At 67.4% G+C, this 57,671-nt stretch carries 45 protein-coding genes and 1 tRNA gene (2 of these 46 cut by a window edge); 31 read left to right on the forward strand and 15 right to left on the reverse strand.

Going from position 1 to position 57,671, the window contains the following annotated elements:
- A protein-coding gene (gene argA, locus U5A56_RS06425) for an amino-acid N-acetyltransferase (protein WP_059464214.1) crosses the window boundary here: on the reverse strand, positions 1–645 show its start. Its footprint begins 735 nt before the window's first position; 645 of the gene's 1,380 nt are visible here — the first part of the coding sequence; it begins with the start codon at positions 643–645; its stop codon lies off the left edge, out of view.
- Between the two features lie 23 nt (positions 646–668).
- On the opposite strand from argA, the gene hrpA reads away from it, so the two are divergent.
- The 5 genes from hrpA to U5A56_RS06450 all read left to right on the forward strand — a co-directional run bounded on the left by hrpA (position 669) and on the right by U5A56_RS06450 (position 8,761).
- Positions 669–4,850, forward strand: coding sequence for an ATP-dependent RNA helicase HrpA (hrpA, locus tag U5A56_RS06430; RefSeq protein WP_321921478.1), 4,182 nt, complete (start codon positions 669–671; stop codon positions 4,848–4,850).
- A 179-nt stretch (positions 4,851–5,029) separates the two neighbouring features.
- Positions 5,030–6,019 (forward strand): beta-propeller fold lactonase family protein, encoded by a 990-nt coding sequence (locus U5A56_RS06435; protein WP_044847670.1) that lies wholly within the window; start codon positions 5,030–5,032, stop codon positions 6,017–6,019.
- A gap of 16 nt (positions 6,020–6,035) precedes the next feature.
- Entirely contained in the window at positions 6,036–7,010 is a 975-nt protein-coding gene (locus U5A56_RS06440; RefSeq protein WP_321921480.1) for a sterol desaturase family protein, read from the forward strand.
- A gap of 111 nt (positions 7,011–7,121) precedes the next feature.
- Positions 7,122–7,949: an EI24 domain-containing protein gene (locus tag U5A56_RS06445; RefSeq protein ID WP_044849102.1), complete on the forward strand. Its 828-nt coding sequence runs from the start codon at positions 7,122–7,124 to the stop codon at positions 7,947–7,949.
- Positions 7,946–8,761: a competence/damage-inducible protein A gene (locus tag U5A56_RS06450; protein WP_257771812.1), complete on the forward strand. Its 816-nt coding sequence runs from the start codon at positions 7,946–7,948 to the stop codon at positions 8,759–8,761. Before U5A56_RS06445 ends, U5A56_RS06450 begins: the two co-directional genes overlap by 4 nt.
- A 147-nt stretch (positions 8,762–8,908) precedes the next feature.
- Here U5A56_RS06450 and U5A56_RS06455 read toward each other — a convergent pair whose 3' ends face one another.
- Positions 8,909–9,373, reverse strand: coding sequence for a rhodanese-like domain-containing protein (locus U5A56_RS06455; RefSeq protein ID WP_044849104.1), 465 nt, complete (start codon positions 9,371–9,373; stop codon positions 8,909–8,911).
- Positions 9,374–9,778: 405 nt separating this feature from the next.
- Here U5A56_RS06455 and glnA point away from each other — a divergent pair, with 405 nt between their 5' ends.
- The 4 genes from glnA (at position 9,779) to U5A56_RS06475 (ending at position 16,267) form a co-directional block, all read left to right on the forward strand.
- Positions 9,779–11,194: a type I glutamate--ammonia ligase gene (gene glnA / locus U5A56_RS06460; protein WP_044849105.1), complete on the forward strand. Its 1,416-nt coding sequence runs from the start codon at positions 9,779–9,781 to the stop codon at positions 11,192–11,194.
- Positions 11,195–11,355: 161 nt separating this feature from the next.
- Positions 11,356–12,498: a nitrogen regulation protein NR(II) gene (gene glnL, locus U5A56_RS06465; RefSeq protein WP_044849106.1), complete on the forward strand. Its 1,143-nt coding sequence runs from the start codon at positions 11,356–11,358 to the stop codon at positions 12,496–12,498.
- 46 nt (positions 12,499–12,544) lie between these two features.
- Positions 12,545–14,068, forward strand: coding sequence for a nitrogen regulation protein NR(I) (ntrC, locus tag U5A56_RS06470; protein ID WP_321921484.1), 1,524 nt, complete (start codon positions 12,545–12,547; stop codon positions 14,066–14,068).
- 81 nt (positions 14,069–14,149) lie between these two features.
- Positions 14,150–16,267 carry a prolyl oligopeptidase family serine peptidase gene (locus U5A56_RS06475; RefSeq protein ID WP_321921486.1) on the forward strand — a complete coding sequence of 706 codons (2,118 nt, stop codon included), beginning with the start codon at positions 14,150–14,152 and terminating at the stop codon, positions 16,265–16,267.
- A gap of 25 nt (positions 16,268–16,292) precedes the next feature.
- On the opposite strand, the gene xth is transcribed toward U5A56_RS06475, so the two are convergent.
- Positions 16,293–17,069, reverse strand: a complete 777-nt coding sequence (gene xth, locus U5A56_RS06480; RefSeq protein ID WP_321801080.1) for an exodeoxyribonuclease III — start codon at positions 17,067–17,069, stop codon at positions 16,293–16,295.
- 181 nt (positions 17,070–17,250) lie between these two features.
- Between xth and U5A56_RS06485 the strand changes: the two genes are divergently transcribed.
- A tRNA-Met gene (locus tag U5A56_RS06485) sits at positions 17,251–17,327 on the forward strand.
- A gap of 82 nt (positions 17,328–17,409) precedes the next feature.
- On the opposite strand, the gene U5A56_RS06490 is transcribed toward U5A56_RS06485, so the two are convergent.
- Positions 17,410–18,102: an aspartate/glutamate racemase family protein gene (locus tag U5A56_RS06490; RefSeq protein WP_321808645.1), complete on the reverse strand. Its 693-nt coding sequence runs from the start codon at positions 18,100–18,102 to the stop codon at positions 17,410–17,412.
- 202 nt (positions 18,103–18,304) lie between these two features.
- On the opposite strand from U5A56_RS06490, the gene dinB reads away from it, so the two are divergent.
- Positions 18,305–19,726: a DNA polymerase IV gene (gene dinB / locus U5A56_RS06495; RefSeq protein ID WP_321921489.1), complete on the forward strand. Its 1,422-nt coding sequence runs from the start codon at positions 18,305–18,307 to the stop codon at positions 19,724–19,726.
- 60 nt (positions 19,727–19,786) lie between these two features.
- Here the strand turns inward: dinB and U5A56_RS06500 are convergent, their stop codons facing one another.
- The 4 genes from U5A56_RS06500 to fixL form a co-directional block, all read right to left on the reverse strand.
- Entirely contained in the window at positions 19,787–21,874 is a 2,088-nt protein-coding gene (locus U5A56_RS06500) for a M3 family metallopeptidase (protein ID WP_321921491.1), read from the reverse strand.
- Between the two features lie 284 nt (positions 21,875–22,158).
- Positions 22,159–23,016, reverse strand: coding sequence for a bifunctional methylenetetrahydrofolate dehydrogenase/methenyltetrahydrofolate cyclohydrolase FolD (gene folD, locus U5A56_RS06505; protein ID WP_044849112.1), 858 nt, complete (start codon positions 23,014–23,016; stop codon positions 22,159–22,161).
- 236 nt (positions 23,017–23,252) lie between these two features.
- Positions 23,253–23,891, reverse strand: coding sequence for an oxygen response regulator transcription factor FixJ (gene fixJ / locus U5A56_RS06510; RefSeq protein ID WP_006493245.1), 639 nt, complete (start codon positions 23,889–23,891; stop codon positions 23,253–23,255).
- The gene (fixL, locus tag U5A56_RS06515) at positions 23,888–26,404 is read right to left on the reverse strand and encodes an oxygen sensor histidine kinase FixL (protein WP_124488317.1); all 2,517 of its coding nucleotides are present in this window, start codon (positions 26,402–26,404) and stop codon (positions 23,888–23,890) included. Before fixL ends, fixJ begins: the two co-directional genes overlap by 4 nt.
- Before the next feature lie 270 nt (positions 26,405–26,674).
- Here fixL and aceE point away from each other — a divergent pair, with 270 nt between their 5' ends.
- From aceE to lpdA, 3 genes are all read left to right on the forward strand, one after another.
- Entirely contained in the window at positions 26,675–29,371 is a 2,697-nt protein-coding gene (aceE, locus tag U5A56_RS06520) for a pyruvate dehydrogenase (acetyl-transferring), homodimeric type (RefSeq protein WP_044849249.1), read from the forward strand.
- A 70-nt stretch (positions 29,372–29,441) separates the two neighbouring features.
- Positions 29,442–31,097, forward strand: a complete 1,656-nt coding sequence (gene aceF, locus U5A56_RS06525) for a dihydrolipoyllysine-residue acetyltransferase (RefSeq protein ID WP_321819508.1) — start codon at positions 29,442–29,444, stop codon at positions 31,095–31,097.
- A 277-nt stretch (positions 31,098–31,374) separates the two neighbouring features.
- Positions 31,375–33,144 carry a dihydrolipoyl dehydrogenase gene (lpdA, locus tag U5A56_RS06530; RefSeq protein ID WP_257771793.1) on the forward strand — a complete coding sequence of 590 codons (1,770 nt, stop codon included), beginning with the start codon at positions 31,375–31,377 and terminating at the stop codon, positions 33,142–33,144.
- 208 nt (positions 33,145–33,352) lie between these two features.
- Here the strand turns inward: lpdA and U5A56_RS06535 are convergent, their stop codons facing one another.
- On the reverse strand, positions 33,353–33,919 hold the full coding sequence (locus tag U5A56_RS06535) for a phasin family protein (protein ID WP_044848197.1): 567 nt from the start codon (positions 33,917–33,919) through the stop codon (positions 33,353–33,355).
- 655 nt (positions 33,920–34,574) lie between these two features.
- Here U5A56_RS06535 and pbpG point away from each other — a divergent pair.
- Positions 34,575–35,723, forward strand: coding sequence for a D-alanyl-D-alanine endopeptidase (gene pbpG, locus U5A56_RS06540; RefSeq protein WP_321921495.1), 1,149 nt, complete (start codon positions 34,575–34,577; stop codon positions 35,721–35,723).
- A gap of 99 nt (positions 35,724–35,822) precedes the next feature.
- Here pbpG and U5A56_RS06545 read toward each other — a convergent pair whose 3' ends face one another.
- A complete protein-coding gene (locus U5A56_RS06545; RefSeq protein WP_014896621.1) occupies positions 35,823–36,632 on the reverse strand; it encodes an IclR family transcriptional regulator in 810 nt (269 codons plus the stop codon).
- A 182-nt stretch (positions 36,633–36,814) separates the two neighbouring features.
- On the opposite strand from U5A56_RS06545, the gene U5A56_RS06550 reads away from it, so the two are divergent.
- The 12 genes from U5A56_RS06550 (at position 36,815) to iscX (ending at position 45,957) form a co-directional block, all read left to right on the forward strand.
- Entirely contained in the window at positions 36,815–37,537 is a 723-nt protein-coding gene (locus tag U5A56_RS06550) for a (Fe-S)-binding protein (RefSeq protein ID WP_044848195.1), read from the forward strand.
- Positions 37,538–37,572: 35 nt separating this feature from the next.
- Complete coding sequence (locus U5A56_RS06555) at positions 37,573–38,985, forward strand: lactate utilization protein B (protein WP_321921496.1); 1,413 nt, start codon at positions 37,573–37,575, stop codon at positions 38,983–38,985.
- 127 nt (positions 38,986–39,112) lie between these two features.
- On the forward strand, positions 39,113–39,340 hold the full coding sequence (locus U5A56_RS06560) for a hypothetical protein (protein WP_321921498.1): 228 nt from the start codon (positions 39,113–39,115) through the stop codon (positions 39,338–39,340).
- 101 nt (positions 39,341–39,441) lie between these two features.
- The gene (locus tag U5A56_RS06565) at positions 39,442–39,924 is read left to right on the forward strand and encodes a low molecular weight protein-tyrosine-phosphatase (protein ID WP_044848192.1); all 483 of its coding nucleotides are present in this window, start codon (positions 39,442–39,444) and stop codon (positions 39,922–39,924) included.
- Positions 39,925–40,041: 117 nt separating this feature from the next.
- Positions 40,042–40,581 (forward strand): Fe-S cluster assembly transcriptional regulator IscR, encoded by a 540-nt coding sequence (iscR, locus tag U5A56_RS06570; RefSeq protein ID WP_122945788.1) that lies wholly within the window; start codon positions 40,042–40,044, stop codon positions 40,579–40,581.
- Positions 40,582–40,644: 63 nt separating this feature from the next.
- Complete coding sequence (locus tag U5A56_RS06575; RefSeq protein WP_044848191.1) at positions 40,645–41,868, forward strand: IscS subfamily cysteine desulfurase; 1,224 nt, start codon at positions 40,645–40,647, stop codon at positions 41,866–41,868.
- 68 nt (positions 41,869–41,936) lie between these two features.
- Positions 41,937–42,344: a Fe-S cluster assembly scaffold IscU gene (gene iscU / locus U5A56_RS06580; protein ID WP_009691729.1), complete on the forward strand. Its 408-nt coding sequence runs from the start codon at positions 41,937–41,939 to the stop codon at positions 42,342–42,344.
- Between the two features lie 64 nt (positions 42,345–42,408).
- On the forward strand, positions 42,409–42,732 hold the full coding sequence (gene iscA / locus U5A56_RS06585; protein WP_011885413.1) for an iron-sulfur cluster assembly protein IscA: 324 nt from the start codon (positions 42,409–42,411) through the stop codon (positions 42,730–42,732).
- Between the two features lie 94 nt (positions 42,733–42,826).
- Positions 42,827–43,354: a Fe-S protein assembly co-chaperone HscB gene (gene hscB, locus U5A56_RS06590; protein ID WP_044848201.1), complete on the forward strand. Its 528-nt coding sequence runs from the start codon at positions 42,827–42,829 to the stop codon at positions 43,352–43,354.
- A gap of 54 nt (positions 43,355–43,408) precedes the next feature.
- Positions 43,409–45,277 (forward strand): Fe-S protein assembly chaperone HscA, encoded by a 1,869-nt coding sequence (gene hscA / locus U5A56_RS06595; protein ID WP_321921501.1) that lies wholly within the window; start codon positions 43,409–43,411, stop codon positions 45,275–45,277.
- An 84-nt stretch (positions 45,278–45,361) separates the two neighbouring features.
- Positions 45,362–45,703 (forward strand): ISC system 2Fe-2S type ferredoxin, encoded by a 342-nt coding sequence (gene fdx / locus U5A56_RS06600; protein ID WP_044848189.1) that lies wholly within the window; start codon positions 45,362–45,364, stop codon positions 45,701–45,703.
- 44 nt (positions 45,704–45,747) lie between these two features.
- A complete protein-coding gene (gene iscX, locus U5A56_RS06605) occupies positions 45,748–45,957 on the forward strand; it encodes a Fe-S cluster assembly protein IscX (RefSeq protein ID WP_044848188.1) in 210 nt (69 codons plus the stop codon).
- A 116-nt stretch (positions 45,958–46,073) separates the two neighbouring features.
- Here the strand turns inward: iscX and U5A56_RS06610 are convergent, their stop codons facing one another.
- The 5 genes from U5A56_RS06610 to U5A56_RS06630 all read right to left on the reverse strand — a co-directional run bounded on the left by U5A56_RS06610 (position 46,074) and on the right by U5A56_RS06630 (position 52,855).
- Positions 46,074–46,829 (reverse strand): glycine zipper 2TM domain-containing protein, encoded by a 756-nt coding sequence (locus tag U5A56_RS06610; protein WP_124522148.1) that lies wholly within the window; start codon positions 46,827–46,829, stop codon positions 46,074–46,076.
- A gap of 346 nt (positions 46,830–47,175) precedes the next feature.
- The gene (gene lysS / locus U5A56_RS06615; protein WP_044848186.1) at positions 47,176–48,702 is read right to left on the reverse strand and encodes a lysine--tRNA ligase; all 1,527 of its coding nucleotides are present in this window, start codon (positions 48,700–48,702) and stop codon (positions 47,176–47,178) included.
- Between the two features lie 80 nt (positions 48,703–48,782).
- Positions 48,783–49,887, reverse strand: a protein-coding gene (gene prfB, locus U5A56_RS06620) for a peptide chain release factor 2 (protein ID WP_124488306.1) whose coding sequence is annotated in 2 segments (ribosomal slippage) — positions 48,783–49,805 and positions 49,807–49,887 — 1,104 coding nt in all. Because the reading frame shifts where the segments join, the coding sequence is not laid out codon by codon here.
- A gap of 183 nt (positions 49,888–50,070) precedes the next feature.
- Positions 50,071–51,768, reverse strand: coding sequence for a single-stranded-DNA-specific exonuclease RecJ (gene recJ, locus U5A56_RS06625; RefSeq protein WP_124488305.1), 1,698 nt, complete (start codon positions 51,766–51,768; stop codon positions 50,071–50,073).
- Positions 51,769–51,778: 10 nt separating this feature from the next.
- Positions 51,779–52,855 (reverse strand): regulator, encoded by a 1,077-nt coding sequence (locus U5A56_RS06630; protein ID WP_185735489.1) that lies wholly within the window; start codon positions 52,853–52,855, stop codon positions 51,779–51,781.
- A gap of 146 nt (positions 52,856–53,001) precedes the next feature.
- Here U5A56_RS06630 and U5A56_RS06635 point away from each other — a divergent pair, with 146 nt between their 5' ends.
- From U5A56_RS06635 to U5A56_RS06650, 4 genes are all read left to right on the forward strand, one after another.
- Positions 53,002–54,255 (forward strand): lipoprotein-releasing ABC transporter permease subunit, encoded by a 1,254-nt coding sequence (locus U5A56_RS06635; protein WP_044848183.1) that lies wholly within the window; start codon positions 53,002–53,004, stop codon positions 54,253–54,255.
- Positions 54,248–55,006: a lipoprotein-releasing ABC transporter ATP-binding protein LolD gene (gene lolD, locus U5A56_RS06640; protein ID WP_081051465.1), complete on the forward strand. Its 759-nt coding sequence runs from the start codon at positions 54,248–54,250 to the stop codon at positions 55,004–55,006. Before U5A56_RS06635 ends, lolD begins: the two co-directional genes overlap by 8 nt.
- 64 nt (positions 55,007–55,070) lie before the next feature.
- Entirely contained in the window at positions 55,071–55,859 is a 789-nt protein-coding gene (locus U5A56_RS06645) for a TatD family hydrolase (protein ID WP_044848181.1), read from the forward strand.
- Positions 55,860–55,916: 57 nt separating this feature from the next.
- On the forward strand, positions 55,917–57,671 hold the 5' portion of the coding sequence (locus U5A56_RS06650; RefSeq protein ID WP_321921506.1) for a DNA internalization-related competence protein ComEC/Rec2. Its footprint extends 753 nt past the window's final position; the window shows 1,755 of its 2,508 coding nt (coding positions 1–1,755); it begins with the start codon at positions 55,917–55,919; its stop codon lies off the right edge, out of view.

Raw genomic sequence — 57,671 nt, forward strand, 5'->3', positions numbered from 1 at the left:
CGATGCGACGTCTTCCATCGACAGGTTGAACGCCTCGCCGGTCGGCGAGAAGCCGAGCGGCGACAGCAGCACGAGCTTGCGGCTCGCGAGCGAATGACGGATCGATTCGGCGTCGATCTTGCGCACGATGCCCGTGTGCGCGAAGTCGACCCCGTCGAGAATCCCCACCGGCCGGGCGGTCACGAAGTTGCCGGACACGACGCTGATGTGCGCGTGCGCCATCGGCGAGTTCGGCAGACCCTGGCTGATCGCGGCCTCGATGTCGAGACGCACTTCGCCGGCCGCTTCCTTCGCGGATTCGAGCGCGCGCGCATCGGTGATGCGCAGCCCGTGCGAAAACTCGGATTCGACACCATGCAGGCTCAGCTGCTCCTCGACCTGCGGCCGCGAGCCGTGCACCAGCACGATCTGGATGCCCATCGCCTGCAGGAGCGCGATGTCGGACACGAGCGCGTTCAGCAGGCCCTGCTGCACCACCTCGCCGCCGAACCCCACGACGAACGTGCTGTTGCGGAACTTGTGGATATAGGGCGCGACGGAACGCATCCAGTCGACGAACTGCGCGTGGCTGGCGGCCGAATCGTCGGCGGCCGGCGGCGTCGCGGCGCCGGTCTGGGCGGGAGGGAGGTCGGTTTGGGAATTCATGGGCGGGATTATAATGCGCCCCCATGTCGAATGTACCTAAAAGTCCCGCGCCGACGCGGGCCAAAGCGCCGTCGGCGAAGCACCCGGATGGTGCGGCCGACGCGCGTCAGCAGCAGGAAAAGCCGGCGGGCAAGCCGGCCCACGCGCCGCGCGGCGACGAACGGCGTGGCGATACGCGCCAGCCGTCCGCGAAGGGCGCACCGCAGGCCGCCGGCGAGCGCGCTCCGCGCCGCGAGCGTGCGCCGCGCGCCACCGTCGCGCCGAATCCCGTTCCGCCGATCACTTACCCCGAAAGCCTGCCGGTGTCGGGCAAGCGCGACGAAATCGCGCGCGCGATCGCCGGTCATCAGGTTGTCATCGTCTGCGGCGAGACGGGTTCGGGCAAGACCACGCAGCTGCCGAAGATCTGCCTCGATCTCGGCCGCGGCCTCGGCGCCGGCGGCACGGGCCTGATCGGCCATACGCAGCCGCGGCGCCTGGCCGCATCGTCGACCGGCCGCCGGATCGCCGAGGAACTCGGCACGCCGTTCGGCGAGGTGGTCGGCTACAAGGTGCGCTTCACCGACAATCTCGCGCCGGGCGCGTCCGTGAAGCTGATGACGGACGGCATCCTGCTCGCCGAGACGCAGACCGATCCGCTGCTGAAGGCGTACGACACGCTGATCATCGACGAGGCGCACGAGCGCAGCCTGAACATCGACTTCCTGCTCGGCTACCTGAAGGAGATCCTGCCGCGGCGGCCCGACCTGAAGCTGATCGTCACATCCGCGACGATCGACGCCGATCGCTTCGCGCGCCATTTCGGCACCGACGAGCGCCCGGCACCCGTGATCGAGGTGAGCGGGCGGCTGTATCCGGTCGAGATGCGCTACCGGCCGGTGGCCGAGGACCGCCCGGCGGTCAAGAACGCCGAAGGCACCGGCGGGCGCGACCGCGTAAAGACCGCGCGCGAGGCCGAGCGCGACCTGATGGACGCGATCGTCGACGCGGTCGACGAACTGTGCCGCGAAGGCCCCGGCGACGTGCTGGTGTTCCTGCCCGGCGAGCGCGAGATCCGCGAGGCGGCCGAGGCGCTGCGCAAGCACCATCCGCCGCACACCGAGATCCTGCCGCTGTTCGCGCGGCTGTCGGCGGCCGACCAGGACAAGGTGTTCAAGGCGTCGAACGCGCGCCGCATCGTGCTCGCGACCAACGTGGCCGAAACCTCGCTGACGGTGCCGGGCATCCGCTACGTCGTCGACACCGGCCTCGCGCGCGTGAAGCGCTATTCGTACCGGAACAAGGTCGAGCAACTGCAGGTCGAGTCGATCTCGCAGGCCGCCGCGAACCAGCGCGCGGGCCGCTGCGGCCGCGTGGCCGACGGCGTCTGCATCCGCTTGTACGAGGAAAGCGACTACCAGGCGCGCGCGCGCTTCACCGATCCCGAAATCCTGCGCTCGTCGCTCGCGTCGGTGATCCTGCGGATGAAATCGCTGCACCTGACCGCGATCGAATCGTTCCCGTTCCTCGAGCCGCCGCCCGGCCGCGCGATCGCGGACGGCTACCAGCTGCTCAACGAACTCGGCGCGGTCGACGACGACAACGCGCTGACGCCGCTCGGCCGCGAACTCGCGCGGCTGCCGCTCGATCCGCGCGTCGGCCGGATGATTCTCGCCGCGCGCGACCAGCAGTCGCTGCGCGAGGTGCTGATCATCGCGAGCGCGCTGTCCGTGCAGGACCCGCGCGACCGGCCGATCGAAGCGCAGGAGCAGGCCGACCAGGCGCACCGCCGGTTCGCCGACGAGCGTTCCGAATTCCTGCAGTGGCTGAAGATCTGGGCGTGGTTCGAAGAGGCCGTCGCGCACAAGAAGTCGAACCGCCAGCTGATCGACGCATGCCGGCAGAATTTCCTGTCGCACCTGCGGCTGCGCGAATGGCGCGACGTCCATTCGCAGCTGCTGACGGTCGTGCGTGAACACGGCTGGCGCCTCAACGAGGTCGAGGCGACCTACGAGCAGGTGCATCTGGCCCTGTTGACGGGCCTGCTCGGCAACCTCGGCATGAAGGCCGACGACGATCCGCACTACCTCGGCGCACGCGGGATCAAGTTCTACCTGTGGCCGGGCTCCGCGCTCGCGAAGAAGGCCGGCCGCTGGGTGATGGCGGCCGAACTCGTCGAGACGAGCCGGCTGTACGCGCGCTGCCTCGCGAAGATCGAGCCGGAGTGGGTCGAGAAGATCGGCGCCCACCTGCTGAAGAAATCGCTGTCGGAGCCGCATTGGGAAAAGCGTCCCGCGCAGGTCAGCGCGTTCGAGCGCGCGACGCTGTACGGGCTGCCGATCTACCACCGCCGGCGGGTCGCGTTCGGCAAGCAGGACCCGGCGCGGGCGCGCGAGCTGTTCATCCGCGGCGCGCTGGTCGAAGGCGAATTCGACACGAAGCTGCCGTTCTTCGCGCACAACCGCAAGCTGCTCGCCGACATCGAGCAACTCGAGCACAAGTCGCGCCGGCAGGACGTGCTGGTCGACGACGAGCTGATCTACGCGTACTACGACCAGGCGATTCCGGAAGGAATTCACACGGGCGTCGCGTTCGAGCGCTGGTATCGGGATGAAGTGAAGAAGGGCGGCCAGGCGGAGGACAAGCAGCGCCTGCTGTACCTGTCGCGCGACGACCTGATGCGCCACGAGGCGGCCGGCGTTACAACCGAGCTGTTTCCGAAGCGCGCGACGATGGCCGGCGTCGAGATGGCGCTGACCTACCACTTCGAACCCGGCACGCCGCGCGACGGCGTGACGCTCGCGGTGCCGCTGTACGCGCTGAACCAGGTCGACGCGCGCCGCTGCGAATGGCTCGTGCCGGGGATGCTGAAGGAAAAGGTGCAGCTGCTGCTGAAGTCGCTGCCGCAGAAGCTGCGCCGGCATTGCGTGCCGCTGCCCGAGTACGCGGCCGGCTTCGTCGAGCGCACGGGCCGCGAGCGCTTCGGCGCGGGCGGCCTCGTCGAGGCGCTGATCGCCGACGTGCGCGGCGAGACGCAGGTCGCGATGAAGACGGCCGACTTCAAGCTTGAGACGCTGCCCGCTCACCTGTTCATGAACTTCAAGGTGATCGACGAGCACGGCCGCCAGCTCGCGATGGGGCGTAATCTCGCGCAACTGCGCCAGGAACTCGGCGCGCAGGCGCAGCAGCAGTTCCAGAAGATCGCGGCGGCGTCGACGATCGCGCCCGGCGGCGAAGCCGGCGCGGACGACGCGGGCGCCACGCCGGCGCCGCCTGCCACGGCGGGTTCCGCGGCTTCGGCGGCGAAGGGCGGCAAGCCGGGCAAGGGCGTCGCACCGCACACGGCCGCCCCGGCGGAAGCCGGCGCGACCGCGCTGTACGAGAACCTGACGACGTGGAACTTCGGCAAGCTCCCCGAGCTGCTGGAGATCCGCCGGCGCGGCCAGACGCTGTACGGCTATCCGGCGCTCGTCGATCGCGGCACGCATTGCGACGTCGAGGTGTTCGACTCGCCGGAGGAGGCCGCGCGGATCCACCGGGCCGGCTTGCGGCGGCTGTTCGCGCTGCAGTTGAAGGAGCCGATCAAGTTCCTCGAGAAGAACCTGCCGGGGCTGCGCGAGATGGCGATGCAGTACATGTCGCTCGGCACGCAGGACGAGCTGCGCGACCAGCTGATCGACACGGCGCTCGACCGCGCGTGCCTGCAGGATCCGCTGCCCGACGACGACGCGAGCTTCCACGCGCGTCGCGACGAAGGCCGCAGCCGCCTGAACCTGCTCGCGCAGGAGATCGCGAGGCTCGTCGGGCAGATCCTTGCCGAGTACGCGGGGCTCGCGAAGAAGCTCGCGCAGGCGAAGCCGTTCGCGCAGGCCCATGCGGATCTGCAGCAGCAGCTCGCCGCGCTGGTCGGCAAGCGCTTCGTGATCGACACGCCTTACGTGCAGCTTGCACACTTCCCGCGCTACCTGAAAGGCATCGCGCTGCGGATCGACAAGCTGAAGGCCGACCCGGCGCGCGACGCGAAGCAGTCCGGCGAGCTGCTGCCGCTCGTCCAGCAGTACCAGCGCGCGGTGTCGCAGCGCGGCGGCGTCGCCGATCCGTGGCTCGCGGAATTCCGCTGGCTGCTGGAGGAACTGCGCATTTCGCTGTTCGCGCAGGAACTGCGCACGCCGATGCCTGTCTCTGTCAAGCGTCTGCACAAGGTCTGGGAGTCGATGCAGCGCTAGCGCAACGGCGGTTTTCCGGGCCTGCACCGACGGCCGGCCCGGCCAACCGCGCGGCGCCTGCCGCGGCGGGCCGCACGGCGGCCGCGGCGTGCGTCGAAGTGGCGCAGGGCCGACTTCCGTCAACCGGCAGGGCCGGTCGAGCGTTTTACAATCACTGCTGTTCCACGACGTGAGTCTTCATGCGCACTTTCCTTTCCTTCGGCCGCACGCTTGCGCTGGCCGCCGCCGTGCTGGCGCCTGCCGCGCACGCGAATAACGTGATCATCCTCAATTCGGCCGAAGCGACGCTTTCCCTGATCGACCAGCAGACCCGCCAGGTCGTCGGCACGATGCCGACCGGCAAGGAGCCGCACCACCTGATGGCGACACCGGACAATTCGTCGCTGATCGTCGCGAATTCGGTCTCGAACAGCCTGATGTTCGTCGATCCGAAGACGGGCAAGCTGCAGCGCACGGTCGAAGGCATCGAGGATCCGTACCAGCTCGGCTTCTCGCCCGACAACAAGTGGTTCGTGTCGACCGGGCTGCGCCTCGACCGGCTCGACATCTACAGCTACGACGGCCGCGACCTGCATCTCGTGAAGCGCTTGCCGCTCGCGGTGATGCCGAGCCACATCGCGTTCACGAAGGACAGCAAGACCGTGCTCGTGTCGCTGCAGGTGTCCGGCGAGATCGCGGCGGTCGACCTCGCGACGCAGACGGTCAAGTGGAAGATGCCGGTCGGCAACGTGCCGGCGGGACTGTGGATGACGCCGGACGACAAGTACCTGCTGGTCGGCATGACGGGCGCCGATTACGTCGCGGTCGTCGACTGGCGCAATCAGAAAGTCGTGAAGACCATCCAGACCGGCAAGGGCGCGCACAACTTCCGCTCGCTCGCGGACGGCACGCACGTCGCGATCACGAACCGGGTCGCGAACACGATCAGCATCATCGACGAGAACACGCTCACCAAGGTCGGCGACATCACCGGCCTGCTGCCGGGCCCGGACGACATGGAGCTGTCCGCCGACAAGAAGACGCTGTGGGTGACGTTCCGCTTCGCGAAGAAGGTCGGGATCATCGACCTGGCCTCGCGCAAGCTGGTGCAGACGATCTCCGTCGGCCGTTCGCCGCACGGCATCTACTTCTACGACCGTGCGCCGTGGAAGGCTGCGAACGGCGCGTGACGGGCGGAGGCGGACGATGCTGCACCTGATCGATGCGTTCGTGTCGGACATCCAGACCTGGCTGTACGTCGACGTCGTGCAGCCGCTCCTCTTCAAGTTCAACCTGATGGACTATGACGAGGACACCTACGACGCGCTGTACTGGGTGATCATCGGCGCGCTCCAGATGGTGCTGATGTTCGCGCTGCTGCGCCCGCTCGAGGCGCTCGCGCCCGTCGAGCGCTGGAAGAACCGCCGCGCGGTGCGGGTCGACGTGATCTATACCGCGATCTCGAAGCTCGGCATCTACACGCTGTTCTTCTTCTTCGCGCTGCAGCCGGTGTTCGACCGCTTCCAGGCGTGGCTGCGCCTGCACGGCGTTGCGAACGTCAACCTCGATTATCTGTGGCCGGGCGTGACCTCGCGGCCGATCGTCGCGTTCGCGATCTACCTCGTCGTGCTCGACTTCGCCGGCTACTGGTATCACCGCTGGCAGCACAAGTTCGGCATCTGGTGGGAGCTGCACGCGGTGCATCACAGCCAGCGGCAGATGTCGTTGTGGTGCGACGACCGCAACCACCTGCTCGACAACGTGCTGCAATCGTGCTTCTTCGCGGCGATCGCGCTCGTGATCGGCGTGACGCCGTCGCAGTTCGTCGTGCTGACCGCGGTCACGAACTTCGTGCAGAGCATCCAGCATACGAATGCGCGGCTGTCGTTCGGCTGGCTCGGCGAGCGCCTGATCGTGAGCCCGACCTTCCACCGGCGCCACCACGCGGTCGGCTATGGCCACGAAGGCACCAAGTACGGCTGCAACTTCGGCGTGCTGTTCCCGTGGTGGGACATGATGTTCGGCACCGCGTCGTGGAACCGCACGGTCGAGCCGACCGGCATCCGCGAGCAGGTCGAAGGCGTGTCCTACGGCGAAGGCTTCTGGGCGCAGCACGGCCTCGCGTTCGTGCGGATCTTCCGGCGCCTCGTTCCCGCGAAGCGCGGCGCGGCGTCGGCCTGAGCGCGTCACTTTCCCGTTGAACGGCTTTCCCGCACGGCCCGCATGCGCTTTGGCGCCTGCGGGCCGTGTGGTTTATCCTTTTCCCGTTTTTCATCGTCGATACAGGTTCGCATGAACGACTTGCTGCGCTCCTTCGTCCGGGCGTTCGCCAGCGCGCTGCACCCGCGCATGCTGTGGCTCACCCTGATGCCGTTCGTCGTCTCCGCGCTGCTGTGGGGCGTCGTGCTGTGGTTCTCGTGGCAGACGCTGATCGACGCCGCGCGCGGCGCGCTCGACGGCTTCGTGCTGACCGCCGCGCTGTACCGCGCGTTCGACGCGCTCGGGATGTCGCAGCTGCATGCGGTCGTCGCGCCGTTCGTCGTCGTGTCGCTTGCGATTCCGCTGATCGTGCTGACCGTGCTGCTGCTGATCGCGACGATCTCGATGCCGGTCGTGATCAGGCACCTGTCGAACCGGCAGTTCGCCGCGCTGGAGGCGAAGCGGGGCGGCACGTTCTTCGGCAGCGTGTTCAATTCGCTCGGCGCGGCGATCGTGGGCGTCGTGCTGCTCGTCGTCACGATTCCGCTGTGGCTGATCCCGCCGTTCTTCGCGCTGTTGCCGCCGGTGATCTGGGGCTGGCTCACGTACCGCGTGATGACCTACGACGCGCTCGCGCAGCACGCGAGCCGCGACGAACGCCGCGCGCTCGTGCGCCAGCATCGCTGGCCGCTGATCGGCATCGGCGTCGCGACCGGGCTGCTCGGCACCGTGCCGACCTTCGTGTGGGTGTCGTCGGTCTGGATGATGGTGCTGTTTCCGTTCGTGGCGGCGGCCATGATCTGGGTTTACGCTTTCATCCTCGTCTTCTCGGCGCTGTGGTTCGGGCACTATTGCCTGCGCGCGCTGGACGACCTGCGCGCGAGTTCGCGCGCCACCGCAATCGACATGGGGCAGGCATGAGCATCGGCATCATCATCATCGGCGACGAAATCCTTTCAGGCCGCCGGCAGGACAAGCATCTGGCGAAGGTCATCGAACTGCTCGGCGCGCGCGGCCTCGCGCTCGACTGGGCCGAATACGTCGGCGACGATCCGGCGCGGATTACCGCGACGCTCGCGCGCGCGATCGCGTCGGGCGACATCGTGTTCTCCACGGGCGGGATCGGCGCGACGCCGGACGACCACACGCGCCAGTGCGCGGCCGCCGCGCTCGGCGTGCCGCTCGCGCTGCATCCGGAAGCGAAGGCGCTGATCTCGGAGCGCATTCGCGAGACGCACACCGATGCGGCCACGCCGGTCGACTTCGAATCGCCGGAAAACCAGCATCGCTTCAACATGGGCGTGTTCCCGGCGGGCGCGACGATCATCCCGAACGGCTATAACCGGATTCCCGGTTTCTCGGTCGGCGATCTCCATTTCGTGCCGGGCTTCCCGGTGATGGCGTGGCCGATGATCGAATGGGTGCTCGACACGAAATACGAGCATCTGCATCACGCGACGCCGCACGCCGAGCGCTCGCTGTACGTGTTCGAACTACCGGAGTCGACGCTCACGCCGCTGATGGAGAAGATCGAGCGCGATTTCCCGAGTGTTCGCGTGTTCAGCCTGCCGAGCGTCGGCGATGCCGAGCGCGGCGGGATCTATGCGCGCCGGCATATCGACCTCGGCGTGAAGGGCGAGCCGGAGGCGGTCGCGGCCGCGTTCGTGAAGCTGCGCGAAGGCGTGCACCTGCTCGGCGGCGACGTGGTCGAGCCGGAGGCGCCGCGCGCCTGAAGGCCTGAAGGCCGCGCGCGTCGATCGCGCATGCGGGCCGTTGAACGGCCCCGCAAAAACCACGGGCCGCGCAACGCGGCCCGTCATCGGGATGTCATCGCCCGGCTCGACGATGTGGCAGTCGGGCGTGCCTGGGCGGATGCGCCGTCAGGCGCCGATCCACGGCAGTTTCCGGAAGCACCAGCCGTCGACCGTCTTGCGGTGGCCTTCGGCATCCTTGCCGCCCTCGAAGCCTTCGAGCAGGTCGAAGGCCTTCGTGAAGCCGGCCTGCGTCGACGCGACCGCGGCGAGCTTCGAGCGCGCGGCGCTGCGGCACAGGAACAGGATCGGCGTATCGGCCGGGAGGGCCGCTTTCAGTTGATCGATGAATTCGGCGTTCGGCACGCCGCCCGGATAGCGCGTCCATTCGAGGTGCAGGTACTGGCCGTCGCCGACGAGCGGGCGGCCGATCCAGTCGAGCTCGGCGCGGGTGCGCACGTCGACGAGGCGTGCCGACGGGTCGAGCTGCAGCAGTTCGAATGCCTCGGCCGGCAGCAGGGCGCCGGCATAGTTGAGCGCGCCTTGGGCGCGGCGTTCTTCGGCCTTCGCGTAAAGCTGGTCGAGCGTACTCATGGCAGGAGGTCTCCGTATCGGTCAAACGAACATTCTAGCGCGGCGCCGCCGCGCGGATGTCCGCGTGCCCGGTGGCGCATGCACCGCCCACGCGCTCACCAAAAGAGTGCAGAATGGCACGAATGCACCAAAAAGATTCGTCGACGCCGTCGCCTCCCCGGGATTGCACCGTTGCGGTGCGGAGGCGCCGCCGCCGGTGCGGCGCCCGGCCCCGGAATCGCGCAGCCGGGCCCCGCTACGGCGCGGGTCGGCGTGATTCGCGTCGGTTTTGCGATGGTTGGCACGGAAGCTGCTATATAGAATTCGGTCGACCCGGGGCACGCTGCGCCAAAGCCAGACTCCGGGCAGCTCGATAAACGAGGCGGTTCCCAGTCCGCCGGAATTGTTCAATCAGGAGAAGAGGTTATGAGTAAAACCGTCGCCGACGTCATGCAGCTCGTGAAGGACGAGGACGTCAAGTTTGTCGATTTCCGCTTCACGGATACGCGCGGCAAGGAACAGCACGTGTCGGTGCCGGTTTCGGCGTTTGACGAAGACAAGTTCGAAAGCGGCCATGCATTCGACGGCTCGTCGATCGCCGGCTGGAAGGGCATCGAGGCGTCGGACATGCTGCTCATGCCGGATCCGAGCGCCGCATTCGTCGACCCGTTCTATGAAGAGTCGACCCTCGTGCTGACCTGCGACGTGGTCGAGCCGGCCGACGGCAAGGGCTACGAGCGCGACCCGCGTTCGCTCGCGAAGCGCGGCGAAGCGTACCTGAAGAGCACGGGCATCGGCGACACCGCCTACTTCGGTCCGGAACCGGAATTCTTCATTTTCGACTCGGTCCAGTGGAACACGGACATGTCGGGCTGCTTCGTGAAGATCAACTCGGAAGAAGCACCGTGGTCTTCGGCCAAGGAATTCGAAGGCGGCAACACGGGCCACCGTCCGGGCACGAAGGGCGGCTACTTCCCGGTCGCGCCGGTCGACACGTTCCAGGACATGCGTTCGGAAATGTGCCTGCTGCTCGAACAGCTCGGCATCCCGGTCGAAGTGCACCACCACGAAGTGGCGGGCCAGGGCCAGAACGAAATCGGCACGAAGTTCTCGACGCTCGTGCAGCGCGCCGACTGGACGCAATGGTCGAAGTACATCATCCACAACGTCGCGCACTCGTACGGCAAGACGGCGACGTTCATGCCGAAGCCGGTCGTCGGCGACAACGGTTCGGGCATGCACGTTCACCAGTCGATCTGGAAGGACGGCCAGAACCTGTTCGCGGGTAACGGCTACGCGGGCCTGTCGGAACTGGCGCTGTTCTACATCGGCGGCATCATCAAGCACGCCCGTGCGCTGAACGCGATCACGAACCCGACGACGAACTCGTACAAGCGTCTGGTCCCGCACTTCGAAGCACCGGTCAAGCTCGCGTACTCGGCGCGCAACCGTTCGGCATCGATCCGCATTCCGCACGTGTCGAACCCGAAGGGTCGCCGTATCGAAACGCGCTTCCCGGATCCGATGGCGAACCCGTACCTGTGCTTCACGGCGCTGATGATGGCCGGCCTCGACGGGATCCAGAACAAGATCCATCCGGGCGAAGCCGCCGACAAGAACCTGTACGACCTGCCGCCGGAAGAGGACGCAAAGATCCCGACCGTCTGCGCAGGCCTCGACCAGGCACTGGAAGCGCTCGACAAGGATCGCGAGTTCCTGACGCGCGGTGGCGTGTTCACCGACGGCATGATCGATGCGTACCTCGCGCTGAAGGAGCAGGAGCTGGCGAAGTTCCGCATGACGACGCATCCGATCGAGTTCGAGATGTACTACTCGCTGTAATCGGCGATGGCGCTTCGATTCAGCGCCGTCATGCCGGTTCGTTCCCGTCGCGTGGCCTGCGGCGGGAACCGCGGAGTCTGAAGGGGGACGGCGTCCAGCCGTCCCTTTTTTGTTCCGAAAATTTCCAATTTCCGACCCGGTAACGCGCGACGACACGCACGATGGCTCTGAAGAATCTCATCAAGGCGAAGACGGGGCAGCCCGAGCGACTGACGGAAGACGAGCGGCTCGCGCGCTCGGGCCTGCTGGCGGGGCTGGAAGCGCTGCCGACGGCCGTGATCGTGCTCGACCGCAAGACGCTGCGGGTCGCGTTCGCGAACCCGTCCGCGGAGGCGATGCTCGACATCTCGCGCCGGCAGCTCGCGCAGCGGCCGTGGGGCGAGATTTTCCCGAATGCGAACGAACTCGCGTCGACGATCACCGCGATCGGCCAGGAGCGCTTTCACGCGACGCATCTCGATACCGTGCTCGACCGGCCCGGCCGCGAGCCGCTGCACGTGCATGCGATCGTCGGCTTCCTCGAGACCGTGCCCGATTTCGTGCTGGTCGAACTGTTCGAGAACGAACGGCAGTCGCGCACCGATCGCGAGGAGCGCATCCACGACCTGACCGCGGTCAACAAGCAACTGATCCGCAACCTCGCGCACGAGATCAAGAACCCGCTCGGCGGCATTCGCGGCGCAGCCCAGCTGCTCGAATTCGAACTGAGCGGGCGCGAGCGCGGCGAGTTGCGCGAATACACGCAGGTGATCATCAAGGAGTCCGACCGCCTGCAGACGCTCGTCGACCGGTTGCTGGAGCCGCATCGGCATCCGCACATCGTCGGCGACGTGAACATTCATGAAGTATGCGAACGCGTGCGCGCGGTGATGCTCGCGGAATTTCCGCGCGGGCTCACCATCGAGCGCGACTACGACGTGAGCGTGCCGGACCTGCGCGGCGACAAGGAGCAGCTGATCCAGGCGCTGCTGAACATCGTGCGCAACGCGGCGCAGGCGCTGCGCGAGCGGATCGCGCAGGGCGACGCGAAGATCGAGCTGCGCACGCGTATCGCACGCAAGGTGACGATCGCGAAGCGCCTGTACAGGCTGGCACTGGACTTGCACGTGGTCGACAACGGGCCCGGCATTCCGGAGGAGATCCGCGACCGGATCTTCTACCCGCTCGTGTCCGGGCGCGACGACGGCAGCGGTCTCGGCCTCACGCTCGCGCAGACGTTCGTGCAGCAGCACGACGGGATGATCGAGGTCGAGAGCCGGCCCGGTCGTACCGAATTTCAGATCCTGTTGCCGCTCGATCATTGAGCGGCGGCATGGCGATTCACCGGATTCACCCATACCTGACCGACCTATGAAGCCGATCTGGATAGTAGACGACGATCAATCGATCCGCTGGGTGCTCGAAAAGGCACTCGCCCGGGACAGCTTCGCGACGAAGAGCTTCGCGAACGTGCGCGACGCGCTGGCCGCGCTCGACCACGAGACGCCGCAGGTGCTCGTGTCCGACATCCGGATGCCGGGCGGCTCCGGCCTCGAGCTGTTGCAGGCGATGCACGAGCGCCTGCCGGGCCTGCCCGTCATCATCATGACGGCGTTCTCCGATCTCGACAGCGCCGTCGCGGCGTTTCAGGGCGGCGCGTTCGAATATCTCGCGAAGCCGTTCGACGTCGACAAGGCGGTCGAGCTGATTCGCCGCGCGGTCGAGGAGAGCTTGCGCGGCGGCGCGCCGCAGGACGAGCGTGTGGCCGAAGCGCCCGAGATGCTCGGCCAGGCGCCCGCGATGCAGGACATGTTCCGCGCGATCGGCCGCCTGTCGCACTCGGCCGCGACCGTGCTGATCACCGGCGAGTCGGGCACCGGCAAGGAGCTCGTCGCGCGGGCGCTGCACCGTCACAGCCCGCGGGCCAACGGGCCGTTCATCGCGCTGAATACCGCGGCGATTCCGAAGGACCTGCTCGAATCCGAACTGTTCGGCCATGAGCGCGGCGCGTTCACCGGCGCGCAGACGACGCGCCAGGGCCGCTTCGAGCAGGCCGAGAACGGCACGCTGTTCCTCGACGAAATCGGCGACATGCCGTTCGACCTGCAGACGCGCCTGTTGCGCGTGCTGTCGGACGGCCAGTTCTATCGGGTCGGCGGCCATAACCCGCTGCGCGCGAACGTGCGCGTGATCGCCGCGACGCACCAGAATCTCGAGTCGCGCGTGCGGCAGGGGCTGTTCCGCGAGGACCTTTACCACCGGCTCAACGTGATCCGGCTGCGGCTGCCGCCGCTGCGCGAACGCAGCGAGGACATCGCGCTGCTCACGCGCCACTTCCTGCAGAAGAGCGCGCGCGATCTCGGCGTCGAGCCGAAGCGCGTGTCCGACGAAGCGCTCGCGTATCTGACGTCGCTCACGTTCCCCGGCAACGTGCGTCAGCTCGAGAACCTCGCGAACTGGCTGACCGTGATGGCGCCCGCGCAGACGGTCGAGATCAAGGATCTGCCGCCCGACCTCGTGCCGGCGGGCGCGCCGGTGACGGCGACGGCCGACGGCGCGGATGCGCACGCCGGCACCGGCGTCGGCGGTGGCGACATCGCGCGCGTGCAGCCGGCGGCGGGTGCGCCGTTGACGGCAGCCTCCGTCGCGGCCGCGCCGAACGGCGCGCCGGCCGGCTATCCGATGTGGGAAAGCGGGCTGCGCACGGAAGTCGCGCGGCTGTTGCGCGAGAATTCGGCCGACGTGATGGACGAGCTCGCGCGCCGCTTCGAGGCGGCCGTGATCCGCGAGGCGCTCGATTTCACGCGCGGCCGCAAGGTCGAGGCGGCAGAGCGGCTCGGCATCGGCCGCAACACGATCACGCGCAAGATCCAGGAACTGCATCTGGAGCCGTAAAGCCTCTGTCGCGGCATGCGCGTGCGTCGCGCATGCCGCGATCGGACATAATCGCGGTTTGCCGTCACGTGCGCTCCCGTCATGTCCGATTCCTTCCGCTGGCCCGCCGGGGCCGATCCCTTCCGTTTTCTCGAAGCGCTCGACAGCAAGCGTGCCCGTGCGTGGGTCGACGAGCAGAACGCGCGCACGCGGGTCGCGCTGCGCGACGACGACGCGTATCGCGCGCTGACCGCGCGGCTCGCGCAGGCGTATCTGCCGCGCGAACGCCCGGTGATTCCGACCCGCTGGCGCGACTGGGCGTACGACCTGTGGCAGGACGATCTCCATCCGAAGGGACTGTGGCGCCGCGCGCGCTGGGACGACTGGCGCGCGGGCCGGCCCGAGTGGGAAACGCTGCTCGACGTCGACGCGCTCGGCGCGCAAGAGGGCGAGTCGTGGGTGTTCGAGCAGGACGCGATCCTGTACCCGGACGGCGACCGCGCGCTGCTGTCGTTGTCGCCGGGCGGCGCCGACGCGGTCGTCGTGCGCGAATTCGACCTCGTGCAGCGCCGTTTCGTCGACGGCGGCTTCACGATCGACGTGCCCGGGAATCACACGATAGGCTGGATCGACCGCGACACCGTCTACGTGAGCTGGGATCGCGGCGAGGCGCATGCGACCGCCGCCGGCTATCCGTACGAAGCGCGTCGCTGGGTGCGCGGCACGCCGCTCGCCGATGCGCCGGTGGTGTTCCGCGGCGAACCCGACGACATCAGCGCGGGCGCGGGGTTCGATCCGATCGATGGCCGCCACGTCGCGTGGCGCAGCGTCGATTTCTTCGACGCGCACGCATACCGGCTGACCGACGCGGGCGAGTGGGCGCGCTACGACGTGCCGACGCACGTCGAGGTCGGTTTCTGGGAAGGCTGGCTGATGCTGGAGCCGCGGCTCGACTGGGACTGCGGCGGCGTGCGTCACGCGGGCGGCTCGCTGCTCGCGATCCGCGAGCAGGCGTTCCTCGCCGGATCGCGCGAGCTCACGACGCTGTTCGAGCCGCGACCGACGACGTCCGCGTGCACGTGGACGCACACGCGCACGATGCTGATCGCGAGCTGGCTCGACGACGTGCACAACCGCACGATGCTGTGGCAGCCGCGCCAGGGTGAGGACGGCGCATGGACGTGGCACGCGCGGCCGTTCGAATGGCCGGGCGACGCGCAGATCGACGTCGAGCCGGTCGAGTCGACGCTGAACGACGACGTGTACGTGGACGTCGACACCTATCTCGATCCGCCCGAATGCTGGCTCGCCGATCTGGCCGACCGCGCGGCCGATGCGCCGTCGCGTCGCGTGCTGCTCGACCGGCCGCCGGTGCGGTTCGATGCGGCCGGGCTCGTCGTGCGTCGCGCGAATGCCCGCTCGAGCGACGGCACGGTCGTGCCGTACACGCTGATCGGGCCGCGTGATGCGCTCGATGGCCTGGCGCATCCCGACGGCAGTGCCCGCGTCGCGCGGCCGTGCCTGCTGTCAGGCTATGGCGGCTTCGCGATTCCGAATCTGCCGGGCTACAGCGATGCACTCGGCATCGCATGGCTCGAACGCGGCGGCGTCGCGGCGTTCGCGCACATCCGCGGCGGCGGCGAATTCGGACCGGGCTGGCACGTCGACGCGCAACGCGAGCATCGGCAGCGCTCGTTCGACGATTTCATCGCGGTGGCCGAGGACCTGATCCGCACCGGCGTGACGACGGCCGCGCAACTCGGCATCGAGGGCGGCAGCAACGGCGGGCTGCTGGTCGGCGCATGCATGGTGCAGCGCCCGGAACTGTTCGGCGCGGTGCTGTGCCGCGTGCCGCTGCTCGACATGCGGCGCTATCCGAAGCTGCACGCGGGCGCCGCGTGGCTCGACGAGTACGGCGATCCGGACGATGCGCGCGAGGGCGCGGCGCTCGCCGCCTACTCGCCGTATCACCGCGTGCGCGAAGGCGTTGCGTATCCGCCGCTGCTGCTGACGACGTCGACCCGCGACGACCGCGTGCATCCCGCGCATGCGCGCAAGATGGCCGCGCGCATGCATGCGCTCGGACACGAACGGGTGTGGTACTGGGAGAACACCGACGGCGGCCACGGCAGCGCCGACGATCTTGAGCGGGCCGAATCCGACGCGGCGGAATTCGGTTTCCTGTGGGCGCATCTCGGGCCCGCGCCCGCGCGCGGTTGAGCGCAGGCGCGAGCGGGCAGGGCGTTCAGCTGACGACCGCGATCACAGGCGTGTGGTCGGACGGCTGTTCCCACGTGCGCGGCACGCGATCGACCTCGCACGACGTGCAGGTTTCGGCGAGCGCCGGCGACAGCAGGATGTGGTCGATGCGCAGCCCCGCGTTGCGGCGGAACGCGAACATCCGGTAGTCCCACCACGTGAAGGTCTTCTCGGGCTGCTCGAAGCGGCGGAACGCATCGACGAAGCCGAGTTCGATCAGCTTCGCGAAATGCGCGCGCTCCTGCGGCGACACGAGGTTCTGGCCTTCCCATTTCGCCGGGTCGTGCACGTCGCGGTCTTCCGGCGCGATGTTGTAGTCGCCGAGCAGCGCGAGCTTCGGGTAGCGCTGCATCTCGGTGCCCAGCCACGCGTGCAGCGCATCGAGCCACTGCATCTTGTAGACGAACTTGTCGGAGTCGGGTGCCTGGCCGTTCGGGAAATACGCGGACACGATGCGCACGCCTTCGACCGTCACGGCGACCACGCGCTGCTGCGCGTCGTCGAAGCCGGGGATGTTGCGCACGACGTCCGATTCGTCGACGGCGAGCGTGTCGCGCGCGAGGATCGCGACGCCGTTGTAGGTCTTCTGGCCCGCGAACCAGCTGCGGTAGCCGATCGCTTCGAGATCGGCGCGCGGATATTTCTCGTCCGGCAGCTTCAGTTCCTGCAGGCACAGCACGTCGGCTCCGCTTTGCGCGAGCCAGTCGAGCACGTGCTGCTTGCGGACGTTGAGCGAGTTGACGTTCCAGGTGGCGATTTTCATGAACGGGAATGCGTGCGGGGTGAATGCGAAGGCCGCCATCTTACCGCGAGCACGGGGCGCGAACGCGCGCGACACACGATGCGAAGCCGGTGCCGTGCGTGTCGATATCGACGGCCCGCGAAGAATTTGTGACAAAAGTATTGACGTGAGTGCTTCATCACCCTATAATTTATTTCTCTGACGCGGGGTGGAGCAGTCTGGCAGCTCGTCGGGCTCATAACCCGAAGGTCGTAGGTTCAAATCCTACCCCCGCAACCAAGCACACCAGACGATGTGCAGCGCAAGTGACCGATGCGCGCTTCGTCGACAGGAACCCGGCCCCGTGCCGGGTTTTTTGTTTTCAGCCCGCCGCCCACTCGACCGCCGCCTTCGCATGCAGCGCGGTCGTATCGAACACCGGCAGCGGCACATCGTCCGCGCCGATCAGCAGCGTGATTTCCGTACAGCCGAGTATCACCGCCTGCGCGCCGCGTTTCGCCAGTTCCTCGATGATCGACACGTAGGTCGCGCGCGACCCGGCATCGATCACGCCATGACACAGCTCGTCGTAGATGATCCGGTGCACGTCGTTGCGCGCGGATTCGTCCGGCACCAGCACGTCGAGGCCGAACTTGTCGCGCAGGCGCTCCGCATAGAACGGCAGCTCCATCGTGTAGCGCGTGCCGAGCAGCGCGACGCGCTCGACGCCGGCGGCGCGCAGCGCGGCGCCGGTCGGGTCGGCGATGTGCAGGAACGGCAGCGATACGGCAGCCTCGATCGCGCCGTGCACGCGGTGCATCGTGTTGGTCGTCAGCACGACGAGATCGGCGCCGGCCGCTTCGAGCCGACGCGCGGCATCGGCCATCCGTTCGCCGAGCGCCGCCCAGTCCTGCGCGCGCTGCAGCGCTTCGATCTCCGCGAAATCCACCGTGACCAGCACGCTCTTCGCGTTGTGATGGCCGCCGTGCAGCGCCTTCGAATGGCGATTGATCATCCGGTAGTACTCGGCCGACGATTCCCAGCTCATCCCGCCGATGAGTCCGATCGTTTTCATCCGTCACCTGTGCGTTTCATATGTCGTGGCAGACGAGTATAGGGGCCGGCCCGGGCGCGCGGCGGTACGATCCGCGCGAAGCGGACCGGTACGGCATTGCCGGTCGGGGGTGGCCGGCGAGCGGGCGGAGGCGATCCGAGGCGGTCCGGCTGCGCCGGGCGTCGGCCGAACGCGGCAGCACGCGACAGTTGAAACGGGCACTGTGTTTTTGTACAGTATCGGCACCGTGAATCCGACCATCATCCCGCCTGCCGATCCGCGCGGGTCGCCGCCCGGCGACGCGCCGTCGCGCGTGCGCAAGATCATCCACTGCGACTGCGACTGCTTTTACGCGTCGGTCGAGATGCGCGACGACCCGTCGCTGCGCAACCGGCCGCTCGCCGTCGGCGGCCGGCCCGACCAGCGCGGCGTGATCGCGACCTGCAACTACGAGGCGCGGCGCTACGGCGTGCATTCCGCGATGTCGTCGGCGCTCGCGATGCGCAAGTGTCCGGACCTGCTGATCCTGCCGTCCGCGATGGACAAGTACCGTGCGGCGTCGCGGCAGATCATGGCGATCTATCGCGACTACACGCACGACGTCGAGCCGCTGTCGCTCGACGAGGCGTACCTCGACGTCAGCGGTTCGCAGCTGTGCCAGGGCAGCGCCACGCTGATTGCGCGGGAGATTCGCCAGCGCGTGTACGACACGGTCGGCGTGACGGTGTCGGCGGGTGTCGCGCCGAACAAGTTCATCGCGAAGATCGCGTCCGACTGGAACAAGCCCGACGGCCTGTTCGTCGTGCGGCCGCATGAGGTCGATGCGTTCGTCGCGGCGCTGCCGGTGCGCAAGCTGCACGGCGTCGGCCAGGTGACGGCCGCGCGGCTCGACCGGCTCGGCATCCAGACCTGCGCGCAGTTGCGCGGCTGGTCGCTGATCGACCTGCATCGCGAGTTCGGTGCGTTCGGCCGGCGGCTGTACCAGCTGGCGCGCGGCATCGACGAGCGGCCGGTGCGGGCCGACCAGGAGCGCAAGTCGGTCAGCGTCGAGACGACCTACGTGACCGACCTGACGACGCTCGAGCAATGCGCGGACGAGATCCGCCGCCTCGTCGTGCAGCTCGACGCGCGCATCGCGCGCGCCGGCGCGGCCCGCACGATCCGCAAGCTTTACGTGAAGATCCGCTTCGCCGATTTCCAGCGTACGACGGTCGAGTGCGTGGCCGACGCGACGAACGCGCAGACGGCCGTCACGCTGCTCGCGAAGGGGCTGCAACGGCGCGCGCAGGCCGTGCGGTTGCTCGGCGTGGGCGTGCGCATCGACGAGGACACGGCCGAACGTCACGGGCAGTTTTCGCTGTTCGATGACGATGCGGACGATGCGGACGAGGGGGCTGATACTGACGCCGCTGCCGCTGCCGCTGCCGCTGCCGCTGCCGCTGCCGCTGCCGCTGCCAACGCCAACGCCAACGCCAACGCCAACGCCAACGCGGCAACCGACGCAACCGACCCGAACGACGTGAACGGCGCGAACGAGGCGAACGAGGCGAACGAGGCGAACGAGGCGAACGAGGCGAACGAGGCGAACGAGGCGAACGAGGCGAACGAGGCGAACACCGCCAACGACAAACCTCCCACGCCATGAAAAAAGGCACCGCCGCAGCGGTGCCTTTCGATGCAACCGGACAAGCCGGACAGCGCGCGCTCAGTGCGCGGGCGAGGCCATCCCGTTGTGACGCAGCAGCGCGTCGATTTCCGGCTCGCGGCCGCGGAACGCCTTGAACGAATCCATCGCCGGCCGGCTGCCGCCGACTTCGAGGATTTCGCGGCGATAGCGCGTGCCGGTCGCCGCGTCGAGCACGCTGCCGCTGGCGGCGGCCGCTTCCTCGAACGCCGCGTACGCGTCGGCCGACAGCACCTCGGCCCACTTGTAGCTGTAGTAGCCGGCCGCATAGCCGCCCGCGAAGATGTGGCTGAACGTGTTCGGCCAGCGCGAGAACGCGGCCTGCGGGATCACGTGGTAGCGCTCGTTGATCTCGCGCGCGAACGCATTCACGCCGGTCGTGCCGGCCGGGTCGAAGTCGACGTGCAGCAGCATGTCGAACATCGAGAACACGATCTGGCGCAGCGTGCCGAGGCCGCTCTGGAAGTTCTTCGCGGCGATCATCTTGTCGAACAGCTCGCGCGGCAGCGCGGCGCCCGTATCGACGTGCGACGACATCGACGACAGCACGTCCCATTCCCAGCAGAAATTCTCCATGAACTGCGACGGCAGCTCGACCGCATCCCATTCGACGCCGTTGATGCCCGACACGCCGAGCTCGTCGACGCGCGTGAGCATGTGATGCAGCCCGTGGCCGAATTCATGGAACAGCGTGATGACCTCGTCGTGCGTGAAGCAGGCGGGCTTGCCGCCGACGGGTGCCGAGAAGTTGCAGGTCAGGTACGCGACCGGCGTCTGCACCGCGTCGCCGCGCTTGGCGCGCGCACGCGCATCGTCCATCCACGCGCCGCCGCGCTTGCCTTCGCGTGCGTACAGGTCGAGATAGAACTGCGCGACGAGCGAGCCGTCGCGGTTCTCCACGCGGAAGAAGCGCACGTCCTTGTGCCACACCGGTGCGTCGTCCGGCTTGATCCGAACGCCGAACAGCGTTTCGGTGACGTTGAACAGGCCCTTCAGCACGGCCGGTTCCGGGAAGTACTGCTTGACCTCGTTTTCCGAGAACGCGTAGCGCTGCTGACGCAGCCGCTCGGCCGCGAACGCGACGTCCCACGGGGCGAGCTCGGTCAGGCCGAGTTCCGTCGCGGCGAACGCGCGCAGTTCGTCCCAGTCCTTGTCCGCGTGCGGACGCGCGCGCGTCGCGAGATCCTCGAGGAACGCGATCACCTGTTGCGGCGATTCGGCCATCTTCGGCGCGAGCGACACTTCGGCGAAGTTGCGGTAGCCGAGCATCTGCGCCTCTTCGCGGCGCAGCTTCAGCTCGTCCGCGACGATCGCCGTGTTGTCCCACTCGGCCTTGCCGCCGCCGTATTGCGGCCCGAGTTCGGACGCGCGCGTCGCATACGCGCGGTACAGCGTCTCGCGCATCGCACGGTTCTCGGCGTACTGCAGCACCGGGAAGTAGGACGGAAAGTGCAGCGTGAACTTCCAGCCTTCCTTGCCTTCCTTCTGCGCGGCCTCGCGGGCCGCTTCGATCGCATCGCCCGGCAGGCCGGCCAGCTCGGCCTCGTCCTGCGCGAAATACGCATACGCGTTGGTCGCGTCGAGCACGTGGTCGGAGAACGCCTTCGACAGCGCGGCCTGCTGCTCCTGCAATTCCGCGAAACGCGGCTTCTGATCCTCGGGCAGCTCGGCGCCCGACAGGCGGAAATCGCGCAGGGCGTTGTCGAGGATCTTCTTGCGCTCGGCGGACAGCGTCGCGTATTCGGCGCTCGCGGCGATCGCCTTGTACTTCTCGTACAGCGCGAGGTTCTGGCCGACGCTCGACCAGAATTCGGTCACGCGCGGCAGGTTTTCGCCGTACGCGGCGCGCAGCTCCGGCGTATCGGCGACCGCGTTCAGGTGGCCGACGACGCCCCATGCGCGCCCGAGCGGCTCCGTCGCCTGCTCGACCGTCTCGACGATCGCGGCCCAGGTCGCCGGCGTCGCGGGTGCGCTCGCCGTGTCGACCGCGCGGTTGGCGGCATCGAGCAGCGTGTCGAGCGCGGGCGTCACGTGTTCCGGACGAATCTCGCCGAAGCGGGGCAGGCCGGAGAAATCGAGGAGCGGATTGGTGTTGGCGCTGGCGGACATTAAGACTCCCTGTCTGTTGCCGGATGAACCGGGGTGAAAAGGGTGAGGCGCGATGCGGCGGCGCCCGATATCGACATTATTGGGGCGCATCGCGCGCTTTCCAATCGTTAGTTTCTAACGAGGCGATTGGCGCTGGGCGACGCGGAGCCCGAAAGGGTCGAAAGGGGCGGAATGAAGCGGAGCGCGGCAGTGTGGCAGGGCGCTGACGCGGCCGCGACGGGCGGCCGACGGGACGCCGGCGCACGCATGCGCGCCGGCTGGACGGGCGAGAGGGGCGAAGGCGCTCAGGCGGCCGCGGCGGCGCGCTCGGCGGCTTCGATCGTGTTGATCAGCAGCATCGTGATGGTCATCGGGCCGACGCCGCCCGGCACCGGCGTGATGTGGCCGGCGACTTCCTTCACGCCGGCGAAGTCGACGTCGCCGCACAGCTTGCCCGCGTCGTCGCGGTTCATGCCGACGTCGATCACCGTCGCACCCGGCTTGACCATGTCCGCCGTCAGGATGTTGCGCTTGCCGACCGCGGCGACCACGACGTCGGCCTGGCGCGTGTGCGCGGCGAGGTCGCGCGTCTTGCTGTGGCAGATCGTCACGGTCGCGCCGGCTTCGAGCAGCAGCATCGCCATCGGCTTGCCGACGATGTTCGAGCGGCCGATCACGACGGCGTTGGCGCCTTGCAGCGGGATGCCGTGCGCTTCGAACATCTTCATCACGCCGTACGGCGTGCACGGGCGGAACAGCGGCTTGCCCGTCATCAGTGCGCCGGCGTTCGCCACGTGGAAGCCGTCGACGTCCTTCTCCGGCGCGATCGCCTCGATCACCTTGTGGCTGTCGATGTGCGCGGGCAGCGGCAGCTGGACCAGGATGCCGTGGATCTTCGGGTCGCGGTTCAGTTCATCGATGCGCGCGAGCAGGTCGGCTTCCGACAGCGTGTCCGGATACGCATCCTTCTGCGAGAAGAAGCCGTTGTCCTCGCACGCCTTGATCTTGTTGCGCACGTAGACTTCGCTCGCCGGGTTGGCGCCGACGAGGATCACCGCGAGGCCGGGCTGGTGGCCGCGTGCGGTCAGGGCGGCGGCGCGTTCGGCGGCCTGCGCGCGCAAGGTCTTCGAGAGGGCGTTGCCGTCGATGAGGAGGGCTGTCATGGTGGTGGTCCTGCCGGGAAGTTGGAATGCGGGCGTACGGCGCGCGAAACGCCGCAGCAAAACACGCAATTATACCGGTCGCCTGCCGTCGTCCGACAGCGAATACAAGGAAAGCGTCATGGCGGCGGTGCCGGCGCCCCGGGAGGTGGCGCCGGACCGTGCCGCGCGAGTGGGCCGCATCGCGCGGCGCGGCGGTGCGGCCGGCCGGGCAGGCGCCCGGCGGCCGCGCGCAACGTTCAGGCCTGCTTCTTCGACAGCGCGAGGCGCAGCAGATCGGCGACCGTGTTGACGTTGAGCTTTTCCATGATGTTCGCGCGGTGCGCTTCGACCGTCTTGATGCTGATCCCGAGATCGTCGGCGATCTGCTTGTTCAGGCGGCCGGCGATGATCCGCTCGAGCACCTGCTGCTCGCGCGCGGTCAGCTTCGACAGGCGCTCGCTCGCCGCGCGCTGTTCCTGGACGCTCTTGCTTTCGCTTCGGGCCTTGTCGAGCATCCGCTCGACGAGCTTGCGCAGCTCGGCCTCGTCGAACGGTTTCTCGATAAAGTCCATCGCACCCTTTTTCATCGTCGACACGGCCATCGGCACGTCGCCGTGGCCCGTGACGAAGATGATCGGCAGCGCGGCGTTGTCGGCGATCAGGCGCTCCTGCAGCTCGAGGCCGCTCATGCCCGACATCCGCACGTCGAGGATCAGGCAGGCGATCTGGCCGGCCTGCTGCGCCGGCTGGTACGCATCGAGGAACTGCTCGGCGCTCGAGAAACATTGCACGCGATAGCCGTTCGCCTCCAGCAGCCAGCGCAGCGAGTCCCGTACGGCTTCGTCGTCGTCGACGACGAAGACAGTTTCCTGAGTGGTGGTGACAGGGCTATTCATAGTTCTCCCGTAACGGTATGTGATGCCGATGCCTCGCGCCCCCCTTGGCCGAGATCAGCGGGTTCCCCAATGGGCAGGCTGCAGTGGAATGTCGCGCCGGAAATGCGGCCGTCCGGTTCGACATTGTTGACCACCCACAGACGCCCCCGATGCGATTCGATGATCGAACGGCAGATGTTCAGCCCCATGCCCATGCCGTCGGACTTGGTGCTGTAAAACGGTTCGAACAGGCGTTCGGCGGTCGCTTCGTCGACGCCCGGACCCTGGTCGATCACGCGGATGTCGACGAAACCCGCATCGATGTCGGCGACGACGCGGATCACGCCGTCCGCCGACGCCGGCTTCACGTCGGCCATCGCCTCGGCCGCGTTCTTCATCAGGTTCACGAGCACCTGCTCGATCAGCACGGGGTCGACATAAATAATAGGCATTCTTGCGAGGATTTCCGTGACGATCCGGATCCTGCGCTTCCTGGCCTCGATTTCGGCGAGCCCGACTGCGTCGGCGACGATGTCCGCGACCCGCGCCGGCTGGCGCTTCGGCTCGCTGCGCTTCACGAATTCGCGGATCCGCTTGACGATCATCCCCGCGCGCAGCGCCTGCTGCGCGGTCTTTTCCAGCGCGGGCTGCAGCGTCTCGGGCGTGCCGCGGCCGCTCTTCACGAGCGCGAGCGTGCCCGAGCAATAGTTGTTGATCGCGGCGAGCGGCTGATTCAATTCGTGCGCAATCGACGACGCCATTTCACCCATCGTCATCAATCGGCTCGTGAACTGCAGCTTCTCTTCCTGCTGGTGCGCGAGTTCCTGCGCCTTCTTGCGGGTCGTGATGTCGGTCGCGATCTGCATCTGCGCGAGGTGTCCGTCCACCCACTGGATGTACTGGCGGCGCACCTCGAACCACTTCTGGATGCTCTCGACGTACACCTCCTGCGCGTCTGCCGTGCTGCTCGTCAGCGCGGCGGCCGGCAGGCCCGCGAACGCATCGACCATGTCGATCGAGTCGGACGACGCCTGCGCGCGGTCGAAGCCGCCGCCCGACAGCTCGAGGTGGCCGTCCGGGCGGATCCCGAACAGGTGGCGGTAGTAGCGGTTCGCGAACAGCAACTCGGCTTCGTCGGCGGCCAGCACCGATACCGCGGCGTCGAGGCTTTCGAGCACCGTCGTGAAGCGCTCGTGCGCGGCCGCGAGTTCCTCGCGCGCGCGCTTCGGCTCGGTGATGTCGGTCATCGACGACATCCATCCGGTCTGGCGGCCGGAGCTGTCGATCAGCGGCGAAACGTAGAGGCGCGCATGGAACAGCGTGCCGTTCTTGCGCCGCACGCGCAGCTCGAAGCCCGAGCTCGGTGCCTTGCCGCGCAGCGTCATGTCGAGCTGGCGCTGCATTTCGGGATACGAGTCGCGCGGCCAGTAGGGGAACGGTGCGACCTTGCCGACGAGGTCGGTTTCGTCCCAGCCCGTCATCCGGCAGAACGCGGGGTTCACGTGCGTGATGCGGCCGTGCATGTCGAGCACGCGCATGCCGATCAGCACCGAATTCTCCATCGCGCGGCGGAAGAACGCCTCCGCATACAGCGCCTGCTGTGCCTCGAAGCGTTGGCGCGTGTGCTTCCACAGGCTCCAGAGGCTCCACAGCACGAAGCACGACAGGCCGGCCACGAGCCACACGAGCGTGTTGTTGGTCAGGTTCGTGAGCTGCGGGAACGCGTACACGCGCACGGTCAGCCCCTGGCCGGGCGGGTCGAGCGGCAGGTCGTAGTGGGAGTCGCGCGGCAGGCGCGGGCGCGTCGACGTGGACGACAGCTCGCGGTTGTTCGAGTCGGTGATCGAGATCTTGTACTTCGACGACAGCTCCTGCGGGATGTCGTGCTTCAGGATTCCTTCGACCGAGAACACCGCGGCGAGCGAGCCGAGATATTCGCGGTCGCCGCGCATCACGGGCGTCTGCAGCGTGATGAAGCCGTTGCCGAAGTCGTCGTAGATCAGCGGCGAATAGGCCTGGCGGCGCGTGCTGCGCGCTTCGTCGTACGCGCCGCGCACGGCGTCCTGCATCTGCGCGTCGCCGGGTTTCGCGAGCCGCTGGCCGAGCAGCGGAGGATGCACGGTCGGCCAGCGCTGCACGCCGGGCGCGGTGTACCAGTTCAGATAGAGGATTTCCGGATGCGTCTGCATCACGTCCGCGACGGCCATCTGGAATGCGTTCTGGTCGAGGCGGCCGGACGCGAGATCGCGCGACAGCGCCTGCAGCTGCTCCTGCGCGCCCGTCATCGACAGGCGGATCTGCTGCTGCGCCCACGCGACGTTACGGAACAGGGTGTCTTCCTGCTGCTGCTGTTCGCGGCGATTGAGGCTCCATAGAATGAGGCTCATCACCACGAGGAACACGAGGATCGACAGCAGCGGCGTCAGCAAATAGGAATTGGACCACCACGGTCCGTGGTGCCAGCGGGACGGCTGCGACTCCGCCGGCGGGCCCGACGGTCGCGCCGAGCGTGCGAAAAGCCGATCGGTCAACATGGCAGGATTGTAGCGCAGCGCAATACATGGAAAACCTATACCGGATATGTTGAACGGAAACGGATTTATGCCCGCGGCGCGTGCCGGAGAGGCCCGCCGCAAGGGTGCAGCGCAGCAATATTCCGCATTACGAGAAAAGATCTCATAATTCGAAAATTCTGTTGCGCGGGGCCGGCGACGCTCATTACAATCCGTCGGAGCTTGCCCGCAGGCCGCGCCGCGTCGTCTGCACGAGAGCGATCCTCACATTCCAGGACCCAGGAGACGAGAATGTCCGCTGTACCGAACGAAGTGATGAAATATGTCGCCGCCGAACGTGACGACGACCCGCAAGAAACCGTTGAATGGCTCGAGTCGCTCGACGGCGTGATCTCCTCGGTGGGCACCGGCCGCGCGCATTACCTGATCGAAAAGCAGATCGAGTTCGCCCGCATGCACGGCGAACACCTGCCGTTCTCCGCCAACACCCCGTACATCAACACGATCCCGGTCGAAGCCCAGGCGAAGATTCCGGGCGACCAGGACCTCGAGCACCGCATCCGTTCGTACACGCGCTGGAACGCGCTGGCGATGGTGCTGCGCGCCGGCAAGGATACGAACGTCGGCGGCCACATCGCGTCGTTCGCATCGGCCGCGACGCTCTATGACGTCGGCTACAACCACTTCTGGCACGCGGCGTCCGACCAGCATGGCGGCGATCTCGTGTTCGTGCAGGGCCACTCGTCGCCGGGCGTGTACTCGCGCGCGTTCCTGCTCGGCCGCCTGTCGGAAGAGCAGCTCGACAACTTCCGCCAGGAAGTCGACGGCAAGGGCATCTCGTCGTACCCGCACCCGTGGCTGATGCCGGACTTCTGGCAGTTCCCGACGGTGTCGATGGGTCTCGGCCCGATCATGGCGATCTACCAGGCACGCTTCATGAAGTACCTGGAATCGCGCGGCATCGCGAAGACCGCCGGCCGCAAGGTCTGGGCGTTCCTCGGCGACGGCGAGACGGATGAGCCGGAATCGCTCGGCGCGATCGGCATGGCGAGCCGCGAGAAGCTCGACAACCTCGTGTTCGTGATCAACTGCAACCTGCAGCGTCTCGACGGCCCGGTGCGCGGCAACGGCAAGATCATCCAGGAACTGGAATCGGAATTCCGCGGCGCCGGCTGGAACGTGATCAAGGTCATCTGGGGCAGCCGCTGGGATGCGCTGTTCGCACGCGACAAGACGGGCGCGCTGATGCGCCGCATGATGGAAGTCGTCGACGGCGAATACCAGACGTACAAGTCGGAGTCGGGCGCGTTCGTACGCGAACACTTCTTCAACACGCCTGAACTGAAGGCGCTCGTCGCCGACTGGTCGGACGACGACATCTGGGCGCTGAACCGCGGCGGCCACGATCCGCACAAGATCTACGCGGCGTTCCACGAAGCGACCAACACGAAGGGCGCGCCGACCGTCATCCTCGCGAAGACCATCAAGGGCTACGGGATGGGCGAGTCGGGCCAGGCGATGAACATCACGCACCAGCAGAAGAAGCTGCCGGTCGAGCAACTGAAGAAGTTCCGTGACCAGTTCCGCCTGCCGATCACCGACGAGCAGATCGCCGACGTGCCGTACCTGAAGTTCGAGGAAGGCTCGAAGGAACTCGAATACATGCGCCAGAAGCGCATGGACCTCGGCGGCTACCTGCCGCATCGCCGCGAGAAGGCGACGTCGCTGCCGGTGCCGGCACTCGACGCATTCGAGCCGCTGCTGAAGGGCACGGGCGAAGGCCGCGAGATCTCGACGACGATGGCGTTCGTGCGGATCCTGAACATCCTGCTGAAGGACAAGGCGCTCGGCAAGCGCGTCGTGCCGATCGTCCCGGACGAATCGCGCACGTTCGGCATGGAAGGCCTGTTCCGCCAGATCGGTATCTGGAACCAGGAAGGCCAGAAGTACGTGCCGGAAGATTCCGACCAGCTGATGTTCTACAAGGAATCGGAAACCGGCCAGATCCTGCAGGAAGGCATCAACGAAGCGGGCGGCATGTGCGACTGGATCGCGGCGGCGACGTCGTATTCGACGCACGGCGAGATCATGGTGCCGTTCTACATCTTCTATTCGATGTTCGGCTTCCAGCGGATCGGCGACCTGGCATGGGCGGCGGGCGACATGCGCTCGCGCGGCTTCCTGCTCGGCGGCACCGCGGGCCGCACGACGCTGAACGGCGAAGGCCTGCAGCACGAAGACGGTCACTCGCTCCTGTGGGCCGCATCGGTGCCGAACTGCATCAGCTACGACCCGACGTTCGGCTACGAACTCGCGGTGATCGTCCAGGACGGCCTGCGCCGCATGGTGCAGGAGCAGGAAGACGTGTACTACTACATCACGGTGATGAACGAGAACTACGAGCACCCGGCGATTCCGCAGGGCGAGCACGTGGCGGCCGACATCATCAAGGGCATGTACGCGTTCAAGAAGGCCGACGCGGACGCGAAGGCGCCGCGCGTGCAACTGCTCGGCGCGGGCACGATCTTCAACGAAGTGATCGCTGCCGCCGACCTGCTGAAGAACGACTGGGGCGTCGCGGCCGACCTGTGGAGCGTGCCGAGCTTCACCGAACTCGCGCGTGAAGGCCACGAGATCGAGCGCTGGAACCTGCTCCATCCGACCGAGGAGCGTCGCCTGTCGCACGTGCAGAAGTGCCTGAAGGACACGCAGGGTCCGGTCATCGCATCGACCGACTACGTGCGCGCGCTGGTCGACCAGATCCGCGGCCAGATCGATCGCCGCTTCGTCGTGCTGGGCACGGACGGCTTCGGTCGTTCGGACACCCGCGAGAAGCTGCGTCACTTCTTCGAAGTCGACCGTCACTGGGTCACCGTCGCCGCGCTGAACGCGCTGGCCGACGAAGGCACGATCGAGCGCAAGGTGGTCGCGGACGCGATTGCCAAGTACAACCTCGATCCGTCCAAGCCCAACCCGATGACCGTTTAACGCACACGCGCCGTGTGATGCCGCGCGCCGCTTCCGGGAGGGGCGCGCGCGGCCATGGAGACACAAAAAGATGAGTCAAGCGATCGAAGTGAAGGTGCCGGATATCGGCGATTACAAGGACGTGCCCGTCATCGAGGTGCTCGTGAAGGTGGGTGACACGGTCGAGCCCGAGCAGTCGCTCGTCACGCTCGAGTCGGACAAGGCGACGATGGACGTCCCGAGCCCGGCAGCCGGCACGGTCAAGGAAGTGAAGATCAAGGTGGGCGATTCCGTGTCGGAAGGCTCGCTGATCGTCCTGCTCGAAGGCGGCGCCGCCGCTCAGGTGAACGGTGCGGCCGCGCCGGCAGCCGCACCGGCTCCGGCGGCAGCGCCCGCACCGGCACCGGCTGCAGCCGCGCCGGCTGCCGCGCCGGCAGCGTCGGGCGGCACGCTCGAGGTGAAGGTGCCCGACATCGGCGACTACAAGGACGTCCCGGTGATCGAGATCGGCGTGAAGGTCGGCGACACGGTCGAGAAGGAGCAGTCGCTCGTCACGCTCGAGTCCGACAAGGCGACGATGGACGTGCCGAGCCCGGCCGCCGGCGTCGTGAAGGAAATCAAGGTCAAGGTGGGCGATTCGGTGTCCGAAGGCACGCTGATCGTGCTGCTCGACGCCGCTGGCGGCGCGCCTGCCGCCGCGCCGCAGGCGAGCGCACCGGCTCCGGCCGCTGCCGCGCCGGCACCCGCCGCCGCACCGGCACCCGCGAAGGCTGCACCGGCTCCGGCTGCTGCTGCCGCGCCGGCCGCCGCAGCGTCGGGCGAGTACCGCGCGAGCCACGCATCGCCGTCCGTGCGCAAGTTCGCGCGCGAGCTCGGCGTGGAGGTCGCACGCGTGCAGGGTAGCGGTCCGAAGGGCCGCATCACGAAGGACGACATCACCGGCTTCGTGAAGGGCGTGATGACGGGCCAGCGCGCGGCACCGGCCGCGGCAGCCGCGCCGGCAGGCGGCGGCGAGTTGAACCTGCTGCCGTGGCCGAAGGTCGACTTCTCGAAGTTCGGCCCGTTCGAGGCGAAGCCGCTGTCGCGCATCAAGAAGATCTCGGGCGCGAACCTGCATCGCAACTGGGTGATGATCCCGCACGTCACGAACAACGACGAAGCGGACATCACCGAGCTCGAAGCGTTGCGCGTGCAGCTGAACAAGGAGCACGAGAAGGCGGGCGTGAAGTTCACGATGCTCGCGTTCGTGATCAAGGCGGTCGTCGCCGCGCTGAAGAAGTTCCCGACCTTCAACGCGAGCCTCGACGGCGACAACCTGGTGTTCAAGCAGTACTACCACGTCGGTTTTGCCGCGGACACGCCGAACGGCCTCGTCGTGCCGGTGATCCGCGACGCGGACAAGAAGGGCCTCGTCGACATCGCGAAGGAAATGGCCGAGCTGTCGAAGGCCGCGCGCGACGGCAAGCTGAAGCCGGACCAGATGCAGGGCGGCTGCTTCTCGATCTCGTCGCTCGGCGGGATCGGCGGCACGAACTTCACGCCGATCATCAACGCGCCGGAAGTCGCGATCCTCGGGTTGTCGCGCGGGCAGATGAAGCCGGTGTGGGACGGCAAGCAGTTCGTGCCTCGACTCACGCTGCCGCTGTCGCTGTCGTATGACCATCGCGTCATCGATGGCGCGGAAGCCGCGCGGTTCAATGCGTATCTCGGCGCGTTGCTGGCCGATTTCCGTCGCATCATTCTTTGATGAGCGTGGGAGTGGCTCGCGGGGGCGTGGGTTTTGTGTCGGTCATCCATGCCTCGTCGTTGAACCTGTTTCGCTAACGGTCTATTAGCGTCGCCCCTGCGCGGGGCGGCGGTCACTTTTCTTTGTCTTCCAAAGAAAAGTAACCAAAAGAAAGGCGCGTCCTTGGGCGGACGGCAAAGGTGGTCCTGCCCAGGTTCGCGTTCTTTTGTCAGGCCGTAGTCGGTTCTTGTGCGAGTTCCTCCCCCTCTGTCTGCAGCTAATCAAGAAGGGGACAGTAATGAGTCTCATCGAAGTCAAGGTTCCGGATATCGGCGATTTCAGCGGCGTCGATGTCATCGAAGTCAACGTGAAGCCGGGCGACGTGATCGAAAAAGAGCAGACGCTCATCACGCTCGAATCGGACAAAGCCTCCATGGAAGTGCCCAGCGACGTCGCCGGCACGGTCAAGGAAGTCAAGGTCAAGGCCGGCGAGAAAGTCTCGCAAGGCACCGTGATCGCCATCGTCGAAGCAGCGGCAGGCGCAGCCGCGCCCGCGAAAGCAGCCGAACCCGCAAAGGCCGCAGCACCGGCTCCGGCCGCCGCGCCCGCCGCCGCCCCGGCCGTCGCTCCGCAAGCCGGCAGCTACAGCGGCTCCGCCGACATCGAATGCGACATGCTCGTGCTCGGCGCCGGCCCCGGCGGCTACTCGGCTGCGTTCCGCTCAGCCGACCTCGGCATGAAGACGGTGCTCGTCGAACGCTACTCGACGCTCGGCGGCGTCTGCCTGAACGTCGGCTGCATCCCGTCGAAGGCGCTGCTGCACACGGCGCTCGTCATCGACGAAGCCGCGGCGCTCGCGTCGCACGGCATCTCGTTCGGCAAGCCGGAAGTCGATCTCGACAAGCTGCGCGACTTCAAGGGCGGCGTCGTCAAGAAGCTGACGACGGGCCTCGCCGGCATGGCGAAGGCGCGCAAGGTCGAAGTGGTCACCGGCGTCGGCGCGTTCGTCGATCCGTATCACATGGAAGTGCAGGGCGAAAACGGCAAGAAGGTCGTCAAGTTCAAGCAGGCAATCATCGCCGCCGGCTCGCAGGCGGTGAAGCTGCCGTTCATGCCGGAAGACCCGCGCGTCGTCGATTCGACGGGCGCGCTCGAACTGCGCCAGCTGCCCAAGCGCATGCTCGTGATCGGCGGCGGCATCATCGGCCTCGAAATGGCGACGGTGTACGCGACGCTCGGCGCCGAGATCGACGTCGTCGAAATGATGGACGGCCTGATGATGGGCGCGGACCGCGATCTCGTGAAGGTCTGGGAAAAGTACAACGCGAAGCGCTTCGGCAACGTGATGCTGAAGACCAAGACGGTCGGCGCGGAAGCGAAGGAAGACGGCATCTACGTGAAGTTCGAGGGCGAGAAGGCGCCGGCAGAAGCGCAGCGCTACGACCTCGTGCTGGTGGCGGTGGGCCGCAGCCCGAACGGCAAGAAGATCGGTGCCGACAAGGCAGGCGTCGCGGTCACCGACCGCGGCTTCATCGACGTCGACAAGCAGATGCGCACGAACGTCCCGCACATCTTCGCGATCGGCGACGTCGTCGGCCAGCCGATGCTCGCGCACAAGGCCGTGCATGAAGGCCACGTCGCAGCGGAAGCCGCGCACGGCGAAAAGGCGTACTTCGACGCGCTGCAGATCCCGTCGGTGGCGTACACCGATCCCGAAGTGGCGTGGGCCGGCAAGACCGAAGACCAGTGCAAGGCCGAAGGCATCAAGTACGGCAAGGCCGTGTTCCCGTGGGCCGCATCGGGCCGCGCGATCGCGAACGGCCGCGACGAAGGCTTCACGAAGCTGATCTTCGACGAGGAAACCCATCGCGTGATCGGCGGCGGGATCGTCGGCCTGAACGCGGGCGACCTGATCAGCGAAGTGTGTCTCGCCGTCGAGATGGGCGCGGACGCGGAAGACATCGGCAAGACGATCCATCCGCACCCGACGCTCGGCGAATCGATCGGCATGGCCGCCGAGCTGTACGAAGGCGTCTGTACGGACCTGCCGCCGCAACGCAAGAAGTAACGCAATCGGCTCGGCCGGCCTCGCGCCGGCCACGAAAAACGCCGCCGCCCGGGATACCCGGACGGCGGCGTTTTCTTTTGCCCGCGGCCGACGGCAGTGCCCGGTCCGTGCCGCGCCATCGCGCCGGCGCCACCGGGATGCCCGGATGCCCCGTCGCCGGAAACAAAAAAGCCGCGCAGTGCGCGGCTTTGTCAGGAGCAGGGGACGCTTACGCGGCCGGCTTGCTCGAACGGCGCGATGCAGCAGCGCTCGCAGCCTTCGTCGCGACAGCGGCAGCCGCGTTGAAGTTCGTTTCGGCGATCTCGACGGCTTGCTTGGCAGCCTTCTGGACCGTTTCGTACGTCGTGTTCGCAGCGTTCAGTGCCGACTTCAGTGCGGCGACAGCCGTTTCCGAACCGGCCGGAGCGTTCTTCGCGACGTTGTCGACGAGTGCCTGGACCTTCTTGTTCTGCTCTTCGAATTGCGCTTCGGCAACCTTCGCGAACTCGGCTTGCGTCGACGACGCGATTTCATACAGGTGACGGCTGTACGACAGCACCTTTTCCGCGACCGGCTGCGACAGGCTCGCTTGCAGCGCGATCAGTTCCTGTGCGTCCTTCACCGACAGCAGGCGCTGCGCGTTTTCCTGGCTTTCGGTCAGCGTCGACTTCACGACCTGCAGGTTGAGTTCGATCAGCTTTTCGACGCCTTCGAACGCCTTGGTCGTCAGACCGAACAGGCTTTCGAGGTTGGCTTTCTGTGCGGCGGCGATTTGCTCGGGGGTCAGCAAGGACATGTCAAGCTCCTGAAAAGCGATCACGTCGATCGCAGGGATAAAGGGCACTACGATGGGGAACCTCGGCGCCGCGTGCTTTGTGCAACGCAGCAATGAGTCATATTTTAGGGCAGAGAAAAGTCTTGTCAAGCACTTTTTGTGCATTGCACAATCGCGACAAATTATCGATAAAACAACGGGTTATCGCGGCCGGTTCGGAATCGGTTTCAGACGTGTTCCCACATGGTGCGCACTTGGCCGGGGCAGGCGCGCCGCACCGTGATCATGCACAGGTAAACCTGACAGGCATGTGGAACGTTATGCTTCTGTTCCTGTCGAAAAGCGCGCCGTTTCGCGATGCGCATGCCGTGGCGACGTGCCGCCGCCGCGGTCAAGACCGGTGCCTGGTACACCGAACGCCGGATACGTACTTTCCCCGCTTTAATTCGTCGCCAAAGTGACGTTATCTCAATTAACCGCGTGGTAATTCGGGAGACGGGTACTGTCGGGCGGCGCATCCCATGAATTTTTTCGATGGGAGCGCGAGGGTTGATCGACTCATCGTTGGTCGACCCTTACATTCCGGTTTAACGACGATCGGTAAGTGCCTAATATTGCTCTTTTTTTCAGCTTTAACTACACTTGCGGAAACCCCGCCCGCTTTGTCCAGACCCCAATGAAAGCCGAATCGTTTTCACCGCGCAGATTGTTGCAGAGCATGACGCTCGGCACGGCTGTGTCGGTCGCCGTCGCCTTGCTGGCGACCGCCGCGTCCGTCGCGCCCGCTGACGCCTTTGCCGCCACTGCGAAGACCCACCAGGCCGCCAAGAAAGCCGCTTCCTCTTCGGCAACGAAGAGGACGGTGAAGGCCGCCTCCGCGAAATCCGCCAACGTCGCGTCGGCCGATGCGCCGAAGGCGTCGCGCAAGCGCGCGACGCTCGCGTCGAACGTGCACGGCCACCGCGGCGCGGTGCGCAAGGTCGCGTTCCAGCCGCGTCGCCCGACGGTCGGCCAGGCATTCGGCCTGCACGACACGCCGGACGCGCTCGCGCTGCGCTCGAGCGTCGCGTACGTCGTCGACCAGAACACCGGCGAGTCGCTGTTCGACAAGAATTCGCTCGCCGTCGTGCCGATCGCCTCGATCTCGAAGCTGATGACGGCGATGGTCGTGCTCGACTCGAAGTCGCCGATGACCGACCAGATCGAAGTCACCGACGAAGACCGCGACTACGAGAAGGGCACGGGTTCGCGCCTGTCGGTCGGCTCGGTGCTGTCGCGCGAGGACATGCTGCACATCGCGCTGATGGCGTCGGAAAACCGCGCGGCCGCCGCGCTGTCGCGCTACTACCCGGGCGGCCGTCCGGCGTTCATCGCCGCGATGAACGCGAAGGCGAAGTCGCTGGGCATGAACGACACCCACTTCGAGAATTCGACGGGCCTGTCGAGCTCGAATGTGTCGAGCGCACGCGACCTCGTGAAGATGGTCAACGCGGCATACCAGTACCCGATGATCCGGCAGTTCTCGACCGATCGCACGTACGACGTCAATACGGGCAAGCGCAACCTGGTCTACAACAGCACGAACGCGCTGATCCGCGGCAACGGCTCGTGGGACATCGGTCTGCAGAAGACGGGCTTCATCAACGAGGCGGGCGAATGTCTCGTGATGCAGGCGACGATCCATGGCCGGCCGATGGTGATCGTGCTGCTGGATTCGTTCGGCAAGTATTCGCGCTTCGCCGACGCGGCACGCCTGCGCAACTGGCTCGACGCCGGCGGCGGCGAGCGCCTGACGGCCGCCAATACGGCGAACGGCGGCACCTGAGCGTGTCACGGCGGTTCGCCGCCGTGCCGATCGCCGCAAAGAAAAAGCCCCGCGATGCGGGGCTTTTTTCGTTCGGCGCCATGCTGCGGGCGGCGCGGCTCATGCGTGCCGTTGCAGCCCTTCGGCATCCTTCGCGGGCGCGGGCCGGTAGCCGAGCGATTCCGAGATGGTCAGCGCGGTGCGGCTCAGCTGGCCGAGCCACGCGTCCTGCAGGCGGTCCGCCGGGGCCGACAGCGACAGGCCCGCGACGAGCTTGCCCGAGTCGTCGTAGATGCCGGCCGCGATGCAGCGCACGCCCAGCTCCAGTTCCTCGTTGTCCCGCGCGCACGATTGCTGGCGCACGAGTGTCAGCTCGCGCTCGAGCTTCGCGATGTCGGTGATGCTGTTCTGCGTATGGCCGGACAGCCCGGTGCGCGTCGCATAGGCGCGCACGCGCGAGGTTTCGTCGACCGCGAGAAACAGCTTGCCGACCGACGTCAGGTGCAGCGGCGCGCGGCCGCCGATCGCGCGGACGACCTGCATCCCCGAGCGCTCGGAATACGCGCGCTCGATATAGACGATTTCGTCGCCCTGACGCACCGACAGGTTCACGGTCTGGCCGGTCAGGCGATGCAATTCGCGCATCGGCATCAGCGCAGCGTCGCGTACCGACAGGCGCGCCTTCACGAGGTTGCCGAGTTCGAGCAGCCGCATGCCGAGCCGGTAGGTGCCGGGATCGGAGCGGTCGACGAGGCGGCAGGTCACCATGTCGTTGAGGATGCGGTGTGCGGTCGACGGATGCAGCTCCGTGCGCTGCGCAAGCTCTTTCAGGCTGACGGGGTCGCTGTGCGCGGCGAGCGCGTCCAGCAGCCGCATCATGCGTTCGATCACCTGGATCGACGTTTTGGAATCCGGGGTGGGTTGGCTCATGTCGGGGGAGAATCGGTTGACGCGTCAAGCGGTGTTGCGTCGATTGTATCTCGTATCGTGAAAAAAGCGAACGCCGTTCGAGGAAGTCCTCGTTTCCGGCATCGCGCACTTGCGCGCGTGCCGGCGTTGGTCTTGCCGGCCAAACGGCGGATAATGAGAGCCGTTTTCTCGAAGGAGCGCGTATGCGAGTCGGTTTGTTCGTGACCTGCCTGGTCGACCTGATGCGTCCGGAAATCGGCTTTTCCGCGCTGAAACTGATTCGCGAAGCCGGCTACGAAGTGTTCGTGCCGCCCGCGCAAACCTGCTGCGGCCAGCCGGCCTACAACTCGGGCGACCGCGCGCTCGCACGGGATCTCGCCGAAAAGACGCTGCGCGAGTTCGAGCAGTTCGATTACGTCGTCGCGCCGTCGGGCTCGTGTGGCGGCATGATCCGCGCGCACTACGGCGACCTGTTCCGCGACGACCCCGAACTGATGGGGCGCTATGCGCGATTCCAGCAGAAAGTCTACGAACTGACCGATTTCCTCGCGAACGTCGCGAAGGTGACGCTCGCCCCCGGCGAATTCACGGGTCCCGTCACCTATCACGACTCATGCTCGGGCCTGCGCGAGCTCGGCGTGAAGGCGCAGCCGCGCGCGCTGCTCGCGCAGCGCGGCGTGGCCGTCACCGAGATGAAGGACTGCGAGCACTGCTGCGGTTTCGGCGGCACGTTCGCGGTCAAGTACGGCGACATTTCGGCGGCCATCGCGGACGAAAAGTGCGCGAACGTGCGCGCGTCCGGTGCGGGCGCCGTCGTGCTCGGCGATCTCGGCTGCATGCTGAACATCGAAGGGCGGTTGCGCCGCACGGGCGATCGCGACACCCGCGTGCTGCACGTCGCGCAGGTGCTGGCGGGCGACGTCTGACGCCCGGTTCCCGCTTACTTTTCCTCGATACCGCGATGCAAGTTCAATCGATGCATTTCAAGGCGCGCGCCGGCCAGAAGCTGGCCGACCAGCGCCTGCAGCAGAACCTGAAGAAGCTGTCGACGAAGTTCGTGTCCGCGCGCGCCGATGCGATGACCGCGATCGACTTCCAGGCGACGCGCGCCGCGCTGAAGGCGCGCCGCAACCGTGCGCTGGAGAACCTCGACGTGTGGCTCGAGGCGTTCGAGCGCGAGGCGACGCGGCGCGGCACGACGGTGCTGTTCGCGGAAACGACCGCGGACGCCGCGCGGCTCGTCGCCGACATCGCACGGCGTCACGACGTGAAGAAGGTCATCAAGACGAAGTCGATGGTGTCCGAGGAAATGCGCCTGAACGCGGTGCTCGCCGAGATGGGCGTGCAGTCGATCGAGACGGACCTCGGTGAATACATCCTGCAGATCAACGACAACGAGCCGCCGAGCCACATCATCGCGCCCGTCGTGCACAAGGACAAGGACGAGATCGCCGATCTGTTCGCGCGCACGCACCACCGCGAGCGGCTGACCGAGATTCCGGACATGACGCGCGAGGCGCGCGAGGTGCTGCGCCCGCATTTCCTGTCGGCCGACATGGGCGTGACGGGCGGCAACTTCGTGATCGCCGAGACGGGGTCGGTTGCGCTCGTCACGAACGAAGGCAACGAAGGGATGTGCACGGTGATGCCGCGCGTGCATGTCGCGGTGACGGGCATCGAGAAGGTGCTGCCGACGCTCGAGGATCTCGCGACCGCGATGCGTCTGCTGCCGCGCTCGGCGACCGGCCAGAAGACCTCGAACTACTTCTCGGTGCTGACCGGGCCGCGCGGCCCCGGCGACGAGGACGGCCCGGAACACAACTACGTGGTGCTCGTCGACGGCGGCCGCACGGGCCTGATCGGCGGCGAATTCCAGGAGATGCTGCGCTGCATCCGCTGCGGCGCGTGCATGAACCATTGCCCGGTTTACCAGAAGGTCGGCGGGCACGCGTACGGATGGGTCTATCCGGGCCCGATGGGGTCGGTATTGACGCCGAGCTACGTCGGGATCGACCGTGCGCTCGACCTGCCGCAGGCCGCGACGCTGTGCGGCGAATGCGACAGCGTGTGCCCGGCCGGGATCCCGCTGTCGCACCTGCTGCACACGCTGCGCGAGAAACAGGTCGAGCGACACCTGCGGCCGTGGCGCGAGCGCGCCGCGCTCGCCGCGTGGGGCTTCGTCGCGCGCCGGCCGCTCCTTTACGCGCTGACGACCAAGCTCGCGGTACGGATCCTGGAGCGGCTGGGCAGCAACGGCGGCTCGCTGCGGCGCCTGCCGATGATGGGCGGCTGGATGGACACGCGCGACATGCCGACGCCGACCGGCCGGACGTTCCGCGAACTGTACGCGGCCTCGCAAAGCCACCTGGGCTGACGACTGTTCATCGGGCGGCAACAGTGCGTTCGCTATTCATGTATTTATCTTGATAGGTGCGGTCTATAGAATCCTGCCTGTAGTCCCCGGAATCGGGTTTCGGGGCATGAGGTCAAGGAGCCGCATCATGAAAAAGACAATATCGATGTACTGGCCGCTGGCAATCGTCGTCCCGCTCGCGGCGGCCGCTTATCTGCACGCGATGACCGACGCGCCGGCGCGTGGACCGATCGCCGTTCACCAGGCATCGGCCGAACTCGCGCGCGCGGTGTCGTTCGGTCTGGTCGACGACGCGGCGAAACCGTTACCGGCCGCATCCGGCGACGTCGTGCTCGCCGCGCCCAAGGCGCTGTAAGGCACGCCGCCGTCGCTTCGCGCGGCGGCGCGATTCCGGGCGCCTTTGTATAATGGCGCGTTCTTCTCCCGCGCGGCTCGCCGCCGCTTTCCGATAGTGCGATGACCCGCGTTGCGATCTGTTTCGTCTGTCTCGGCAATATCTGCCGTTCGCCCACCGCAGAAGGCGTGATGCGCCACCAGGTGGACGCGGCCGGGCTGGCCGACCGGATCGAGGTCGATTCGGCCGGTACCGGCGACTGGCACGTCGGCGAGCCGCCCGACACGCGCGCGCAGGCGGCGGCCCGCATCCGCGGCTACGACCTGTCGGCGCTGCGCGCGCGGCAGGTGAGCGCGGCGGATTTCGAGCGGTTCGACCTGCTGCTGGCGATGGACGAAGCCAATCTCGCGGAATTGCGGCGGCGCTGCCCGCCCGGGCAGCGCGACAAGGTGCGCCTCCTGATGGAATTCGCGCCGGGCGCGGCCGAGACCGAAGTGGCCGATCCTTATTTCGGCGGCGCGCAGGGCTTCGAACAGGTGCTCGACCAGGTCGAGCGCGCGTGCGCGGGCCTGCTGGACACCCTCCGGAGCGGCGCCGCACGCTGATCGCGGCGGGGTATTCAGCGGTCTGCGAATACCCTGTCGAAGACATGGATACTTGACTAAAAACGTCAAATATTTATACTTGACCAAAATCGTCAAGATTGCAGTCCCCTAGACACCATGAGACTCACCACCAAAGGCCGTTTCGCCGTCACGGCGATGATTGACTTGGCACTGCGCCAGGAGCAGGGCCCGGTGACGCTTGCAGGCATCAGCCAGCGCCAGCGGATTTCGCTCTCGTATCTCGAACAGCTGTTCGGCAAGCTGCGCAGGCATGAAATCGTCGAATCCGTGCGCGGCCCGGGCGGCGGCTACAACCTCGCGCGTCGCGCGCAGGACGTCACCGTCGCCGACATCATCATCGCGGTCGATGAACCGCTCGACGCCACGCAGTGCGGCGGCAAAGGCACGTGCGACGGCTCGAAGCAGCCCGACGGCCATTGCATGACGCACGAGCTGTGGTCGACCCTGAACCAGAAAATGGTCGAATACCTCGATTCGGTATCGCTGCAGGATCTCGTCGATCAGCAGCGCGCACGCGAGGGCGCGCCCGCGGTGCTGCGCGACCGGCGCACGCCGGAGCCCGCCGCGGCGCCGGCCGAACCGGTGCGCACGATGCCGCTCGGTCCCAATTCGGTGTTCAACATCGCGAGTTCGTGAGCGCGAACGCGCCGCACACCCCATAACGCACATAGTCCCTGCACAGAATACCCGGAGCGACAGATGACCCAAGAGACTCTCCACCTGCCCATCTACATGGATTACAGCGCGACGACGCCGGTCGACCCGCGCGTGGTCGACAAGATGGTGCCGTACCTGCGCGAGCAGTTCGGCAACCCGGCATCGCGCAGCCACGCGTACGGCTGGGATGCGGAACGCGCGGTCGAGGAAGCGCGCGAACAGGTGGCTGCGCTCGTGAACGCGGATCCGCGCGAGATCATCTGGACGTCCGGCGCAACGGAATCGGACAACCTTGCGATCAAGGGTGCCGCGAACTTCTACAAGGGCAAGGGCAAGCACATCGTCACGGTGAAGACCGAGCACAAGGCCGTGCTCGACACCTGCCGCGAGCTCGAGCGCGACGGCTTCGAAGTCACCTATCTCGACGTGAAGGAAGACGGCCTGATCGACCTCGACGTGTTCAAGGCCGCGCTGCGCCCGGACACGATCCTCGTATCCGTGATGCACGTGAACAACGAGATCGGCGTGATCCAGGACATCGAGACGATCGGCGAGATCTGCCGCGAGAAGGGCATCGTGTTCCACGTGGACGCCGCACAGTCGACCGGCAAGGTCGAGATCGACCTCGCGAAGCTGAAGGTCGACCTGATGTCGTTCTCGGCGCACAAGACCTACGGCCCGAAGGGCATCGGCGCGCTGTACGTGCGCCGCAAGCCGCGCGTGCGCATCGAAGCGCAGATGCACGGCGGCGGTCACGAGCGCGGCATGCGTTCGGGCACGCTGGCGACGCACCAGATCGTCGGCATGGGCGAAGCGTTCCGCATCGCGCGTGAAGAAATGGCGACCGAGAACGAGCGCATCCGCATGCTGCGCGACAAGCTGCTGCGCGGCCTGTCGCAGATCGAGGAAACGTACGTAAACGGCGACATGGAGCACCGTGTCCCGCACAACCTGAACATCAGCTTCAACTTCGTCGAAGGCGAGTCGCTGATCATGGCGATCAAGGACGTCGCGGTGTCGTCGGGCTCGGCTTGCACGTCGGCGTCGCTGGAGCCGTCGTACGTGCTGCGTGCACTCGGCCGCAACGACGAACTCGCGCACAGCTCGATCCGCTTCACGGTCGGCCGCTTCACGACGGAGCAGGACGTCGACTTCGTGATCAACCTGCTGAACAGCAAGATCGCGAAGCTGCGCGAACTGTCGCCGCTCTGGGAAATGCACCAGGAAGGCATCGATCTGTCGACGATCGAATGGGCCGCACACTGAACACCGCATTGAGTACATTCGCGGGCGGATTTGCGCACGCAGACGTAACGAGTCAAGGAGTTTGAGTCATGTCATACAGCAACAAGGTTCTGGATCACTACGAAAACCCGCGTAACGTCGGTTCGTTCGCGAAAGACGACGACGCGGTCGGCACGGGCATGGTCGGCGCGCCGGCCTGCGGCGACGTGATGAAGCTGCAGATCCGCGTCGGCGCGGACGGCGTGATCGAAGACGCGAAGTTCAAGACGTACGGCTGCGGCTCGGCCATCGCGTCGAGCTCGCTCGTGACCGAGTGGGTGAAGGGCAAGACCCTCGACGAGGCACTGTCGATCAAGAACACGCAGATCGCCGAAGAGCTGGCCCTGCCGCCGGTGAAGATTCACTGCTCGATTCTCGCGGAAGACGCGATCAAGGCAGCCGTGGCCGACTACAAGAAGCGCCACGACACCAAGGAAGGCGATCAGGCAGCAGCCTGAGCGGCATCGAGCGGCTTGTGAAGGATCGCGGCGGGCCCGGGTGGCGCGCCGCGGCAAGGACATCATGGCAATTACACTGACCGAAAAAGCAGCACAGCACGTCCAGAAATACCTCGTCCGTCGCGGCAAGGGTGTGGGCCTGCGGCTTGGCGTTCGCACGACCGGGTGCTCGGGGCTCGCGTACAAGCTCGAGTATGTCGACGAGCTGGCTCCCGAGGATCAGGTGTTCGAGAGCCATGGCGTGAAGGTCGTCGTCGACCCGAAGAGCCTCGCGTACATCGACGGCACCGAGCTCGACTTCGCACGCGAAGGCCTGAACGAGGGGTTCAAGTTCAACAACCCGAACGTGAAGGACGAGTGCGGCTGCGGCGAATCGTTCCGCGTGTGACGCGGGTTTCCGCGCGATGCGGGCAAGAGGCGGCACGGGCCGCCTTTTTAATGTGCGGCGTTTGCCGCGCGACGAACCGGAATTGAACGCGACGATGGTTTCGCTGAAAGACAGCCACTTCGATCTGTTTCACCTGCCGGCGCAATTCGCGCTCGACGAGACGGCGCTCGACAGCGCCTATCGCACGGTGCAGACGCAGGTGCACCCGGACCGCTTCGCGGCGGCCGGCGACGCGCAAAAGCGCATCGCGATGCAATGGGCGACCCGTGCGAACGAAGCCTACCGCACGCTGCGCGATCCGCTGAAGCGCGCGACCTATCTGCTGTCGCTGCGCGGCGTCGACATCGGTGCCGAAAACAACACCGCGATGGAGCCCGCGTTCCTGATGCAGCAGATGGAGTGGCGCGAAGGCATCGAGGATGCCGCGGCTGCCCGCAACGTCGACGCGCTCGATGCGCTGCTCGCCGAGCTGCGCGACGAAAAGCGCGTGCGCCTCGAGCGCCTCGGCACGCTGCTCGACAGCGCGGCCGACCAGGCCGCCGCCGAGGCCGTGCGCCAGCTGATGTTCATCGAACGGGTCGCGTCGGAAGTGGGCGCGCAGATCGAGCGCCTCGAAACTTAACCGCGTGCCTCGCGGCACGCGCAGCAAACGGGCCGAGCGCCCGAACGAACCAAGATGGCTTTACTGCAAATTTCCGAACCGGGCATGGCGCCGGCGCCGCACCAGCGGCGACTCGCTGTCGGGATCGATCTCGGCACGACGAACTCGCTCGTCGCGGCCGTGCGCAACAGCGTGCCCGAAGTGCTGCCGGACGAAGCGGGCCGCGCGCTGCTGCCGTCGGTGGTCCGTTATCTGGAGAAGGGCGGCCGCCGCATCGGTCACGAAGCGAAGGAGCAGGCCGCGACCGATCCGCGCAACACGATCGTGTCGGTCAAGCGCTTCATGGGCCGCGGCAAGGCCGAGGTCGAAGGCGCGGCGAACGCGCCGTACGAATTCGTCGATGCACCCGGCATGGTGCAGATCCGCACGATCGACGGCGTGAAGAGCCCGGTCGAAGTGTCGGCCGAGATTCTCGCGACGCTGCGTTACCGTGCGGAAGACACGCTCAGCGACGACCTGGTCGGCGCGGTGATCACGGTGCCCGCGTACTTCGACGACGCGCAGCGCCAGGCGACGAAGGACGCCGCGCGCCTCGCGGGCCTCAACGTACTGCGCCTGTTGAACGAACCGACCGCGGCCGCGATCGCCTACGGTCTCGACAACGCGGCCGAAGGCCTCTACGCGGTGTACGACCTCGGCGGCGGCACGTTCGACCTGTCGATCCTGAAGCTGACGAAGGGCGTATTCGAAGTGCTGGCCGCGGGCGGCGATTCCGCACTCGGCGGCGACGATTTCGACCACGCGCTGTTCGGTCACGTACTTGCGCAGGCCGGCATCGACGCGAAGGCGCTCGCGCCCGAGGACGTGCGCCTGCTGCTCGATCGCGTGCGCGTGCTGAAGGAAGCGCTGTCGTCCGCGCCGCAGGCGTCGCTCGACGTGACGCTGTCGACCGGTGCACACCTCGTGCAGACGATCTCGCACGACACGTTCGCCGCGCTCGTCGAGCCGCTCGTGCAGCGTACGCTGACGCCGACCCGCAAGGCCCTGCGCGATGCGCAGGTGAGCCCGGCCGACATCAAGGGCGTCGTGCTGGTCGGCGGCGCGACGCGCATGCCGGTGATCCGCGAGGCGGTCGCGAAGTATTTCGGCCAGCCGCCGCTCGTCAACCTCGATCCGGACCAGGTCGTCGCGCTCGGCGCGGCGATCCAGGCCGACCTGCTCGCCGGCAATCGCGGCAGCGGCGACGACTGGCTGCTGCTCGACGTGATTCCGCTGTCGCTCGGCGTCGAGACGATGGGCGGTCTCGTCGAGAAGATCATTCCGCGCAATTCGACGATTCCGATCGCGCGTGCGCAGGAATTCACGACCTTCAAGGACGGCCAGACCGCGATGGCGATCCACGTCGTGCAGGGCGAGCGCGAGCTCGTCGCCGACTGCCGCTCGCTCGCGCGCTTCGAGCTGCGCGGCATCCCGCCGATGACGGCCGGTGCGGCGCGCATCCGCGTGACCTACCAGGTCGATGCGGACGGGCTGCTGTCGGTGTTCGCGCGCGAGCAGCATTCGGGCGTCGAGGCGTCGGTCGTCGTGAAGCCGTCGTACGGCCTCGCCGACGACGACATCGCGAAGATGCTCGAGGACAGCTTCAAGACCGCCGAGATCGACATGCGCGCACGCGCGCTGCGCGAAGCGCAGGTCGAGGCCGAGCGGATGATCGAGGCGACGCAGGCGGCGCTGGCGGCCGACGGCGAATTGCTCGACGATGCCGAACGCACGCAGGTCGACGCGCTCGTCGCGGCGCTGCGCACGATCGCGCAGGGCGACGACACGGACGCGATCGAGACCGCGACCAAGACGCTGGCCGACGGCACCGACGAATTCGCGGCGCGCCGGATGGACAAGAGCATCAAGCGCGCACTGTCGGGCCGCCGCCTCGACGAGATCTGAACGAACTGCACGCGGGCCGGCGACGGCCCGCGCGATATTGAACCGTGCGGCGCCAGCCGCCGCACCCTGACTGACGGAACGGACATGCCTCAACTGGTGGTGCTGCCTCACGTCGAACTGTGCCCGGACGGCGCAGTGATCGACGCGACGCCCGGCAAGAGTATTTGCGACAACCTGCTCGACCACGGGATCGAGATCGAGCATGCGTGCGAGAAGTCGTGCGCGTGCACGACCTGCCACGTGGTGATCCGCGAGGGCTTCAACGATCTCGAGCCGTCCGAGGAGGACGAAGACGACCTGCTCGACAAGGCATGGGGCCTCGAGCCGACATCGCGCCTGTCGTGCCAGGCGATCGTGAAGGAAGATTCGGACCTGGTGGTCGAGATCCCGAAGTACTCGATCAACCACGCGAAGGAAAATCACTGACGGATCGGCGGGGCGGACTCGCCACGTATACGGGAGAGCAGGCCATGAAATGGACCGATTCGCGCGAAATCGCCATCGCGCTGGCAGACAAGCATCCGGACGTCGATCCGCAGCGGGTCAATTTCGTCGACCTGCGCCAATGGGTCATCGAGCTGGACGGCTTCACCGACGACCCGGCGCACTCGGGCGAGAAGATCCTCGAAGCGATCCAGGCTCACTGGATCGACGAATCGGACTTCGACGACGAAGACTGAGGTTCGCGCCGACGCCCGCACCGCGTGGCGCCCGCCAAAAAGAAAAGGCTCGTGACGCGTCACGAGCCTTTTTCATTTCCGCGCGGCGCAAGAGCCGCGCGGCGATTCGTCATGCATTACGAGCCGACCAGCGTGCCGTTCTCGATCCGCACGCGCTGGCCCTGGCCGAACGGCGGCGGGTTGTGGTACGTGAACGTGCGCGTCGCGCCGCTTTCCATCTGGACCTGCACCTGGTAGTCGGTTTCCGCGCGCACCTGCTTCTCGACCTGGTTGCCGGCGAGACCGCCGCCGAGCGCGCCGATGATCGTCATCGCGGTGCGGCCGTTGCCGTGACCGAACTGGTTGCCGAGCAGGCCGCCGGCCGCTGCGCCGCCGACCGCGCCGATCCCCGAGCTCTGGCCCGGCGTGCGCGTCTGCGTGATCGCGACGACCGTGCCGCAGGTCTGGCAATAGGCCGGCTGCGCGGGTGCGGACGGCTGTTGTGCGTATTGCGGCGGTTGCGGTGCCGGCGTATGGCGGTGGTGCGTGGCTGCCGGGCGCGGCGCGGGCCGCGGCTCGGCTTGTGCCGCAGCTGCCTTCTCAGCAGCGGCCTTCTCGGCCGCAGCCTTCTGCGCGGCCTGCTCGGCTGCCTGCTGCTGCGCTTGCGCGGCGAGCGCGGCGCTGGCTGCCGCGGCCGTATCGACGGCCGGCTGCGACGCGATCAGCGCGGCCTGGGTCTGGCCGTTCTGCGCGTTGTTGCTGCTGGCCTTCGGGAAGATGCCCGTGATCGCGGCAGTGGCGGCGAGGCTGGCGACGATGACTGCGCCTGCGGCGGTCGCGATGAGGGGGTGCAGGCGTTGCTTTTGCGGCGTGGTTTGATTCTGGTTGTCCATTTTCTTCTCCGGTGTCGACCCGGTTTCGCACGTTGGCGCTGGCCGGATCCCACGCTCGGGAGCGAGCAGACTTGGCGTTCCGGCGCCTCGTTCTGGTCCCGTGGTCATGCGTGGTGACGCAACAGGAGTGTCGTCCACGAGCGAGCGGCGCACCGTATCAAGGTGTAACGAATTGCAGCGCGGGATCGGCGTTTGCTACAGGGAAAACCCGGAGAAGGCCGTCGCGACGAGGGAATAAAACGGGGGAGGATCGAAAACCGGCGAACGCCGGCAGGCGGGATTTACGCGTGGTTACAAAGCTGACGCGTGCGCGCCGCAGGGCGCGGCGCACACGCGGGCACGGCCGTCAGTCTTCGCGGCGCAGGTGCGGGAACAGCAGCACGTCGCGGATCGTCGGGCTGTCGGTCAGCAGCATCACGAGACGGTCGATGCCGATCCCGCAACCGCCCGTCGGCGGCATCCCGTGTTCGAGCGCGCGGATGTAGTCGGCGTCGAAGAACATCGCTTCCTCGTCGCCCGCATCCTTCTGCTCGACCTGCTTCTTGAAGCGCGCGGCCTGGTCTTCCGGATCGTTCAGCTCCGAGAAGCCGTTCGCGATCTCGCGGCCGGTCATGAACAGCTCGAAACGCTCGGTGATGCCCGGCACCGTGTCCGACGCGCGTGCGAGCGGCGACACTTCGACCGGGTAGTCGATGATGTAGGTCGGCTCCCACAGCTGCGATTCGGCGGTTTCCTCGAACAGCGCGAGCTGCAGCGCGCCGATGCCGGCGTTCAGGAAGGCCGGCTGCGACACGTCGACGCCGAGGCGCTTCAGTTCGGAGCGCAGGAACGCGTCGTCCGACAGCTGGCCGTCGGTGTACTGCGGCGCGTACTTCTGGATCGCCTGCGTGATCGTCAGGCGGTGGAACGGCTTCGCGAGATCGAGCTCGCGGCCCTGGTACTGGATCGTCGCGGTGCCGAGCGCATCGATCGCCGCCTGGCGGATCAGCTGCTCGGTGAAGTCCATCAGCCAGCGGTAGTCCGTGTACGCGGCGTAGAACTCCATCATCGTGAATTCCGGGTTGTGGCGCGGCGACACGCCTTCATTCCGGAAGTTGCGGTTGATCTCGAACACGCGTTCGAAACCGCCGACGATCAGGCGCTTCAGGTACAGCTCCGGCGCGATGCGCAGGAACATCTGCATGTCGAGCGCGTTGTGGTGCGTGACGAACGGCTTGGCCGCGGCGCCGCCCGGGATCGGGTGCAGCATCGGCGTCTCGACTTCCATGAACTCGGCGTTGTCCATGAACTTGCGGATCGACGCGATGGTCTTGGTGCGCGCGCGGAACGTATCGCGCGTTTCCGGCGTGACGATCAGGTCGACATAGCGCTGGCGATAGCGCATTTCCTGGTCGGCGAGGCCGTGGAACTTGTCCGGCAGCGGACGCAGCGCCTTCGACAGCAGACGCAGTTCCTTGCACTGGACCGACAGCTCGCCCTTGTTGGTGCGGAACAGCACGCCGCGTGCGGCGACGATGTCGCCCAGGTCCCACTTCTTGAATGCGTCGTAGGTTTCCGCGCCGACGTCGTTCGGCGTCACGAAGAACTGGATCTGGCCCGAACCGTCCTGCACCGTCGCGAAGCTCGCCTTGCCCATCACGCGCTTGAGCATCATGCGGCCGGCGACCGACACCTCGACCGGGTTCGCTTCGAGCGCGGCCTTGTCCGAGTCGGCGAATTTCACCTGGAGATCGGCGGCGTGATGCGTCGGCCGGAAATCGTTCGGATAGGCGACGCCTTGCTCGCGCAGTGCGCGCAGCTTCTCGCGGCGCTCGGCGATGATCTGGTTTTCGTCCGCCGCGACGGCGGGCTGCGTTTGGGTCGGTTCGGTCATGATGGTCGGAATTCGGAGTGGGTGCGGCAACGCAACGGGAAGGGCGGCGCGACCGGAGGGGCCGCGCCGCGCCGCGGCGCTTACACGCCCTGTTTGAGGCTCGCGCTGATGAAGTCGTCGAGATCGCCGTCGAGGACGGCTCTCGTGTTGCTCATTTCGACGTTCGTGCGCAGGTCCTTCACGCGGCTCTGGTCGAGCACGTACGAACGGATCTGGTGGCCCCAGCCCACATCGGTCTTGCTCGATTCGAGCTTGTCCTGTTCGGCCTGGCGCTTGCGCATTTCGACTTCGTACAGGCGCGATTTCAGCATCGCCATTGCTTCGGCGCGGTTGCGGTGCTGCGAGCGGTCGTTCTGGCACTGCACGACGATACCGGTCGGCATGTGCGTGATCCGCACCGCGGAGTCGGTCTTGTTGATGTGCTGGCCGCCCGCGCCCGATGCGCGGTACGTGTCGATGCGCAGGTCGGCCGGGTTGATCTCGACTTCGATCGAATCGTCGATTTCCGGATAGACGAACACCGACGAGAACGACGTGTGACGGCCGCCCGACGAGTCGAACGGCGACTTGCGCACGAGGCGGTGGATGCCCGTTTCGGTGCGCAGGAAGCCGTATGCGTATTCGCCCGTGACCTTGACCGTCGCGTTCTTGATGCCGGCGACGTCGCCGTCGGACTCTTCGAGCACCTCGGCCTTGAAGCCCTTGCGTTCGCAGTAGCGCAGGTACTGGCGCAGCAGCATCGATGCCCAGTCGCACGCCTCGGTGCCGCCGGCGCCGGCCTGGATGTCGATGAAGCAGTTGTTCGGGTCGGCCGGGTTCGAGAACATCCGGCGGAACTCGATGTCGCCGACGCGTGCTTCGAGCTTCTTCGCGTCGTCTTCCGATGCGACGAGGGTGTCTTCGTCGCCTTCCTCGCGTGCGAGCTCGAACAGGTCGAGCGCATCGCGCAGGTCGCTATCGAGCGCCGTCAGCGTCGTGACGACGCCTTCGAGCAGCTTCTTCTCGCGGCCAAGTGCCTGGGCGTTCTTCGAATCGTTCCAGACGTTCGGGTCCTCGAGTTCCTTGTTGACTTCGGTCAGACGCGCAGCTTTGGCGTCGTAGTCAAAGATACCCCCGAAGCTCGCCCGCGCGGTTGCGCAGGTCGAGCAGGGAGCTTTCGATCGCGTTGAGACGTTCCGCTTCCATGATCGTTCGCTGTTCTTGCTTCGTAAAAAAGCGGAATTATAGCCGATCGGCAGGGTTTCCCGGTGACGCGGAGTGTGCTTGCGCGCGCGCCGCGGCCCCGTCCGGCGCGGCGCGCATGTGGTTCGTATGTGGTTCGCACATGGCCCGCGGGCGCCGCGGGCCGGGTGGCCGGCCGGTCGGCGCTCAGCCGGCCGCGTGTTCGACGATCAGCTGGACGCGCGTCACGCCGTTCCACGTGTCGGCCACGAGGCGGTACGCGATCAGCGCGCTCGCAGGCAGCGGCTCGGTGTGGTTGAACCAGATCGCGTTGAAGCGCTGGCGGCCGCGCGCCAGTTGCAGCTTCAGGTGCTTTTCCTTCACGAGCGACTGCGACACGACGTCGAATTCGCCGGAGAAAAGCGGGGCCGGAAAGCCCTGGCCCCAGACGGCTTCGTCGAGCAGCCCGACGAACTGCGGCGTGAAATACGCTTCCTCCAGTTCGCCGTCGGTCTCGATCACGCGCGCCAGCGCGTCGTCGGACAGCCATTCGCGCGCGACGGCCTCGAACGCTGCCGCGAAGCGCGGCACGTTGTCGGTGTCGAGCGTGAGACCGGCCGCCATCGCGTGGCCGCCGAACGCGACGATCAGGTCGGGCTCGCGCTTCGACACGAGGTCGAGCGCATCGCGCAGGTGGAAGCCGGGAATCGACCGGCCGGAACCCTTGACCCGCGTGCCGGCCTCGTCCGCATGCGCGAACGTGAACGACGGGCGGTGGAATTTCTCCTTGAGCCGTCCGGCGACGATGCCGATCACGCCCTGGTGCCATTCGGGATTGAACAGCGTGATCGTGCACGCGTCGGCCGGATCGACGTCGGCGAGATCGGCGAGCGCCTGCTGCTGCATGCCGGCCTCGATCTCGCGGCGCTCGCGGTTCATCACGTCGAGCTGCTGCGCGAGGTCCCACGCGCGGCCGATGTCGTCGGTGATCAGGCACTCGATGCCGAGCGACATGTCCGAGAGCCGCCCGGCGGCGTTCAGGCGCGGGCCGAGGCCGAAGCCGAGGTCGAAGCCCGATGCGGTGCGCGCCTCGCGGCCGGCGGCGCGGAACAGCGCGGCGATGCCCGGCTGCATGCGGCCGTTGCGGATGCGCTGCAGCCCCTGTGCGACGAGCACGCGATTGTTGCCGTCGAGCCGCACGACGTCGGCGACGGTGCCGAGCGCGACGAGGTCGAGCAGCCCGTCGAGGCGCGGTTCGGCCTCCTTGCTCGCGAATGCGCCGCGGCGGCGCAGCTCGGCACGCAGCGCGAGCAGCACGTAGAACATCACGCCGACGCCGGCGATGTGCTTGCTCGGGAACGCGCAGCCGGGCTGGTTCGGGTTGACGATCGCGCGCGCGGCGGGCAGCGCGTCGCCGGGCAGGTGGTGGTCGGTCACGAGCACGTCGATGCCGCGTGCGTTCGCGGCCTCGACGCCCGCGACGCTCGCGATCCCGTTGTCGACGGTGATCAGCAGGTCGGGCTTGCGCGCGGCCGCGAGTTCGACGATCTCGGGCGTGAGCCCGTAGCCGTATTCGAAGCGGTTCGGCACCAGGTAGTCGATTTGCGCGCCGAACATCCGCAGGCCGCGCACCGCGACCGCGCAGGCGGTCGCGCCGTCGCAGTCGTAGTCGGCGACGACCAGCAGGCGCCGCTGGTCGGCGATCGCGTCGGCGAGCAGCGCCGCGGCGTCCGCGCAGCCTTTCAGTTCGGTGGGCGGCACGAGCCGCGCGAGCGCGGTTTCGATGTCGGTCGGGGACTGCACGCCGCGCGACGCGTACAGGCGCGCGAGGACGGGATGCAGGCCGTGGCGCGCGAGCGCTTCGGCGTCGGCGGGCGCGACGGGGCGGGTAACGATCCGGGTCATACAGGTCGGGTTATTCGAACAGGGATGCCAGCGCGCGGCGGCGCCAGAACTTGCGCAGGTCGCCGCGCGTCGCGTGCAGCGTCACGGAGCTGGTGTCGCCGCACAGCGTGAAGTCGACGCCGGCCAGCTCGCCGTTCTGCAGCGCGGCGAGGGCGGGCGCGAACCAGTCGCGCTCGAGCGCGGCGAGCGCGTCGTGCCAGCGTGCCCAGTCCTGTTCGATGAACGGGGCGGACAGCGTGGGCAGCTCGACGAGCGTCGCGCCGGCGGCGGCGGGCAATGTGCCGAATGCGGCCGGCACGGCGCCGGCCTCGGCCTGCGCCGCGCGCGCGAGGCCGAGCGCGGCGGGCGACACGGACAGCACGCGCGCGAACGGCTTGCCGACCGGCTTCAGCGTGCCCTGCGCGTGGAACCAGATCGAATTGACGGCGGGCAACCCGCGCGCTTCGCGCGCTTCGTTGACCGGATGCTGGAACCACGCCATCTGCACTTCGTTCTGCAGCTTCATCCACATCCGCGAGCGTTCGCCGGTGTGCGCCTCGTGCGGCAACCAGATCTCGATGTTGCGGCCGCTGGCGCGCAGCGGCGCGGCGCCGGCGAGGCGGGCGAGCTGCTCGCTGGACAGGTACCAGCGCGCCGGATGCGGTGCTTCCAGTCGCACGCCGAGCTCCTCGATCAGCGGGCGCGCGACCGCCAGCAACGCGGCGGCGTCGCCGTCGTCGAGCGCGAGGCTCGCCGGGTCGACGAGCACGAGGTGATCGTGCGCGATTTCGACATGGACGGGCTCGACGCACGCCCAGGCCTGGGTGCCCGGGTCGCCGCCGTCCGCCAGCAGCATGTAGGGCGCGAGCGGCGCCTCGTCGGCGGCGTTGCCCTGGGTCGCGCCGAACCGGCGGGCCAGCCAGCGCTCGTGCGGCAGCGTGCGCTGGAAGTCCTCGCCGGCCACGCGCTCGACGAGGCTCGCGCGGGCGAGCAACTTTTCGAGCGCGGGGCTGTCCAGCGTGTGCAGGGACGAGGCCGCATCGGCCGCCGACGGCAGCGCGAACGGAACGAGAAAATGGAGGCGTCGGTCGTGCATGATGGTGCGCATTGTATGGCAAACTGCGCGCGTGATCGGGCCGGCTGACGGTCCGATTGGGCCCGATTGCGTCCGGCGACCGCTTTTTTCGACCGCGCCCCGGGCGGCGCTCCGGCCTCGGGCCGCCATCCCCGCCGTAACCAGCAGAAAGGATTCGCTTGAAACTTCCGTACGAATGGCAGATCGGCTGGCGCTACACGCGCGCCGGCAAACGCACGACCGGCAACGGCTTCATTTCCTTCATCGCGCTCGTGTCGATGCTCGGGATCGCGCTCGGCGTCGCGGCGCTGATCGTCGTGCTGTCCGTGATGAACGGCTTCCAGAAGGAAGTGCGCGACCGCATGCTGTCGGTGCTCGCGCACGTCGAGGTGTTCTCGCCGACCGGCTCGATGCCCGACTGGCAACTGACCGCGCAGGAAGCGCGCCGCAATCCGTCGGTGACGGGCGCGGCGCCGTACGTCGACGCGCAGGCGCTGCTCACGCGCCAGGACGCGGTGAGCGGCGTGATGCTGCGCGGCGTCGAGCCGTCGCTCGAACCGCAGGTGTCGGACATCGGCAAGGACATGAAGGCAGGCCAGCTCGCCGCGCTCGTGCCCGGCCAGTTCGGCATCGTGCTCGGCGACGCGCTCGCCGGCAACCTCGGCGTGACGGTCGGCGACAAGGTCACGCTCGTCGCTCCCGAAGGCACGATCACGCCGGCCGGGATGATGCCGCGGCTCAAGCAGTTCACGGTCGTCGGCGTGTTCGAGTCGGGCCACTACGAATACGACAGCACGCTCGCGATGATCAACATCCGCGACGCGGAGGCGCTGTTCCGGATGGCCGCGCCGACCGGCGTGCGGCTGCGGCTCACCGACATGCAGAAGGCGCCGCAGGTCGCGGTCGAGCTGTCGCATACGCTGTCGGGCAGCCTGTACATCCGCGACTGGACCCAGCAGAACAAGACCTGGTTCTCGGCCGTGCAGATCGAGAAGCGGATGATGTTCATCATCCTCACGCTGATCATCGCGGTGGCCGCGTTCAACCTCGTGTCGTCGCTCGTGATGACGGTGACCAACAAGCAGGCCGACATCGCGATCCTGCGCACGCTTGGCGCGCAGCCGGGCTCGATCATGAAGATCTTCGTCGTGCAGGGCGTGACGATCGGCTTCGTCGGCACCGCATCGGGCGTCGCGCTCGGCTGCCTGATCGCGTGGAGCATTCCGTGGCTGATCCCGATGATCGAGCACCTGTTCGGCGTTCAGTTCCTGCCGCCGTCGGTGTACTTCATCAGCGAGCTGCCGTCCGAGCTCGTCGCGGGCGACGTCATCAAGATCGGCCTGATCGCGTTCGTGCTGTCGGCCGTCGCGACGCTCTATCCGAGCTGGCGCGGCGCGAAGGTGAAGCCGGCGGAGGCGCTGCGCTATGAATGATCGCGCGACCGCATTCGCGGATTCACGACAACCCATCAGACAGGATTCGGCAGGTATGCAGGAATACGTGCTTCAGGCGCGCGGGATCACGAAGGCGTTCGTGCAGGGCGGCTTCAACGTGCAGGTGCTCAACAACACCGAGCTGACGGTGCGGCGCGGCGAGAAGCTGGCGGTCGTCGGCGCGTCGGGCTCCGGCAAGAGCACGCTGCTGCACGTGCTGGGCGGCCTCGACGAACCGAGCGCGGGCGAAGTGTCGCTGCTCGGCAAGCCGTTTACGCAGCTCGCCGAGCGCGAGCGCAACGAGCTGCGCAACCGCGCACTCGGCTTCGTCTACCAGTTCCATCACCTGCTGCCGGAATTCACCGCGCTCGACAACGTCGCGATGCCGCTGCGCATCCGCCGGATGACGACCGAGGACGCGCGCGCGCAGGCACAGGCGATGCTCGAACGTGTCGGTCTCGGCCCGCGTGCGAAGCACCGGCCGGGCGAGCTGTCGGGCGGCGAGCGGCAGCGCGTCGCGATCGCGCGCGCGCTGGTGACGAAGCCGGCCTGCGTGCTCGCCGACGAGCCGACCGGCAATCTCGACGGCACGACGGCCGATACCGTGTTCAACCTGATGCTCGAATTGTCCGAGACGCTCGAAACGAGCTTCGTGATCGTCACGCACGATCCCGAGCTCGCCGCGCGCTGCGACCGCATCATGCGCCTGCGCGACGGCGTGCTGCACGAGGAGCCGGCGCTGCCGGTGTGAACGAACGCCTCCGCCGTGCCGCCGGACGAGTCCCGGCGTTGCGGCGGGGCGCAGGAAAGCCGCCATGTGGATCGATACGCATTGCCATCTCGATGCCGCCGAATTCGACGCCGACCGCGACGCGGTCACGCAGGCGGCGCGTGCGGCCGGCGTGTCGCGCATCGTGATTCCGAGCATCGGGCGCGACAACTTCACGACCGTGCGCGAACTGGCGCAGCGCACACCGGGCGCGGTCTATGCGCTCGGCATCCACCCGATGTATACGCCGCACGCACGCGACGAGGATCTCGACCGGCTGCGCATGGAGATCGAGGCGAGCCTCGACGATCCGCGCTTCGTCGCGATCGGCGAGATCGGGCTCGACTACTTCGTGCCGGGGCTCGACGAAGCGCGGCAGCAATTCTTCTATCAGGGGCAGCTCAAGCTCGCGCGGGAATTCGACCTGCCGGTGCTGTGCCACGTGCGCAAGTCGCAGGACCGCGTGCTCGCCGGGCTGCGCCGCTTCGGCGTGCGGCGCGGCATCGCGCATGCGTTCAACGGCAGTTTCCAGCAGGCCGACGCGTATCTCGCACAGGGGCTGCATCTCGGTTTCGGCGGCAACGTGACGTTCGGACGCGCGTTGCAGATCCGCCGGCTCGCCGCGCAGTTGCCGCTCGACGCGATCGTCGTCGAGACCGACGCGCCCGACATCGCGCCCGAATGGGCGTACAAGTCCCGCAACGCGCCCGACCAGGTGCCGCGCATCGGTGCCGTGCTCGCCGAGCTGCGCGGGATCGACGCGCACGCGCTGTCCCTATCCACAACGGCTAACGCGCTCGCCGCGCTGCCGCGCCTCGCCCTTTCGTCCGCATAATCGTTGCCGGAAGGCGCCGTCTCGACAGCGGCGGCGCCAGGTCGACGAGGAGGCGCGATGCGCGTGTGGTGGATCGCGTTCGCGCTCGGCGTCGTCGTGCTGCAGCGGCAGGCGGCGTTGCCGGGCGCGGGCGTCTGGGCAGGCGGGGCGGCGGTGCTGGCCGGTTGCGGCGCGCTGCTCGCATGGTGCGCGCGGCGCCGTCGAACCCGCGCGATCGTCGCGCTCCGGTGGGTGCTGTGCGCGTGCGCCGCCGGTGCGATCGGATTCGGCTATGCGGCCGCGCGCGCCGAATGGCGGCTGCGTGACAGCCTGCCCGTCGAGCGGGAAGGGCGCAACATCGTCGTCACGGGCGTGATCCGCGGGTTGCCGGTGATCGACGACACCGGCGCGCGACTGCTGTTTGCCGTCGAATCGAACGATGCGGCGCTGGCCCGGTTTCCTCCCGTGATCCGGTTGTCATGGCGCACGTACGGCGCGCCCGCGGCACGCGACGCGATGCCCGATTTGCGCGCCGCGCAGCGCTGGCGCCTCGTCGTGCGCCTGAAGCGTCCGCATGCCGAGGCGAATCCCGGCGTGCGCGACAGCGAGGCGGCATGGCTCGCCGCAGGCATTCGCGCGATCGGCTATGTGGTCGCGCCCGAACGGGCGGAACTGCTCGACGCGCGTGCGTCGGGATGGCGCGCGTCGATCGATCGGCTGCGCGACGCGCTGCGTGCCGGTATCGGCGATGCGCTCGGCAGCGGCGCGCGCCATCGCGGCATCGTGACCGCGCTCGCGGTCGGCGATCAATCCGGCATCGGCGACGACGCGTGGCGCGTGCTGCGCAATACGGGCACGAGTCATCTGGTCGCGATCTCCGGGCTGCACGTCGGGCTCGTCGGCGCGCTCGCCGGCGGGATCGCATCGATCGTCTGGCGGCGTCTGCGCTGGCGAGGACGTGCGGCGGCGCTGATGATACCCGCGCCTTACGTGGCTTCCGTTGCCGCGCTGGCGGCCGCCGCCGGCTATGCGATGCTCGCCGGCTTCAACGTGCCGGCGCAGCGTGCATGGTGGATGATCGCGGCCGGTGCGGCCGCCTATCTGGCCGGACGCAGCGTGCCGACGTCCGCGGTGCTGTGCGCGGCACTCGGCGGCGTGCTGCTCGCCGATCCGTGGGCCGTGTTGTCCGCCGGTTTCTGGCTGTCGTTCGGCGCGGTCGCGGTAATCCTGATGGCGGTCGCGGGCTGGCGCGCGGTGCGCGAATTCGACGGGGGCGACAGGCGCGACAGCGGCGACGGTGCGGGGGATGGCACCGCCACGGTCGACCGCTGGCGGTGGCTGAGAGCAGGGTGCGCGCGTGCCGGGCGCCGAATCGCGGAGGCCACGCGCGTGCAGTACGCGGTGACGATCGGCCTCGCGCCGCTGACGGCCGCGTGGTTCGCGCAGATCTCGGTATCCGGCCCGTTCGGCAATGCGTTCGCGATTCCGTGGGTCAGCGCCGTCGTGACGCCGGTCGTGCTCGCCGGTATCGGGTTGCCCGCGCCGTTGGACGGCTATGCGTTCCGGCTCGCGCATGCGGCGCTCGAACCGATGATGGCGCTGCTGGGGCATCTTGCCGACTGGCCGGCCAGCGTATTCTGGCTGCGCATGCCCGACTGGCCGGTGTTGATGCTGGCGTGCATCGGCGTCGCATGGGTGTTGATGCCGCGCGGCTGGCCGCTGCGCTGGGCCGCGCCGATCACATGGCTGCCGCTCGTCGCGCCCGCATCCGATGCGCCGCCGCCAGGCGGTTTTCGCCTGACCGTGCTCGACGTCGGGCAGGGCGCGTCGGTG

Origin of the sequence: Burkholderia sp. BCC1998 (assembly GCF_905339875.1) — a bacterium.
GTDB lineage: Bacteria > Pseudomonadota > Gammaproteobacteria > Burkholderiales > Burkholderiaceae > Burkholderia.

Coding starts and splice junctions, on each gene's coding strand:
- U5A56_RS06560 (WP_321921498.1), top strand. CDS start 39,113: ATGAAAAAGACAATATCGATGTACTGGCCGCTGGCAATCGTCGTCCCG.
- ntrC (WP_321921484.1), top strand. CDS start 12,545: ATGAAGCCGATCTGGATAGTAGACGACGATCAATCGATCCGCTGGGTG.
- aceF (WP_321819508.1), top strand. CDS start 29,442: ATGAGTCAAGCGATCGAAGTGAAGGTGCCGGATATCGGCGATTACAAG.
- iscA (WP_011885413.1), top strand. CDS start 42,409: ATGGCAATTACACTGACCGAAAAAGCAGCACAGCACGTCCAGAAATAC.
- lolD (WP_081051465.1), top strand. CDS start 54,248: ATGAATGATCGCGCGACCGCATTCGCGGATTCACGACAACCCATCAGA.
- U5A56_RS06435 (WP_044847670.1), top strand. CDS start 5,030: ATGCGCACTTTCCTTTCCTTCGGCCGCACGCTTGCGCTGGCCGCCGCC.
- U5A56_RS06475 (WP_321921486.1), top strand. CDS start 14,150: ATGTCCGATTCCTTCCGCTGGCCCGCCGGGGCCGATCCCTTCCGTTTT.
- iscR (WP_122945788.1), top strand. CDS start 40,042: ATGAGACTCACCACCAAAGGCCGTTTCGCCGTCACGGCGATGATTGAC.
- glnA (WP_044849105.1), top strand. CDS start 9,779: ATGAGTAAAACCGTCGCCGACGTCATGCAGCTCGTGAAGGACGAGGAC.
- U5A56_RS06440 (WP_321921480.1), top strand. CDS start 6,036: ATGCTGCACCTGATCGATGCGTTCGTGTCGGACATCCAGACCTGGCTG.
- U5A56_RS06535 (WP_044848197.1), bottom strand. CDS start 33,919: ATGTCCTTGCTGACCCCCGAGCAAATCGCCGCCGCACAGAAAGCCAAC.
- U5A56_RS06450 (WP_257771812.1), top strand. CDS start 7,946: ATGAGCATCGGCATCATCATCATCGGCGACGAAATCCTTTCAGGCCGC.
- xth (WP_321801080.1), bottom strand. CDS start 17,069: ATGAAAATCGCCACCTGGAACGTCAACTCGCTCAACGTCCGCAAGCAG.
- iscX (WP_044848188.1), top strand. CDS start 45,748: ATGAAATGGACCGATTCGCGCGAAATCGCCATCGCGCTGGCAGACAAG.
- pbpG (WP_321921495.1), top strand. CDS start 34,575: ATGAAAGCCGAATCGTTTTCACCGCGCAGATTGTTGCAGAGCATGACG.
- U5A56_RS06455 (WP_044849104.1), bottom strand. CDS start 9,373: ATGAGTACGCTCGACCAGCTTTACGCGAAGGCCGAAGAACGCCGCGCC.
- U5A56_RS06490 (WP_321808645.1), bottom strand. CDS start 18,102: ATGAAAACGATCGGACTCATCGGCGGGATGAGCTGGGAATCGTCGGCC.
- U5A56_RS06445 (WP_044849102.1), top strand. CDS start 7,122: ATGAACGACTTGCTGCGCTCCTTCGTCCGGGCGTTCGCCAGCGCGCTG.
- U5A56_RS06545 (WP_014896621.1), bottom strand. CDS start 36,632: ATGAGCCAACCCACCCCGGATTCCAAAACGTCGATCCAGGTGATCGAA.
- U5A56_RS06500 (WP_321921491.1), bottom strand. CDS start 21,874: ATGTCCGCCAGCGCCAACACCAATCCGCTCCTCGATTTCTCCGGCCTG.
- U5A56_RS06555 (WP_321921496.1), top strand. CDS start 37,573: ATGCAAGTTCAATCGATGCATTTCAAGGCGCGCGCCGGCCAGAAGCTG.
- U5A56_RS06610 (WP_124522148.1), bottom strand. CDS start 46,829: ATGGACAACCAGAATCAAACCACGCCGCAAAAGCAACGCCTGCACCCC.
- U5A56_RS06630 (WP_185735489.1), bottom strand. CDS start 52,855: ATGCGCACCATCATGCACGACCGACGCCTCCATTTTCTCGTTCCGTTC.
- aceE (WP_044849249.1), top strand. CDS start 26,675: ATGTCCGCTGTACCGAACGAAGTGATGAAATATGTCGCCGCCGAACGT.
- hrpA (WP_321921478.1), top strand. CDS start 669: ATGTCGAATGTACCTAAAAGTCCCGCGCCGACGCGGGCCAAAGCGCCG.
- hscB (WP_044848201.1), top strand. CDS start 42,827: ATGGTTTCGCTGAAAGACAGCCACTTCGATCTGTTTCACCTGCCGGCG.
- fixJ (WP_006493245.1), bottom strand. CDS start 23,891: ATGAATAGCCCTGTCACCACCACTCAGGAAACTGTCTTCGTCGTCGAC.
- hscA (WP_321921501.1), top strand. CDS start 43,409: ATGGCTTTACTGCAAATTTCCGAACCGGGCATGGCGCCGGCGCCGCAC.
- fdx (WP_044848189.1), top strand. CDS start 45,362: ATGCCTCAACTGGTGGTGCTGCCTCACGTCGAACTGTGCCCGGACGGC.
- U5A56_RS06565 (WP_044848192.1), top strand. CDS start 39,442: ATGACCCGCGTTGCGATCTGTTTCGTCTGTCTCGGCAATATCTGCCGT.
- recJ (WP_124488305.1), bottom strand. CDS start 51,768: ATGACCCGGATCGTTACCCGCCCCGTCGCGCCCGCCGACGCCGAAGCG.
- folD (WP_044849112.1), bottom strand. CDS start 23,016: ATGACAGCCCTCCTCATCGACGGCAACGCCCTCTCGAAGACCTTGCGC.
- lysS (WP_044848186.1), bottom strand. CDS start 48,702: ATGACCGAACCGACCCAAACGCAGCCCGCCGTCGCGGCGGACGAAAAC.
- glnL (WP_044849106.1), top strand. CDS start 11,356: ATGGCTCTGAAGAATCTCATCAAGGCGAAGACGGGGCAGCCCGAGCGA.
- U5A56_RS06645 (WP_044848181.1), top strand. CDS start 55,071: ATGTGGATCGATACGCATTGCCATCTCGATGCCGCCGAATTCGACGCC.
- iscU (WP_009691729.1), top strand. CDS start 41,937: ATGTCATACAGCAACAAGGTTCTGGATCACTACGAAAACCCGCGTAAC.
- U5A56_RS06575 (WP_044848191.1), top strand. CDS start 40,645: ATGACCCAAGAGACTCTCCACCTGCCCATCTACATGGATTACAGCGCG.
- fixL (WP_124488317.1), bottom strand. CDS start 26,404: ATGTTGACCGATCGGCTTTTCGCACGCTCGGCGCGACCGTCGGGCCCG.
- lpdA (WP_257771793.1), top strand. CDS start 31,375: ATGAGTCTCATCGAAGTCAAGGTTCCGGATATCGGCGATTTCAGCGGC.
- U5A56_RS06550 (WP_044848195.1), top strand. CDS start 36,815: ATGCGAGTCGGTTTGTTCGTGACCTGCCTGGTCGACCTGATGCGTCCG.